General features: G+C 69.9%; 47 protein-coding genes, 1 tRNA gene and 1 pseudogene (1 of these 49 running past the window's edge). 22 read left to right on the plus strand and 27 right to left on the minus strand.

Translation table 11 applies throughout. From position 1 onward, the window contains the following. From EV671_RS17255 to EV671_RS17265, 3 genes are all read right to left on the minus strand, one after another. On the minus strand, nucleotides 1-344 hold a 344-nt coding region (locus tag EV671_RS17255; RefSeq protein WP_207911188.1), incomplete at its 3' end, for an ECF-type sigma factor. Between the two features lie 165 nt (nucleotides 345-509). Then, nucleotides 510-1433, minus strand: a complete 924-nt coding sequence (locus tag EV671_RS17260) for a metallophosphoesterase family protein (RefSeq protein WP_132573989.1) — start codon at nucleotides 1431-1433, stop codon at nucleotides 510-512. Nucleotides 1434-1472: 39 nt separating this feature from the next. After that, complete coding sequence (locus EV671_RS17265; protein ID WP_132573991.1) at nucleotides 1473-1889, minus strand: hypothetical protein; 417 nt, start codon at nucleotides 1887-1889, stop codon at nucleotides 1473-1475. Between the two features lie 253 nt (nucleotides 1890-2142). On the opposite strand from EV671_RS17265, the gene EV671_RS17270 reads away from it, so the two are divergent. The 3 genes from EV671_RS17270 to EV671_RS17280 all read left to right on the plus strand — a co-directional run bounded on the left by EV671_RS17270 (nucleotide 2143) and on the right by EV671_RS17280 (nucleotide 5303). Next, complete coding sequence (locus EV671_RS17270; RefSeq protein ID WP_165917624.1) at nucleotides 2143-2673, plus strand: lipocalin-like domain-containing protein; 531 nt, start codon at nucleotides 2143-2145, stop codon at nucleotides 2671-2673. 208 nt (nucleotides 2674-2881) lie between these two features. Continuing rightward, nucleotides 2882-3529 carry a response regulator transcription factor gene (locus tag EV671_RS17275; protein WP_243655783.1) on the plus strand — a complete coding sequence of 216 codons (648 nt, stop codon included), beginning with the start codon at nucleotides 2882-2884 and terminating at the stop codon, nucleotides 3527-3529. 1 nt (nucleotide 3530) lies between these two features. Then, nucleotides 3531-5303, plus strand: a complete 1773-nt coding sequence (locus EV671_RS17280; RefSeq protein WP_132573995.1) for a sensor histidine kinase — start codon at nucleotides 3531-3533, stop codon at nucleotides 5301-5303. 27 nt (nucleotides 5304-5330) lie between these two features. On the opposite strand, the gene EV671_RS17285 is transcribed toward EV671_RS17280, so the two are convergent. Beyond that, on the minus strand, nucleotides 5331-5675 hold the full coding sequence (locus EV671_RS17285; protein ID WP_132573997.1) for an ECF-type sigma factor: 345 nt from the start codon (nucleotides 5673-5675) through the stop codon (nucleotides 5331-5333). 316 nt (nucleotides 5676-5991) lie between these two features. Here EV671_RS17285 and EV671_RS17290 point away from each other — a divergent pair, with 316 nt between their 5' ends. The 3 genes from EV671_RS17290 (at nucleotide 5992) to EV671_RS17300 (ending at nucleotide 14944) form a co-directional block, all read left to right on the plus strand. Continuing rightward, entirely contained in the window at nucleotides 5992-10518 is a 4527-nt protein-coding gene (locus EV671_RS17290) for a hypothetical protein (protein WP_132573998.1), read from the plus strand. 10 nt (nucleotides 10519-10528) lie between these two features. Next, nucleotides 10529-14428 (plus strand): hypothetical protein, encoded by a 3900-nt coding sequence (locus EV671_RS17295; RefSeq protein WP_132573999.1) that lies wholly within the window; start codon nucleotides 10529-10531, stop codon nucleotides 14426-14428. Nucleotides 14429-14746: 318 nt separating this feature from the next. Then, nucleotides 14747-14944: a hypothetical protein gene (locus tag EV671_RS17300; RefSeq protein WP_132574001.1), complete on the plus strand. Its 198-nt coding sequence runs from the start codon at nucleotides 14747-14749 to the stop codon at nucleotides 14942-14944. A 139-nt stretch (nucleotides 14945-15083) separates the two neighbouring features. Here EV671_RS17300 and EV671_RS17305 read toward each other — a convergent pair. From EV671_RS17305 to EV671_RS17315, 3 genes are all read right to left on the minus strand, one after another. Further along, nucleotides 15084-15160: transfer RNA gene (locus EV671_RS17305), tRNA-Val, on the minus strand. 45 nt (nucleotides 15161-15205) lie between these two features. Continuing rightward, nucleotides 15206-17467, minus strand: a complete 2262-nt coding sequence (locus EV671_RS17310) for a RelA/SpoT family protein (protein ID WP_132574003.1) — start codon at nucleotides 17465-17467, stop codon at nucleotides 15206-15208. Then, nucleotides 17464-18345 carry an alpha/beta fold hydrolase gene (locus tag EV671_RS17315; protein WP_207911189.1) on the minus strand — a complete coding sequence of 294 codons (882 nt, stop codon included), beginning with the start codon at nucleotides 18343-18345 and terminating at the stop codon, nucleotides 17464-17466. The genes EV671_RS17310 and EV671_RS17315 overlap by 4 nt, the downstream gene beginning before the upstream one ends. 46 nt (nucleotides 18346-18391) lie before the next feature. On the opposite strand from EV671_RS17315, the gene EV671_RS17320 reads away from it, so the two are divergent. Continuing rightward, the gene (locus EV671_RS17320; RefSeq protein ID WP_132574005.1) at nucleotides 18392-19162 is read left to right on the plus strand and encodes a 3-hydroxybutyrate dehydrogenase; all 771 of its coding nucleotides are present in this window, start codon (nucleotides 18392-18394) and stop codon (nucleotides 19160-19162) included. A 16-nt stretch (nucleotides 19163-19178) separates the two neighbouring features. On the opposite strand, the gene EV671_RS17325 is transcribed toward EV671_RS17320, so the two are convergent. Further along, on the minus strand, nucleotides 19179-19886 hold the full coding sequence (locus EV671_RS17325; RefSeq protein ID WP_132574007.1) for an SIMPL domain-containing protein: 708 nt from the start codon (nucleotides 19884-19886) through the stop codon (nucleotides 19179-19181). Between the two features lie 134 nt (nucleotides 19887-20020). Between EV671_RS17325 and ompR the strand changes: the two genes are divergently transcribed. Next, a complete protein-coding gene (gene ompR / locus EV671_RS17330) occupies nucleotides 20021-20755 on the plus strand; it encodes an osmolarity response regulator transcription factor OmpR (RefSeq protein ID WP_132574009.1) in 735 nt (244 codons plus the stop codon). Nucleotides 20756-20758: 3 nt separating this feature from the next. Beyond that, nucleotides 20759-22078, plus strand: coding sequence for an ATP-binding protein (locus EV671_RS17335; protein WP_132574011.1), 1320 nt, complete (start codon nucleotides 20759-20761; stop codon nucleotides 22076-22078). 2 nt (nucleotides 22079-22080) lie between these two features. Here EV671_RS17335 and EV671_RS17340 read toward each other — a convergent pair whose 3' ends face one another. From EV671_RS17340 to ispF, 3 genes are all read right to left on the minus strand, one after another. After that, entirely contained in the window at nucleotides 22081-22767 is a 687-nt protein-coding gene (locus EV671_RS17340; RefSeq protein WP_132574013.1) for a hypothetical protein, read from the minus strand. Between the two features lie 106 nt (nucleotides 22768-22873). Then, a complete protein-coding gene (locus EV671_RS17345) occupies nucleotides 22874-23290 on the minus strand; it encodes a cupin domain-containing protein (RefSeq protein ID WP_132574015.1) in 417 nt (138 codons plus the stop codon). A gap of 108 nt (nucleotides 23291-23398) precedes the next feature. Beyond that, nucleotides 23399-23887, minus strand: coding sequence for a 2-C-methyl-D-erythritol 2,4-cyclodiphosphate synthase (ispF, locus tag EV671_RS17350; protein ID WP_132574017.1), 489 nt, complete (start codon nucleotides 23885-23887; stop codon nucleotides 23399-23401). Nucleotides 23888-24131: 244 nt separating this feature from the next. Between ispF and EV671_RS17355 the strand changes: the two genes are divergently transcribed. Beyond that, complete coding sequence (locus tag EV671_RS17355) at nucleotides 24132-26333, plus strand: patatin-like phospholipase family protein (protein WP_132574019.1); 2202 nt, start codon at nucleotides 24132-24134, stop codon at nucleotides 26331-26333. A 9-nt stretch (nucleotides 26334-26342) separates the two neighbouring features. On the opposite strand, the gene ispD is transcribed toward EV671_RS17355, so the two are convergent. From ispD to EV671_RS17370, 3 genes are read right to left on the minus strand one after another with little or no spacing between them, the layout of a single operon-like run. Then, a complete protein-coding gene (gene ispD / locus EV671_RS17360) occupies nucleotides 26343-27029 on the minus strand; it encodes a 2-C-methyl-D-erythritol 4-phosphate cytidylyltransferase (RefSeq protein ID WP_132574021.1) in 687 nt (228 codons plus the stop codon). Nucleotides 27030-27032: 3 nt separating this feature from the next. Then, nucleotides 27033-27980, minus strand: a complete 948-nt coding sequence (locus EV671_RS17365; RefSeq protein WP_132574023.1) for a bestrophin family protein — start codon at nucleotides 27978-27980, stop codon at nucleotides 27033-27035. Between the two features lie 22 nt (nucleotides 27981-28002). Then, nucleotides 28003-28752: a class II aldolase/adducin family protein gene (locus EV671_RS17370; RefSeq protein ID WP_132574025.1), complete on the minus strand. Its 750-nt coding sequence runs from the start codon at nucleotides 28750-28752 to the stop codon at nucleotides 28003-28005. Nucleotides 28753-28835: 83 nt separating this feature from the next. Between EV671_RS17370 and EV671_RS17375 the strand changes: the two genes are divergently transcribed. Then, a complete protein-coding gene (locus EV671_RS17375; protein ID WP_132574027.1) occupies nucleotides 28836-29873 on the plus strand; it encodes an RNA methyltransferase in 1038 nt (345 codons plus the stop codon). Between the two features lie 92 nt (nucleotides 29874-29965). Beyond that, nucleotides 29966-30571 carry a chalcone isomerase family protein gene (locus tag EV671_RS17380; RefSeq protein WP_132574029.1) on the plus strand — a complete coding sequence of 202 codons (606 nt, stop codon included), beginning with the start codon at nucleotides 29966-29968 and terminating at the stop codon, nucleotides 30569-30571. Between the two features lie 4 nt (nucleotides 30572-30575). On the opposite strand, the gene EV671_RS17385 is transcribed toward EV671_RS17380, so the two are convergent. The 5 genes from EV671_RS17385 to EV671_RS17405 all read right to left on the minus strand — a co-directional run bounded on the left by EV671_RS17385 (nucleotide 30576) and on the right by EV671_RS17405 (nucleotide 37657). Further along, nucleotides 30576-31937 carry a sigma-54-dependent transcriptional regulator gene (locus EV671_RS17385; protein WP_132574031.1) on the minus strand — a complete coding sequence of 454 codons (1362 nt, stop codon included), beginning with the start codon at nucleotides 31935-31937 and terminating at the stop codon, nucleotides 30576-30578. 10 nt (nucleotides 31938-31947) lie between these two features. Further along, a complete protein-coding gene (locus tag EV671_RS17390) occupies nucleotides 31948-33771 on the minus strand; it encodes an ATP-binding protein (protein ID WP_132574033.1) in 1824 nt (607 codons plus the stop codon). Continuing rightward, complete coding sequence (locus tag EV671_RS17395; protein WP_132574035.1) at nucleotides 33749-35089, minus strand: MFS transporter; 1341 nt, start codon at nucleotides 35087-35089, stop codon at nucleotides 33749-33751. Before EV671_RS17395 ends, EV671_RS17390 begins: the two co-directional genes overlap by 23 nt. A gap of 160 nt (nucleotides 35090-35249) precedes the next feature. Beyond that, nucleotides 35250-35756, minus strand: a complete 507-nt coding sequence (locus EV671_RS17400; protein ID WP_132574037.1) for a hypothetical protein — start codon at nucleotides 35754-35756, stop codon at nucleotides 35250-35252. Nucleotides 35757-35878: 122 nt separating this feature from the next. Continuing rightward, entirely contained in the window at nucleotides 35879-37657 is a 1779-nt protein-coding gene (locus EV671_RS17405; RefSeq protein ID WP_165917626.1) for a DUF885 domain-containing protein, read from the minus strand. Nucleotides 37658-37778: 121 nt separating this feature from the next. On the opposite strand from EV671_RS17405, the gene mfd reads away from it, so the two are divergent. Further along, nucleotides 37779-41249, plus strand: a complete 3471-nt coding sequence (gene mfd / locus EV671_RS17410) for a transcription-repair coupling factor (protein WP_132574041.1) — start codon at nucleotides 37779-37781, stop codon at nucleotides 41247-41249. A gap of 17 nt (nucleotides 41250-41266) precedes the next feature. Continuing rightward, nucleotides 41267-41986 (plus strand): phosphoserine phosphatase SerB, encoded by a 720-nt coding sequence (gene serB, locus EV671_RS17415; protein ID WP_132574043.1) that lies wholly within the window; start codon nucleotides 41267-41269, stop codon nucleotides 41984-41986. A 118-nt stretch (nucleotides 41987-42104) separates the two neighbouring features. On the opposite strand, the gene EV671_RS17420 is transcribed toward serB, so the two are convergent. After that, entirely contained in the window at nucleotides 42105-42860 is a 756-nt protein-coding gene (locus EV671_RS17420; RefSeq protein WP_132574045.1) for a substrate-binding periplasmic protein, read from the minus strand. 94 nt (nucleotides 42861-42954) lie between these two features. Here EV671_RS17420 and EV671_RS17425 point away from each other — a divergent pair. Continuing rightward, nucleotides 42955-43182, plus strand: a pseudogene (locus EV671_RS17425) (phosphoserine phosphatase SerB); the annotation flags it as partial. On the opposite strand, the gene rraA reads toward EV671_RS17425, so the two are convergent. The 5 genes from rraA to EV671_RS17450 are packed head-to-tail and all read right to left on the minus strand — an operon-like array spanning nucleotide 43139 to nucleotide 47640. Further along, complete coding sequence (rraA, locus tag EV671_RS17430) at nucleotides 43139-43654, minus strand: ribonuclease E activity regulator RraA (protein WP_132574047.1); 516 nt, start codon at nucleotides 43652-43654, stop codon at nucleotides 43139-43141. The pseudogene EV671_RS17425 and the gene rraA overlap by 44 nt on opposite strands. 13 nt (nucleotides 43655-43667) lie before the next feature. After that, nucleotides 43668-43889, minus strand: a complete 222-nt coding sequence (locus tag EV671_RS17435; protein WP_132574049.1) for an RNA-binding S4 domain-containing protein — start codon at nucleotides 43887-43889, stop codon at nucleotides 43668-43670. After that, entirely contained in the window at nucleotides 43876-45591 is a 1716-nt protein-coding gene (locus EV671_RS17440; protein WP_132574051.1) for a thiamine pyrophosphate-binding protein, read from the minus strand. The genes EV671_RS17435 and EV671_RS17440 overlap by 14 nt, the downstream gene beginning before the upstream one ends. 44 nt (nucleotides 45592-45635) lie before the next feature. Beyond that, complete coding sequence (aqpZ, locus tag EV671_RS17445) at nucleotides 45636-46325, minus strand: aquaporin Z (protein ID WP_132574053.1); 690 nt, start codon at nucleotides 46323-46325, stop codon at nucleotides 45636-45638. 58 nt (nucleotides 46326-46383) lie between these two features. Continuing rightward, nucleotides 46384-47640, minus strand: coding sequence for an MFS transporter (locus EV671_RS17450; RefSeq protein ID WP_132574055.1), 1257 nt, complete (start codon nucleotides 47638-47640; stop codon nucleotides 46384-46386). Nucleotides 47641-47710: 70 nt separating this feature from the next. Between EV671_RS17450 and EV671_RS17455 the strand changes: the two genes are divergently transcribed. From EV671_RS17455 to EV671_RS17475, 5 genes are all read left to right on the plus strand, one after another. Next, nucleotides 47711-48520 carry an AraC family transcriptional regulator gene (locus EV671_RS17455; RefSeq protein WP_132574057.1) on the plus strand — a complete coding sequence of 270 codons (810 nt, stop codon included), beginning with the start codon at nucleotides 47711-47713 and terminating at the stop codon, nucleotides 48518-48520. A 62-nt stretch (nucleotides 48521-48582) separates the two neighbouring features. Then, a complete protein-coding gene (locus tag EV671_RS17460; protein ID WP_132574059.1) occupies nucleotides 48583-49521 on the plus strand; it encodes an LIM domain-containing protein in 939 nt (312 codons plus the stop codon). 95 nt (nucleotides 49522-49616) lie between these two features. Beyond that, nucleotides 49617-50717: a quinolinate synthase NadA gene (nadA, locus tag EV671_RS17465; protein WP_132574061.1), complete on the plus strand. Its 1101-nt coding sequence runs from the start codon at nucleotides 49617-49619 to the stop codon at nucleotides 50715-50717. A 57-nt stretch (nucleotides 50718-50774) separates the two neighbouring features. Further along, on the plus strand, nucleotides 50775-51065 hold the full coding sequence (locus tag EV671_RS17470; RefSeq protein ID WP_132574063.1) for a late competence development ComFB family protein: 291 nt from the start codon (nucleotides 50775-50777) through the stop codon (nucleotides 51063-51065). Nucleotides 51066-51068: 3 nt separating this feature from the next. Further along, a complete protein-coding gene (locus EV671_RS17475) occupies nucleotides 51069-51548 on the plus strand; it encodes a hypothetical protein (RefSeq protein ID WP_132574065.1) in 480 nt (159 codons plus the stop codon). Here EV671_RS17475 and nadB read toward each other — a convergent pair. Then, a complete protein-coding gene (nadB, locus tag EV671_RS17480) occupies nucleotides 51526-53130 on the minus strand; it encodes an L-aspartate oxidase (RefSeq protein ID WP_132574067.1) in 1605 nt (534 codons plus the stop codon). The two genes, EV671_RS17475 and nadB, sit on opposite strands and share 23 nt — an antisense overlap. A 126-nt stretch (nucleotides 53131-53256) precedes the next feature. Here nadB and EV671_RS17485 point away from each other — a divergent pair, with 126 nt between their 5' ends. Then, nucleotides 53257-55266 (plus strand): S9 family peptidase, encoded by a 2010-nt coding sequence (locus EV671_RS17485; RefSeq protein WP_132574069.1) that lies wholly within the window; start codon nucleotides 53257-53259, stop codon nucleotides 55264-55266. Here the strand turns inward: EV671_RS17485 and EV671_RS17490 are convergent. Next, nucleotides 55257-56132 carry a sterol desaturase family protein gene (locus EV671_RS17490; protein ID WP_132574071.1) on the minus strand — a complete coding sequence of 292 codons (876 nt, stop codon included), beginning with the start codon at nucleotides 56130-56132 and terminating at the stop codon, nucleotides 55257-55259. The genes EV671_RS17485 and EV671_RS17490 overlap by 10 nt on opposite strands. A 127-nt stretch (nucleotides 56133-56259) precedes the next feature. On the opposite strand from EV671_RS17490, the gene EV671_RS27810 reads away from it, so the two are divergent. Beyond that, a protein-coding gene (locus EV671_RS27810) for an AraC family transcriptional regulator (RefSeq protein ID WP_165917627.1) crosses the window boundary here: on the plus strand, nucleotides 56260-56675 show its start. The gene runs 580 nt beyond the window's last position; only the first 416 of its 996 coding nucleotides appear in the window; its start codon is at nucleotides 56260-56262; its stop codon lies beyond the right edge, outside the window.

The raw sequence follows: 56675 nt of genomic DNA on the forward strand, positions 1-56675 counted from the left end.
ACTCGATCGCGCGAACCGACCACGGCGCGCCAATACCGAGCGCCGCTTCGAAGACTCTGGCTGTCATGGCACCACTCCTCGGAGTGATCAACCGGCCCCGATCCTACCCACTCGATTTTCAAGAGAGGCAAAAAGCTCTCGTGCACCAGTGCGGTCGTGTCCAGGCCGTCGATTCGGCCGTCGTGTCGCAGCCGGCTGTGCGCCAGCCGCTTCAACTCTGCGTAGACGGTCTCGAACAGGCGGGCCGACGCAGCGGGTTCACCCGCCGTCGCCGCAACCAGAAGCTCGTGGACCGACTCCATCCGTTCACCACCGTTCGTCTCGACAGCTGTCCGGCGATCCATCGGATGCCCATTGCAGCGCGTCGTGGATGCGGATTGTGCGGCCCCGACATGCCCGGTGACCGCAAGGACGCCGATTCGAGAAGGTCAACTCCGGGCCGCGCGGCCGAACAAGCCGCCTGTTCGAGGAAGCGCTGGTCGTTTGCGGATCTGTCTTGCATGGATCGGTCAACCAAGCCCTATGGGGAACTCGATCAGCTTGTACGAGGTGCCGGCGTCATCGGCCTCGATCTCCCGAAAGCCCAGACCCTTGTATGGCGCGCTCGGGTCCCACCGCAGCTGCGTGCGGTCCGGTTGCGAGCCGGGCACCGGAAACGGGGAGATCAGCGACTTCGCCGCGTGGTGGGCGATGTGCCCGGTCATGTGGTGATGCTCCTGGTGGATGTGGCCGTAGAGCACGGTCACATTCCTGTAGGGCATCAGCAGTTCGATCGCCTGCGCGCCATCGCGCGTGGCCCAGCCCCACTGGGGTGCCAAGTCGAACAACGGATAGTGCGTCAGCACGACGATCGGCGTATCCACGCTGCGGCGGGCCAGGTCGTCCTTCAGCCAGTTGAGCTGTGGGGCGCCCAACTGCGGGGCACCGAAGAATCCTTTGGCGCCGCCGATGCGCGCGCCGGGATTGGATCCGCTGTCGAGCGCGACGAAGTGCACGCCCTTGTGGTCGAAGCTGTAGAAGGTGTTGCCGAAGAATTCCTCGAACATCGCACCGCCGTCACGCCCGGCATCGGTCTCACCGGGCAGGAAGCGCACTGTCTTCACCTCAAAGTCGGCGACGATGCTCTTGAACTCCGCCAGGCGACGGCGGCGCTCGGCCGGAGCATCGGCGGGATCGATCAGGTCGCCGGTGAAGACAATGAAGTCAGGCGGAGTCGGCAGCGCGTTGACGGCGGCCATTGCCTTGCGCAGCGTGAGAGCGACGTCCGGGTTGTCCGGCCCCTGGTAGCCCACGTGCGTATCGGACAACTGCACAAAATAGAAGTCCTCACGCGCTTTACCGGCAATGGACAGGTTCGCGCAGCCGGCCAGGCCGGATGCAAACACAGCGCTTCCACCCGCCGCAGTCAGTGCTAGAAATTCACGACGGTCCATCAGTTGCCTCCTGTCATCGAAATGGGAGAAATACGGGCTTCACTTCCCAAAGCTGCGGCTGGCCATGGACCCGTTGTCCATTCGAGTCATTTCGCCTCGGCGGCCGTCACGGGTCACGTACAGATCCCAGTGGGTCCATGTGCCAGGAGTGAGGATCGAGCTTTGAGTCAGGCTGCCGGAGCAATCCGGGGCTATCTGATAGCTCCCCTCGAGCGTCTCGCGGGCCGCCTTCCCGCCCCGGCTGGAAGACTGCTTGCCTGAAAACTTGCCCGTTCCGTCGAACGTCAATATCCCGACATGCACGCGCCGCACGCCCGGCTGGACGGGATCGACGATGCCGTCGGTGCTGTAGACGTAGGAGCCCTTCAGCGTTGCGTCGGAGCATGTCTCCTGGGCATGCGTGGCGCCCGGTAGCAAGCCCATGAATCCGAGGCCTAAGGCAACGCTGATCCTCATGATGTTCTCCAGAGCAAGCAGACCGTTTGAACAATCCCAACCAGGCTCCGCAGAAGCGATGGCTGTCGTGGACTCACGCCGTGGTGAGATATGACGAGCCACCGTTCCCGCAATGCCTGGCTGCAAGCCTGGACGCGTCGCTCCGATGCGCATATCGCGCGAAAGCGCCACGGCATCGCGCGAACATGGGATGCGCTGCGAGAGGCATTGCAGTGCAATGACACGACTCGCAGCCTTTGCAAGGAGAGTTCGCATGACCAAGCTATCGCGTCAGGTGCCCGGCCTCACTGCCTTGTCGATCTTCGTGGCCATCGGCATGCAGCCGCTCGCGTCCTGTGCGGCCAGCCTGAGAGATCAGATCGTCGGGAGGTGGGAGCCCGTGTCGCAATACGTCGACCAGAACGGAAAGAGGCTCGAGCCGTTCGGGGCTCAGCCCAAAGGGTCGGTGGTCTACGACGCCAGCGGGCACTTCGTCAGCGTGCTTCAACGCGGGACCCTACCGCGGTTCGCATCGAACAATCGGGCGACGGGTTCAGCGGAGGAGAACAAGGCCATCGTGCAGGGAAGCATCGCGTACTTCGGTACCTACACCATCGACGAACACCAGCGGAAGCTTTCCATGCACTTCGACGGCAGCACCTACCCCAACTGGGATGGAACGGATCAGGTACGCCCCATCGAACTCTCGGGCGACGAACTGCACATCGTCGTTCCGGCAGCCAGTATCGGAGGCGGGGTGGGCCATCTATTCCTTCGCAGAGCGAAGGACGGCTTCGGGAAATAGCTTCGGGCCTTGAAGCACACAGCCGGGCTCTGCACCAGGGCGTCACGTGGATACGGGATGTGCGGAGAGTGATTGCCGCCGTTCTTTGGACAAGACACGAACACGCGATACGGCGCAAGCCGCGCGCACTTGGACGTTGCGAGCGGCCGCTGGTTGCGCGACCATCCGGTACAGGCTGGCGCTGGCGCTGGCCGGGGAGGGCCGCGCCATGCCGACGGTGATGGTGGTCGAGGACGACGCCAAGCTCCTCAGCCGCTTCTGCCGCATCATCGCTGCCGACCCGGAATTGGAGCTGTTCGCCGCGGTGGGCAGTCTGGCCGCCGCACTGCAGGTTGTGCGGGAGCGCGCCCCCGACATCCTCGTCACCGACCTGGGCTTGCCCGACGGCAGCGGCATCGAGCTGATCCGCGAGACTGCGCGCCTACACCCGGCTACCGACGTCATGGTCATCACCGTGTTCGGCGACGAGCAGCATGTCCTGCAGAGCATCGAGGCCGGAGCCACCGGCTACATCATCAAGGACAGCCTGCCCGACGAATTCCGCGGGTTGATCAAGCAACTGGTCGACGGAGGCTCGCCGATCAGTCCGGTGATCGCCCGGCAATTGCTCAAGCGCTTCAGGGGCGCGCCGGCGGAGGCCGCCGCGCCCACGACGGCCGAAGACGCGGGATTGTCGCCGCGCGAATCCGAAGTGCTGTCGCTGATCGCCAAGGGGTTCAGCTTCGGCGAGATCGCCAAGCTGCTGGGGGTGTCGCAGCACACCATCACCACGCATGTGAAAAAGATCTACCAGAAGCTCGCGGTGCACTCGCGAGGAGAGGCGGTATATGAGGCCGGCAAGATGGGCTTGCTTTAGGGTGTTGCTGTGGCTCGCGCTGCTGGCGCTGGCGACGCCGGTCGTGGCGAGCCAGCCTGTCGTCCAGTTCGAAACCGCCGAATTCGTGTTGAGCGAAAGTGCCCGCCCCCCGCCCGACTCGGCACCCTGGCGGGCCGTCGAGCTGCCCGACCTCTGGTGGCAATCGAGACCGGGCGTCCACGGCGTGGGCTGGTACCGCATGCGCTGGCGGCTCGACGCGCTTCCGGCCCAGGCGCAGGCCTTGTACCTGCCGCGCCTCCGCGCCACCGATGAGGTGTTCGTCAACGGCCAGCAAGTCGGCGATCCGCCATCGCCGCTGGATACGAACGGGCACGCCCGGCCGCGGTTTCATGAATTGCTGGCCTCGCAATTGCGTCAAGGCGAAAACACCCTGCATCTTCGTGTGCACATCGCCCGACGGGCGGGCTTGGTCGCACCGCAGGTCGGCGACGCCGCGACGCTGCACACCGCTCATGAGCGCAAGCTTTTCATCGCCTCCACCGGGCCCCGCGTGCTGTTCGGAGCGACCCTGACGCTCGGCCTGTTCATGCTGGTGCTATGGCAGCGGCGTCCGGCCGAGGCCAGCTTCGGCTACTTCGGCCTGGCGGCGACCTCGTTCGCCCTGATGCTGTTCGACCTGCTGCTAGACGCAACGCCCCTGGAGCCCGCCAGTTGGGACTGCGTGCGCAATCTGGCGGCACAGCTGGTCAATGTGTCGACCTTCGTCTTCGCGCTGCGCTACGGCGGCTGGCGCCTGCCGCGCCTGGAGGCCGCGCTGTGGTCATTGCCGCCGATACAGCTCGTGTTGAATTTGCTGAGTGTGGCCGGCATCGCGCTGCCCATGAGCGTCAAATGGCTGGCGGCCCCCATCTTCATCGGCTATGTCGCAGTGTTCGCCTGGGTCGCTTGGCGCAGGCGCACGCCTGAAAGCATCGCCCTGTTGCTGGCCTCGCCAGGCCGCACCATCTGGTTCCTGCTGCACTACGGCGGGCTCGGACCCTACGATCTTTCCGAGTTGCTGCTGCCTTACTCCTTCGTCCCGCTGTTCGTGGTGATCGGCTGGATGCTCGTCAGCCGCTTCGCGAGATCGCTGAACGAATCCGAGGAGCTCAATGCGCAGCTCGAGCAGCGTGTCGAGCAGAAGCGGCTCGAAATGCAGCAGAACTTCCAGCGGCTGCAACGCCTCGAGCGGGAACAGGCGATCGCCGAGGAACGCAGCCGCATCATGAGCGACATGCACGACGGCATCGGCGCGCACCTCATCTCCATGCTGGATCTGGCCGAGCGCAGCGCTCTCTCGAGTGACGAGATGAGAACCGCGCTGCGTGATTGCCTGGACGATCTTCGCTTGACTATCGATTCGCTCGAACCCAGCGACAACGACCTGCTGCCCGTGCTCGGCAACTTCCGCTACCGTGTGGACCCGCGGCTACGCAAGCAAGGCATCGAACTCGACTGGCAGGTGAGCGAGGTGCCGCGGCTGGCGTGTCTCACCCCACGCAACCTGCTGCACCTGCTGCGCATCCTCCAGGAGGCCTTCACCAACGTCCTCAAGCATGCGCACGCCAGCGTGATCAGCGTGCAGACCGGACTCGACGCCAGCGGTCGCTCGGTGTTCATCCGTGTGAGGGACAACGGCGGAGGGTTCAAGGGTGAGCACCGCGGGCACGGATTGAACAACATGCGCCAGCGCGCACAGAGCATCGGCGCAGTGCTCGCCATCGATGGCTCGGCAGGCGGGACGACGCTGGAACTGTTGCTGCCGGTCGGCTGAGGGCGCGTGCCCAGGCGTCACCGGCTGCTACCCGCCGCCTCGCTTCAGTGTCTGCTGATCGCGCACATGGTCGATCACGACGCTGTGCATGACGCGCCCGACATAGCCAAAAGGCCGGGCGATCGGTCGGGCGTGCTTGGCGACTGCTGTCCAGGCCCAAAAACTCTCGTGCATCAGCGCGGTCGTGTCCGGGCCGTCGATCCGGCCGTCATGTCGCAGCAGGCTGTGTGCCAGCCGCTTGAGCTCGGCGTAGACGGCCTCGAACAGGCGGGCCGACGCAGCGGGTTCAGCCGCCGCCGCCGCAACCAGAAGCTCGTGGACCGACTCCATCCGTTCCCCACCGTTCGTCTCGACAGCTGTCCGGCGATCCATCGGATGCCCGTTTCAGCACATCGTGGACGCGGATTCTGCGGCCCCGACATGCCCGGTGTCTTGCCTTGCCACCGATCACTTCGGCGGTGTTGTGGCCGCATGCGGGGACTTGATCAGCGAATCCTGAGGCGGCGACGCGCCGTCGCCGATGAAGCCTCCCTTGGCAATACCTCCCCAATCTTGTGGAGGGCAGCAGCGCCGCGAGCGGCAGCCCCCCTAGGAGCCCACATTGCCTGCAGGTTAGCGCCGACGTAGCCTGTCGCCGTTAGGCTTGCGGGTGCCCGCTTCTCGGGCTGCCCCAGGAAAGGGGCAGCAAATGAACCGATCCCAGCGCGGCGCGCAGGCACGCGAGCATCGACCGGACGAAGGCGCCGTCGCGGCTGCAGACCTGCAGGCGGTTTTGGGCGGGCTGCTCCGCGCCTCGGCGGCTACGCCGCAGGAACAGGTGCTGGCCCTGCGAAGACTGCGTAGCGGCACCAAAACCCTCGACCTGGCCCAGGCCATCGCAGCGTCGGCATCGGCGCCTGAGCCGCCGCACGCCGATGCCCTCCTCGCCTCCTCGGCCGGCCTCATCGTGCAGGCCGAGGCGCTATGGGGCGGAGTTCCGCGCATCCTCGCGCGCCTGCCGCTGTCGAACCGGCCCTCGCCAAATCCGCGGCGCCGACTGGGCCCGGGAACGGTGTGGATCGCCGCCGGCGTGCTGGTGCCGGGGCGGCCGGCAGACGAATTCGTCGGCCTGCACATCAGCGGGGGCACCGCGCAGTTTGCCGGCTTGCAGGGCGCCAGCGGCGACACGCTGACGCTGTCCGGCGCCTGGAAGATCGCATTGCATCTGCGCCCCCGCGGTCCCGCCAACCCGCCCCCGGGTGCGTCGCCGGGCGCAGACGCCAGCGACGCTGCGGTCACATTGCCGCCCAGCTTCGACCTCACGCTCGATTCGCAGGGCAATCTTGCGCTCGGCGCCGGGGACGCGCGGGCCAGCGCCTACGGGCGTGACCTGCAGTTCAGCATGCTGCAGGGCCCCGCCTTCCTCGACGAGCTGACCGCCTCGGTCGTGCTACCGGGCCGCCTCGACGCGGCCGCTTTCTCGATGGAGCTGGCCCAGTCGCAGCTTTTCAGAGCCGCAGGCAGCGCTCCCGTGACGAGGTCCGGCTGGGCGCTGAAGACGACGCGCGGGAACGCCGCATCGCTGGGCGAGCTGTCGTCCGCGGGCGCGCTGTGGATCGAGTGGGGGCCGCTGCGCGGGCTGGCCTGGCCGACCCTCGCGCAGGGCACCGCCCTGCCGCGAGCGGTGCTGCAGCTCGCGCCCGGCGCGATCGAGTTCGCGGCCCGGGCGCCCACCGGCCTGTTGCGCCAGTCGGCCCTGCTGTGGGAAGAGACCGCGGCGCCGACGCCGCGCGCGTCGAGCGTGGACCTGACGAGCGACAGCGCCTCCGTGCTCGCCTACGGTGCCGTGCCCGGCTCCGAGCTCGTGACGCTCAGCGGCACTGCGCATGGCCATCTCGACCGGCCGCTGCAATCCGACGGCGGTCGGCTGCGGCTGGACCTGCCGCAATCGACTGCCTTCGTCTTCCAGGACACGGCCGGCATCGATTTCCTGCTGCTGGCGTCGGACCCGGACGCCGCCTCGGCGCCGCACCTCAGCCTGGTGCTGCACAACGCCCTGCTGAAGGTTCGTCCGGCCCGGTTCATGGTCGCACTGGGTCCCCTGGTCGACGGCCGCATCGAGGCGGGGGCTCTGGCGCTGGCTTTCGCGAACCGCGCGATCCTGCCGACGCTGCCTGACCCCTATGCGGCCAGCTTCGATTTCGATCGCACGCAGGACCGCGACCAGGGCCTCGTGCTGGCGCTGGTGCAATGGACCGCGCCGGCCGCGGCGACGCTTGGCTTCAGCAGCTTCGGCGTCCCCGGCGCGGGTGCCGCGGTACCCGGCACCATCAGCGAGCAGAGCGCCGCAAGTTTCCAGCCCCCGCGCGTGCTGCTGGACGTGTCGAGCGCCGTCGACCAGTTCGGAGTCGCGCTGCCGTTCAATGGCGGCAACGCGGATCTGAAGGGGCTGAACCTGGTCGCCCCAGCCGACCAGGTCGCCGTCGTCACGCTGCCCCCGATCAGCTGGGAGCCCATGCTGACCAAGACGCCGACGCCGGGCGGCGGCGACGTGGTCCTGCCCCCGCCGCCCAACGATGGCGGCATCGCCGGGCTGCAGGCCGAGGACCCAAGCCTCAGCTCGATCGAGCCGGTTGCCTTGCTGGCGCTTTACAACGATGCGATCGATGCGAGGCGCCATTTCCTGGCCACGTTGCCGCTGCCGTTCGGGCTGGTGGCTCAGTTGAACAGCCGCTTGTACCGCGAAGGCGACCGGTCCGACTTCATCGACCTGGGAGGCTCGGTCTACCTGCACCAGCCGCAGTTCGCGCCGGACTACAGTGGCGGGCTGCAATGGGGCATCGCCGGGCCGCCATCGTCCGACGTGCCCGTGGTCACCGACCCGACACTGCCGGGCTACCTCGAGTTCTCCAGCAAGGACCAGTACGCGCAGGCGGTGCTGAGCACCAATGTCTACACCCGGCTGTCGGGCGACTTCGGCCGCCGCAGCACGCGTGGGATTCCGCTGCGCCGCTACGAGCTCTCCGGCTACGGCGCCAGCCTGTTCAGCGATTGGCGCGACACGGCATCGGTCGGGCCGGCAATCATCGAGGCCCGCTTCGACGTGTTGGTGGGGCGCACGGCGCACGAAGTCGTGCAGATGCAGAGCGTGCTCTACCCCTGGTTCGTGCGCGTGGTCCGCACGATCACGATGGACCGCCGCACCGGGGGCTGGGTACTGCGCGAGGACAGTGGCTGGGTCGCAGCCACGCCCGGGTTCTTCGACTATCCGCCCGGCGTCGCCGAGGCCTTCCCTCCCGAGCGGCGCCACCCCGGAGCGGTGCAGGGTGTCGAGGCGGTGCGCAACATCTCGCTGGCCGGCGCGCAGTTCCCGGAGCCGGCTTCGGCCTCCCAGCTCATCTGGCAGCCGGTGCGGTTCGACGCCGATGTCGTGTTCGCGGACTGGCCGGCGCCGCGGCTGGGCGTCGCCGGCGGCTCGATGCAGCGCCGGGTGGCCAGCGGCGGCATCACGGGCTGGATCCAGATTGGCGGGCCGACCTACACCGATACCCTGCCCGATGGCACGCCGATCGAGCGCGTGAGGCCGGCCTCGGCCCAGGACCTGCGCGATCTGCACTATCTTGTCGGCGCGGCATCCGCGCCGCTGGACTGCGTGCTCGAGTTCGGCGGTACGCCAGCGCAGCCCGGCCTGGTCTTGCGCGCCAGCCGGGCCGACGTCGACGTGGCCGGCGAGGCCGGCAGCCTGCAACTTGTCGGCGCGGTCAGGGGCTCGCCGCGTCTGCCGCGCGATGGCACCTGGACCCTGGCACGGCTGGGCGGCGGTGATGCGGCCCCGAAGGCCCTCGACGCCGGATTCCCGGTGCCGGTGCTGCGGCCGAACCCCGGCAGCGCGCTTGCCGGCTCGGACCGCTGGCACCTGGCCGAACCGTCCGACATCGCGCAGCTGGCCGACAACGCGCTGCCGTCCATGCGCTATAGCTTCGTGCAGGCGCTGGGGGCGCAGAAGGTCAACTTCGACCGCCCACGTGTGAGCCAGGACGTGGCGCCGATCAGCCTGCCGCAGCCACCCAAGCTGGCTGACATGGGCGCCATCCTGCATGCCGTGGGCGTATTCCCCGGCCTCGCCGACGCCTTCGATTTCCAGAGCCTCAAGGCTCTCCACGTCGACGGCGACGCGCTGAAATTCCAGGAAAGCTTCGCCATCGGCGACGGCAGCAAAACGGCCGTGCTGCTGGACCTCGGCGGCAGCGACGCGCTGCAGCTTCGCATCGAATACCACGATGAAGGCGTCGGTGGCGACTCGCCCTCGGCCCCCAAGGCCACGGTAGCCACCGTCACAGTCGACCCGGCGGCGAGCCCGCGCTGGGCGATCACGCTGCAGCGCGTGTGCTTCGCCGTGCAATTCCGCGGCCAGGCCTTGATCAGCATCTTCGCCACGCTCACGGCCGACGAGCTGCATGCCCCCACCGTCCGCGACCTGCGCGTGCGCTACGAAGGCCTGCTCAACTCACTGCAGGCGATCTTCTCCAACATCGAGCAGGTGGCGCGCTTCCTGCCGGGCGGCTCGGCGGCGGGTCTGAAGGTGGGCTTCTCGCAGGGGCACTTGACGGTACGCAACCAGTTCGCGCTGCCCAGCCTGCCGCTTGGGGCGGGGCAGATCACCGACATCGCCTGCGACATGGGCTTCGACGTCTCGGTGACACCGCTTGGACTGTCGTTCAGCGCCGGGCTGGGCAGCGAGCAGAACCCCTTTCACTGGATCGTCTCGCCGCTGTCGGGCACCGGCGTCGTGCGCGTCGGCGTCGGCAGTGGCGGGCTTGACGTGCTGGTGCAGGCCGGACTCGGGGTGGGCCTGGCGATCGACCTCGGCATCGCCTCGGGTTCGGCCAGCGTGGCGTTGGCGATCGAGCTCGTCACCGCGCCGACGCCCTTCGAGATCAAGATCATCCTGTCCGGGCGCGCCAGCGTCGACGTGCTGCAGGGGTTGGCGAGCGCGACCATCACGCTCGCCGCCGGCGTGGGCGTGATACCGCCCGACGAACTGCTCCACCCGCCCTTCCTGCCGCCGCAGCTGCTGCCGCCGCCCAACCCGGTGCCGCCGATCACCGTCGGGCTGGTGGCATCGGTGTCCGCCGGCATCCACCTTTCGGTGTGCTGGGTCGTCGATGTCGACTGGGACGGTTACTGGCAATTCCGCCAGGACATCAAGACGCCGGCGATCCCGCTGCCGATCTGAGGAGCACGCGATGGCCCTTTCGGACGTTCGACTTTCGCTGCTGGCGTTTCCGCAGCAATGGGACGGCGCGCGGCTGCACGCGCGGCTGCTGTTGCTGCCCACCGGCAACCCCACGCTGCCACCGATGCCTTCAGTGGGCCTGCCCGCCTTCGCAGGCACATCCTGGGCCTTGCGTGCGCGCGTGCTGCCCGGCTGGGATTCGCTGCTGGGCCCCGATCCCGGCGGCACGCCGGGCATCGTCGATCATGGCTTCGCCGCCGATGCGCCGGCTGGCGCGTCGGAGCTCTTCCAGGCCCTGGGCGTGAATTTCCCGATCGTCGACGCAGCGCCCACCTCCGTGCGCCGTTCGCGCCTGGGCGCCTCATCGGTGCGCAAGCATCTCCCGCCCAGCTACACCAGTGCCTTCGCGTTCGAGCGCCCCGGTCCCGGTACCAGCACGGGCAATGAATTCGGCTGCGCGCTGCGTGAAGTGGTCGGCGCACAGCCTGGGGACGCACCGCCGCCGCCCAGCGTGACCTGGGGCGCGGTGCTGAGCTTCGCGCTGCGCCAGCCGCTGCTGGCGCGTGCACTGGGGCTAATCCACGACTTCTCGGTGGCCCTGGAGGCTTCCCCGACGCTTGACGGCGGAGGCTGGCTCTACGTCGAGCTCGACCCGGCCGGCGCCGTGCATCCCGTGGGAGCAGACACGCTGCGGCGCTACGCGGCGCGCCTGCCGGTGCTGGAGCCGGGCAAGCCGCGCACGCTGTTTGGCGCCGTGCTGTTTCCGGTCGGTCTGGCCGGCGCCACCTCGTACGACCAGCCGTTGGCAGAGGCGGCGCTCTATGACGACGGCTTCGCGAAGATCGTGCACGCGGCGCAGGCCACCACTTCGGATGCAGCGTCCTCGGGCCACAACGAGCTTCGTCCTTCGACCGACGTCGGCCTGGACCTGGGCTGGGACGACGAGCAGGTCACGCTGTGGCTGAACCGCCAGCTCGCGGCGCTGCGGGTCAGGCTCGAGCCGGGCACTTCCGGTCCCGCCGAGGCACCCTTGGGCGTCGGCGGCTACCGGATCGACGTGCGCGAGGCGGCGGGCGAAGGCGACTGGACGTCGCTGTGCGAGGCCTTCTCGGTTGACAGCACCGGCGAGCGCGCACCGCTGCGCTTCCCGCCCGCGCCCGCCGCAGCCGTCTTCGAGGCGGATTTCACCGGCGAGCTGACCGTCGAGCCGACCCCCGTGCGTTCGCTGCACGCCACCGACAGCGGCGCCTGGCTGCCGCAGCATTTCGCGCGCTGGCAGGACCGCTCGCTGGTGGTTGGCGACACCACGCTCTACGAACTGGCGCTGGCCGCCTCGGCGCCGCCGGCCAAGGCGGCTGGCGCGCCGACCTATGGCGCCGCGCTGCCGCGCGTGCGCCTGCGCTATGGCCGGCAGTACGACTTCCGCTGCCGCCTCGCCGACCTCTGCGGCGGCGGGCCGCGCGTGAGCGACCAGGCGACCAACCCGGCCCCTCATGCGGTGGCCACGACGCGCTTTCTGCGCCATCTGGCCCCGAAGTCGCTGCGGGTGGACACCGATGTGCCGCGGCCGCTGCCCGGCCAGGGCAACCCGCCGCCTTCCACCGTGCAGCGGGTCGACCTTCGCCGACCGCTCATCGGCTATCCCGAGATGGTCTTCGCCGGCATCGACGACCCCGCGGCCGTGGCACAACTGCTCGCCGATGCGGCCGGCGCGCGCGCGGCGCTCGCCGCCGTCGGTGCCGGCGATCCCGACGTCACCGCCGTCCATGTGTCGGTGCAGGTTCGCGCCCCCGCCCACGACCCCGGTCCGGCGCTGCCGCCGCGTGACGGCGACTTCCGCGTGCTGTACGAGGTCGAGCTGCCGCTGCCGCCGTTCGACCCGCTGCAGCCCTTTGACCCCGGCGCCCCGCTGAGCCTGAGCCTGGACTACCGCGACGTGCATGACGTCGCCACGATGGCGCCCGCGGCACCCGGTGCCACGACCCTGCCGCTGCCGCGCGCGCGCGACGTCCGTCTGCGGCTCACGCCCCTGTGTGCCGACAAGCCCGGCTACTTCGCCACTGCTGCGGCGCGGCGCGGCCTGACCGTAGACCTGCAGACCCGCGCGGACGCGGTGGACGAGTCGCCGCTCTTCGTTCCCAACGCACCGCAGGTCGAGCTCAATGCGCTGCTCCTGCAACCCGGGCCCGACCTGCTGCGGCGCGTGGCGGACCACCTGGACCTGGCCAGCTCCGGACTCGAACTGGCAGCCCGCCCCGGGCAGCGCGTCGCCTTCGGCGCCTCGGCGGCGCTACGGCACAGCCTGGCCGGCGACGGCGGATCGCTGGCACTGGCGTCGGAGGCCGATCTCCTGGGACGCTGGATCGCGGTCATCCAGCTTGAGCTCGACCGCGACTGGACCTGGGACGGGCTGGACGATGTCGGCATCGCTGTGCAACGCCGCGACTCGCCGGGCGGAGCCTTGCAGGAAGTAGGGCGCCTGCAACTGCCGTTCACGGTCGCGCGCGCCGCGCTGGCCGGCCCCGACGTCGCCGGGCAGGACCGGCGCGCTCGAACGCGGCTCGTCTTCTTCGACCTCATCGACCCCCAGCCGCCGGCCGGCGCCTTCCCGGACACACTTTCGCCGCAATGGGTGCTGCAAGCGCGGCTGCGCCACCTGCCTGCAGCGCTGGCGCGTACGTTCGACATCCGGCTGCCGGTGGCCGCCGCACCGCGCCAGGCGCCGCAGTTGGTGGCAGCGGGCATCGCGCTCTCGCCCTACCGGCACAACGCGGCCTATGCGTCGAGCGACGCGCGGCGGCGCGTACTCTGGTTCGAGTTTGCCGAGCCGGTTGCCGACCCCAACGATGCCTTGTTCGCGCGCGTCCTGTCCTACGGCCCAGATCCCCTGCTCTCCGGCGCTCTCACCCATCTGCTGGTGCCGGTGCCCGACGTTCCGATAGGCCCGACGACCTGGTTCGACATCATCGAGTCGCTGCTGCCCAACCCGCCAGAACCCGCGCCGCTGGCAATCGATCCGGAGCCGATGCGCGTCATCGTGCCCGGTCAGGCGGAAGACCGTTCCGGCCTGAACGCCATGCAGCCGATGCAGGCCGAAACGCCGGCACCGGGAGCGAAGGCCAGGCATTTCATCGTGCCGCTGCCACCGGCGGTGGACGAAGACGCCGATGAGTTGTTCGGCTTCTGGACCTACGAGATCCGGATCGGTCACCGCGACGTCTGGTCCACCGCGCAGGCGCGCTTCGGGCGGCCGCTCGTCGTCAAGGGCGTGCAGCACCCAGCGCCGCCCCTTCACTGCACCTCGTTCCGCGCGCCACCCCTGGCGACGATGCCGGCGCGCATCATTGCCAGCGCGCCCTACGCCACTGCGGTGTACCAGGGCGACAGGCTCACGCGTGCCGTCGCCGGCGACCCCCGCACCCGCATCTGGTTCCTGCTCTATGCGCAGGCGATGCAGGCCGACGGATCGGAGCGGCGCAACATCCTGCTCGCCCGCACGCCGGGCGTGCCCCGGCTACCAGAACAAGCTGTCGGAGCCCAGGTGGCCGGTGCGCGCGAGGTGCAAGGTGTCGGCGTCTTCTGGCTGCCGAGGGTCGAGCAGGCCTTGCAGGACCTGGCCCTGGCGCCCGATACGCCGCTGTCCGTGATTGCCGTCGAACTGCTTCCAGGCGATCACCTGGTCCAGTACAGCCGGCCGCTGCCCAGCACCGACGGGCAGTCCGCGGGGCAGTCGCTGTACTTCACCGTCGACGTCCCGATGGGCAGCACCGCACCGGCGCAAGACGCCGTCTCGCGCCTGGGCGTGGCGGCCGACCCCACGGACGACCCGCTGGGCGGCGACCTGGGCACCGCGGCCAGCCGCCGCATCCTGCGCTGTTCACCGCTGACGGCCGTGGCCCCCTCGTGCTGACCACTCCCCTCCAGGCAGTCAAGAAATCGTCTGCATCCCCGTGGCTCACTTTTCGGTCGACGCAAACAGCCCCGAGGGTCCTTTGCGCGAACCAGCTCGCCGGCTTGGCGGCAATCCTGAACCTGGCGCATCAGAACGGTTGGCTGGCCAGGAAGATCAAGCTCAGCAGCGCAGGCTGCGGGTGGCCAAGAAGCGCGACTGGCTCACGCCGGAGCAGTGGGGCGAGCTCGACCTGGCGCTTCCTGAGCCCCAGCGCGCTGGGGCGTTTGGGATGGCCTTGAGTACCGGCTGCAGAAGGTCGACGACCCGGAGCCGGGCATGGCCGAGTTGCCATCCGACTCGCACGCCTGGGACCATGTCCTCGCCAATGCCCGCACCGATGCGACGTGTCGCGCCGCGCTGGAATTTCTGGCGCACCACAGCCCGCGTGAGCTGATCCAGTGGACGAAGTACCGGCCGCTGCCTGATGGAGACTGGTTGCGGGTGCTGCTGGTCACAGCGGCGCTGCAAATCTAAGTGGGGACAAACGTCCCGCTCTTAGGCTCTTCTACGCTGTTCTCACGTAGATCGGCACAAAGAAAAAGCACCTGGCGTTTCCGCCAAGTGCTTGTTCTACCTACCGACAAGGCCGCCCCGTTGGAGCGGCCTTCAAATCTGGTAGGCGCGATTGGATTCGAACCAACGACCCCCACCATGTCAAGGTGGTGCTCTAACCAACTGAGCTACGCGCCTGAAGAGCTGCGCACTATAGCATGGATTTTGAAGGGCTGTCCAGATTCACTTGCGGCGCGCGGAACGAACGCCAGAAATCGCGCAGAGCTCGCGCAGCACCTTGGCCAGCTTGGACGCATCCGACAGCTCCAGCGTGAAGCTCATCCAGGCCGTGTCGCCGCCACCGGCGCGAGGCTTGGCGGCACCGGGCTTGAGGGACTGGGTGTTCACGGCCACGACGTTCATCTTCTCCTTCGCGAACACCTCGAGCACGTCGCGCAGCAGACCCTGGCGGTCGCCGGCCTCGACGAGCACGTCGACCGGATAGACCGGCGCGCCCTTGCCCGCCACCTCGCCGCCGCCCCAGGCCACGGCGATGACGCGCTCCGGCGAGCGGCGCCGCATCTCGGCGAGGTTGCTGCAGTCGCTGCGGTGGATGGCCACGCCCTTGCCGCGCGTGACGAAGCCCTCGATGGCATCGGGCGGCGCGGGCCGGCAGCAGCGCGACAGCGTCGTCAGCAGCGAGTCGATGCCCACCACCAGCACGCCGCCCTTGCCCGCCGTGCTGGGCCCGCGCGTGTGCCTCTGCGCAAGCAGCTCGTCCTCGTCCGCCACGGGCTCGGGCGGGCGCAGCAGCAGCTCGATGTTGCGCAGCGAGTACTCGTCCTTGCCGACCACCTCGAACAGCGCGTCGGCGCCCTTGAAGCCCAGGCGCGCGGCCAGCTCGTCGAGCTTGAGCGCCGTGCGGCCCTCGCGCTGCAGCAGCTTCTCGACGAGGTCGCGGCCCTTGGCCACCGTCTGCGCGAGCTGCAGCGCGTTGAACCAGGCCCTCACCTTGGCCCGCGAGCGCTGGCTCTGCAGATAGCCGAGCTCCGGGTTGAGCCAGTCCAGCGACGGGCCGCCCTCCTTGGCCGCGATGATCTCCACCGTCTGGCCGCTATGCAGCGGCGTGTTCAGCGGCAGCATCTGGCCGTCGATGCGCGCGCCGCGGCAGCGATGGCCCAGGTCGGTGTGCACCGCGTAGGCGAAGTCGACCGGCGTCGCACCGGCGGCCAGCTCGACGATGGTGGCCTGCGGCGTGAAGACGTAGATGCGGTCATCGAAGGCCGGGCCACCGTCGCCCTGCACGGTGTCGCGCTCCCAGGCCAGCAGTTGGTTCAGCACGGCCCTGCGGGCACGCGCCACCTGCTCCTCGAACTCGCCCGCTGCGCTGACGCCGGCATAGCCGCGCGCGCCGGCCTCCTTGTAGGCCCAGTGCGCGGCCACGCCATGCTCGGCGTGGTCGTGCATCTCGCGGGTACGGATCTGCACCTCCATCGCCTGCCCGTCCGCGCCGATGACGACGGTGTGCAGCGACTGGTAGCCATTGGGCTTGGGCTTGGCGATGTAGTCGTCGAACTCGCCCGGCACCGGCCTGTAGACCTCGTGCAGCCGCGCCAGCGCCGCATAGCAGTCGGCCACGCTGGCGACGATGACGCGCAGCGCGCGCAGGTCGAAGACGCGCTCCAGCGGCAGGCTCTTGCCCTGCATCTTCTTGTGGATGCTGTAGAGATGCTTGGGCCGGCCCTGCACCTCGGCAGCGATGCCTTGGCCATAAAGGTCAGCCTGCAGCGCCGCACGCGCGGCCTCCACGCGCTGCTCGCGCTCGACGCGGGTCTCCTGCAAGCCCTTGGCCAGGGCCTTGTAGGTGTCGGGTTCGCGGAAGCGGAAGGCCAGGTCCTCCAGCTCCCACTTGATCTGCCAGATGCCCAGCCGGTTGGCCAGCGGCGCGAACACCGCCTGCGACTCCGCTGCCAGTTCCGGCGGGCAGGGCCGCTTGGCCGCCGCATACCAGCGCAGTGTCTGCAGCCGCGAGGCCAGGCGCAGCAGCACGACGCGCAGGTCGCGCGAGAAGGCCAGCAGCATCTTGCGCACGCGTTCGGTCTGCTCGGCGCGCTGGTCCGCCTTCTTGTCGGCCTGGGCCCGGTTGGCATCGCGCGCCGCGCGCTGCAACTGCACCAGCCGGCGCGTATGCGTGACGAGGCTGGCATAGCTGTCGCCGAAGGCCTTGGCGACGACCTCCTCGGGCTTGTTCAGGAAATCACCGGCATAGACGAGATAGGCCGCCGCCTGCAGTTCCGGCGCCGCGCCGATGGCGTTCAGGATGGCCGCCACGCCGTCGGCGTGGGTCAGCGCGTTCTCGCCTGTGTCGAGCGCCTCGCCGGCCAGCAAGGGCTCGGCGAACGCGCGGGCGCGGCCGACCTCGGCGTTGGACTGTTCTGCGCCCGCATCGAGCAGCGCGACGATGGGTGCGGTGGCCGCCCCCTCCTGCATCAGGCCCGTCTTCATGAACTGAGGAAATCCCTCACGATGGCGATCTGGTCGGCGTGGATCAGGGTTGGGGCATGGCCGATGCCCGGCAGCTCGACGAGACGGGCCATGGGACCGCGCTCGGTCATCTGGCGGGCCGTCTCGGCGCCCAGCAGGTCGGACTCGGCACCACGGATCAGCAGCGTCGGGCAGCGCAAGGCGTCGTAGGCGGCCCAGAGCGCGGCCTCGCCGGCCGCGGCGAGCTCGGGCGTTACCGCCGCGAATGGCAGGGCAATGGCCGGGTCATAGTGCAGCTTCCACCGCTCGCCGTCCTCACGGAACAGCGGCTCCGACAGCGCCAGCCATTCGGCGTCGCTGTGCGGGCCGAAGCCCTCCGAGATGCTGCGCAGATAGGCCGCCCCCTCGGCCACCGACGCGAAGCGCGCCGGCTTGCCGAGATAGGTGCCGATGCGCTGCAAGGCCTCGAAGCGGATGGCCGGGCCGACGTCGTTCAGCACCAGCTTGCGGATCGGGCTGGGCACGCCCTCGGGCCGCGGCAGCGAGGCCAGGCCCAGGCCGATCAGCCCGCCCATCGAGGTGCCGACCCAGTCCACCTGCTCCACGTCCAGCCGCGCCAGCAGCGCGACCATGTCGGACACATAGGCCGGGATCTGGTAGCCGGCGGGCTGGCGCAGCCAGTCGGAACGGCCGCGGCCGACGACGTCGGGGCAGACGACGCGGTAGCGGTCGCTCATCAAGCGGGCCAGCGCGTCGAAGTCCCGCCCCTGGCGCGACAGCCCGTGGGCACAGACGAGCACGGGCGCGTCGGCGCCGGGGCCGGCCCACTCCCAGTAAGCCATGCGATGCAGGCCGGTGCTGTCCAGGCAATTGACGAAGCGCAGTCGGGGCTGGGTCATGATGCAATCCTTTTGATCGATCGTAGCAACCCGAAAGGACCCCTCCATGTTGAAAGGCAAGACCGCCCTCGTCACGGGCTCCACCAGCGGCATCGGCCTCGGCGTCGCGCTGGCCCTGGCGCGCGAAGGCGCCAACCTGATCCTGAACGGCTTCGGCGACGTTGAAGGCCCCAAGGCCGAGGTCGCGGCGCTGGGCGTCAAGGTGGGCTACCACGGCGCCGACATGAGCAAGCCGGCCGACATCGCCGCGATGCAGGCCTATGCCGACGCCGAGTTCGGCGGCATCGACATCCTGGTCAACAACGCCGGCATCCAGTTCGTGGCGCCGGTGCAGGACTTCCCGGTCGAGAAGTGGGACGCCATCATCGCGATCAACCTCAGCTCGGCCTTCCACACGACGCGCCTGGCCCTGCCCGGCATGCTCAGGAAGGGCTGGGGCCGCATCATCAACATCGCCTCCGTGCACGGCCTCGTCGCATCGGCTAGTAAGTCGGCCTATGTCGCGGCCAAGCACGGCCTCGTCGGCTTCACGAAGACGGTTGCGCTGGAGACGGCCACGACGCCCGTCACGGTCAACGCCATCTGCCCGGGCTGGGTGCTGACGCCGCTGGTGCAGAAGCAGGTCGACGCGCTGGCCGCGAAGGACGGCGTCGACAACGACGAGGCCAAGCGCCGCCTGCTGGCCGAGAAGCAGCCCTCGCTGCAGTTCACGACGCCCGAGGAGCTCGGCGCGCTGGCCATCTTCCTGTGCTCGGACGCCGCGATGAATGTGCGCGGCCAGGCCTGGGCGATGGACGGCGGCTGGACCGCCGTCTGAGTCCCGGAACCCGTCCTCAGCGCCCGATGGAGGTCTGCGTCAGCTGCACGCTGCCGCTGACCGTCACGCTGACCGTGGCCTTGCCGGCCTCGGTCGGCAGGGCCTCATCTGCCATCGGTGCCGCCATCGCGCGCGCCACCTTGAACACGGGGCGCGGGCCGGCCTCGTCGGCGCTGATGTTGACCTCGCCGAGGATGAAGCCGCTGTAGCCGAACTGGCGCGAGTAGTCGGCCGCCTTGGCGCGGTAGCGTGCGATGGCCTGCGCCGTCACGTCGCCCTCGACCTTCTCGCGCGCCTCCTTCGACAGGCTGTAGCCCACGCGCTGCACGCTCAGCGTCGTGATGCGGCCCGTCAGCTGCGCGATGGCGGCCGTGTCCTTGCCCTCCACCAGCAGCTCGGCGCTGCCCAGCCAGCCGCTGATCCGGCCGCTCTTGGGTTCGTAGCGCGGCGACAGCGAGAAGCCCCCCGTCTGCACGTCGACCTGGCCGGGCCTGGCGATCTTGCGCGCCTCGGTCAGCGCGGCATCCAGCGCCTGCTTCAGCGCGGTCTGCACGGCGGCCGGGTCGCCGCCCTCCTTCGTCGTCGAGAACGCGATGCCCAGCACGTCGCGCGTGACCTCGGTGCTGGCGCTGGCCTGCAGGCTCAGCCGCTCGCGGGGAGGCTCGGTGCCGGCATGGGCGGAAAAGGTCAGGACGAGGGCGGAACACAGGATCGCTGCGCGCATATGACTTCCTTGCAAGGCGAAAACCCCAGCTTAGCCCGGCGACATCGCAACCAGCTGTAACGCCTGCCTGCTGTCCTACAGGCAGCCTCGTCAAACCTGCTCACAATGCCGCTGTTACAAATTCAGGACCCGCGATGAACAGCAGCGCGAACCCCCGCACCAACCGCATCCTCGTCGTCGACGACGACGCCCGCATCCGCGACCTGCTGAGGCGCTATCTGACGCAGGAAGGCTTCGAGGTACTGCTCGCCGAAGACAGCCGCGCGCTGAACAAGCAGCTGACCCGCGAGACCGTCGACCTCATCGTGCTGGACCTGATGCTGCCCGGCGAGGACGGCCTGACGATCTGCCGCCGCCTGCGCGCCGCCAACGACAGCACGCCCATCATCATGCTGACGGCCAAGGTCGAGGACGTGGACCGCATCGTTGGCCTGGAGGTCGGTGCCGACGACTACCTGGCCAAGCCCTTCAACCCGCGCGAGTTGCTGGCCCGCATCAACGCGGTGCTGCGCCGCCGCCCGCCGCCCGAGGCCCCGGGCGCGCCGAGCAAGGAGCCGATGACGGTCAGCTTCGGCCCCTTCGAATTCGACCTCGCGCTGCGCCGGCTGACGAAGAACGGCGAACAGCTGCCGTTGACGACGGGCGAGTTCTCCATGCTCAAGACTCTGGTGCGCCACCCGCGCCAGCCTTTGAGCCGCGACAAGCTGGCCCAGCTGGCCCGCGGCCGCGAGTTCGAGCCCTTCGACCGCAGCCTGGACGTGCAGATCTCGCGCCTGCGCAAGATGCTGGAAGCCGACCCGGCCCAGCCACGCTACATCCAGACCGTCTGGGGCGTGGGCTACGTCTTTGTGCCCGATGAAAACAGCTAGGGCATGGCCCGCCCTCACCTCGCGCTGAACCTCTTCTGGCGCACCTTCGCCTGGCTGGCCCTGCTGCTGGCCGGCGCGGTACTGGCCTGGCAGTACACCTTCAAGCTGCTGGAGGCCCAGCCCCGCGCGCTGGAGGCCGCCGAGCAGCTGGCCGGCCTGGTCAAGCTCAGCCGCATCGCGCTGGAGCACACCGACCCCATCAACCGCGTGGCCGTCATCACCTCGATGGCGCGCGGCGACACGGTGCAGGTGCGCGTGGCCGAGGCCAGCGACCGCTGGCTGCCCTATGACACCAGCCCCTTCGCCAAGGAGCTGGCCACCGAGCTGCGCCGCACGCTCGGGCCCGACACCGTCATTGCCCGCAGCGTCAACGACGCCTCCGGCCTGTGGGTGCGCTATGTCGTCGGCGAGGATGCCTTCTGGCTGAAGACCAGCGCGGCGCCGCTGTCCGTCGCGCTGTCCAGCAACTGGTGGTGGGTGGCGATCGCGCTGCTGGCCACCGTCGTCGGCTCGGCGCTGATCGCCCGTCTCATCAACCAGCCGCTGCGCGAGCTGGCCGAGGCCGCCGGCCGCATCCGCGACGGCGAATACGACTCGCGGCTGGACGAGACGACGATGACCAGCGAGATCCGCGAGGTCAACATGGGCTTCAACCGCATGGCCCGCGAGCTGGCCAAGCTGGAGGAGGACCGCGCCGTCATGCTGGCCGGCATCTCGCACGACCTGCGCACGCCGCTGGCACGGCTGCGGCTGGAAACCGAGATGAGCGTCAGCGACGAGCAGGCCCGCCACTTCATGGCCCAGGACATCGACCAGCTCGACGCCATCATCAGCAAGTTCATGGACTATGCGCGGCCCAACGAGACCCAGCTGCGCGAGGCCCGGCTGGCCGACATCGTTGAGCGCGAGGTGCAGGGCTTCCGCGACCCCGACCAGATCCGCTTCCGCGTGCAGGTCGGCTCCTCGCTGAAGGTGCTGGTCGACGACACCGAGCTCGGCCGGGTGCTGCTCAACCTGTTCGAGAACGCGCGCCGCTACGGCCACGAGCCGGGCGAGCCGGCGCGCGTCGAGGTCAGCGCGGCCCGCCAGGGCTCCTGGATCGAGCTGCGCGTGCGCGACCACGGCCCCGGCGTGCCGCCCGACCGCCTGACCCGGCTGACGACGCCCTTCTACCGCGGCGATGCCGCGCGCACAGCGGCCAGCGGCGCCGGCCTGGGCCTGGCGATCGTCGAGAAATCGGTGCAGCGCCTGGGCGGCGAGCTGTCCATCGCCAACGCCCCGGGCGGCGGCCTCGTCACGCTGCTGAAGCTGCAGGCCGCCTGACGTCAGTGCGCGGGCGCCGACGTCACCGGTGCGGCCTCGCCGAGCGACTCGCCGAGCTGGCCGGCCAGCTCCGTCTCGGTCGACAACACCGACTGCAACGTCAGCCGATAGCCGTACAGCGCCTTCAGCACCTCGACCGCATCGGCGCGGCCGAACTCGGCATCCACCGCCACGTCGGTCAGGCGCGAGATCGAGCCGACGGCGTTGAAGCTGGCCTGCACGGCCATCTGCGATTCGCGCTGCGCGGTGTAGGCCTCGGAGAAGCGCCGCAGCGACTCGCGCGGCATGTGGATCAGCGCCTGGTCGGCCACGGCGGCATCCCAGGCATCGCGGCGCAGCGCCGGCGTCATGACGCTGATCTTCAGCCGCTGGCGCAGCAGGCCGTAGAGCGTCTCGGACTTGACCTTGCCCTGCTGTGCCAGGGCCTGGGCCTTGATGTCGTCGTAGAGCGCCTTCAACTCGTCGGCGTGGGCCTGGTTCTTCTGCAGGGCCGAGCGCACCTCGGCCAGGTTGGCGCGCAGCTCCGTCTCGAGCTGCTCCACCGTGTGCTGCGCCAGCCGGCGGTGGTGCAGGGTCTCGAAACCTGCCTCCAGGCCGAGCGCCGTCAGGATGCCCAGCACGATCATCAGGTAGTGGATGCCCAGCTCCTTCAGGCTGGAAGGAGCATGGGAAGGCGGTTCAACGTGCATGGTGGCGAGGCTCGGTGGTCGGCGGCGCGCGATGTTAGCGGCCGCAAGGGCGGGCAGGGCCCTGCCCCGTCGTCGCCCACCGCCATGCAATGGCTTGGCTATCGAACTACTTGACCGGTGTCGTGAGCGGCCGGCCCTTCTCCGTCACAAAGACCACCGCCAGCTTGGCCGGCACGCTGCCGCTGTTGGTGGCCTGATGCACCTTGCCGGGGAAGATATGGAACACGTCGCCGGCTTTGAACGTGGTGGTTGGCGCGCCCTCGTTCTCCAGCGAGATGGCGCCGTCGAGGACGAATATGAACGCGTCGGCCGGGTGGGTGTGGGGGCCCTCGGCTGCACCGGGAGGCAATTCGACCAGGGCCATGACCCCTTCGCGATCGGGAACGCTCAGGTCCTGCCTCAGCAGGATGTTGCGTTTGATGGCGACGGGGGCAGTCTGGGCGCTGGCGATCCATGTGCCGGCAATGCCCAAAGCGGCGGTGAGGGTCGCAGCGGCGACGAAACGCAGGCGTGTGGGTGCCATGGTGTCTCCCCTTCTGCTCCGCGAGATGTGGAGCACGCCAATGCTGGCCGGGGGTATCGGCCTCGCCAAGGACGTGTTTACCCTAGCGTGCGACCCGAGGCCCGCCTCCTACGAGGCGCACAGCAGGCACACCGCCCGCGCCTCGATGGCGCGCCCCTCGCCCACCGGCCCCATCTTCTCGGCCGTCTTGGCCTTCACGTTCACCTGGCCCGGGTCCACGCCCAGCACCTCGGCCAGCCGCGCGCGCATGGCCGGGATATGGGGCGCCATCTTGGGCGCCTGGGCGACGATGGTGGTGTCCAGGTTCACGAGCTGCCAGCCCGCCTCGCGCACCCGACGGTAGGACTCGGCCAGCAGCAGCATGGAGTCGGCGCCCTTGAACTCGGCGGCCGTGTCGGGGAAGAGCTTGCCGATGTCGCCCAGGGCGGCGGCGCCCAGCAGGGCATCCGTGATGGCGTGGGCCAGCGCATCGGCATCGGAATGTCCCAGCAGGCCATGCGTGTGCGGGATGGTGACGCCGCCGAGGATGAGCGGCCGGCCGGTGACGAGCTGATGGGTGTCCCAGCCCTCGCCGATTCGAAGTGGTGGCAGATTCATGCCCGCAATTCTCGCGGACGCGAACGTGGAGCCCCTCGTCCAAGGGGTACCTTGGCCGGCCCCCCGTGGGGACGGCGATGCTTGGCGGCTCGACCGCCAAGCACATCGCCCAAGCGGGCCGGCTTGGGAACTGGAGTCGGACACAAGTAGTCCCTGCGGACTGCTTGTGCCTACGGAAGGACATGGGCCTCTGGCCTATGGCAGGCCCGGCGCTCGGCCCGTAGCTGCTAAGGTGCGCCCCGCCATGAAACGCCTCGCCCTCACCGCCTTGCTGGTGTTCTGCCAGCTCCTCCACGCCCAGCCCGCCGAACCGGGGCCGCCGCGCCCGCGGATCGGCCTGGTGCTTTCCGGCGGCGGTGCCCGCGGCCTGGCCCATATCGGCGTGCTGCGCGTGCTGGAGGAGCTCAAGGTGCCGGTGGACCTCATCGTCGGCACCAGCATGGGCGCCGTCGTCGGCGGGGCCTACGCGTCCGGGCGCAGCGTCGACGAGCTGGAGGCGCTGGTGAAGCGCGCCAACTGGAATGCCATCCTGGCCGACCGGCCGGCGCGCGACCGCCTGTCCATCCGCCGCCGCGAGGACGACGAGCGACTGCCCTCGCGCATCGAGTTCGGCTTCAACCTGGAGCGCGGCGCCATGCTGCCCAGCGGGGCCGCGGCCAACGGCCAGCTGGAGGCGACGCTGGCCTCCCTGCTGCCCGCGCTGCGCGCCGAGGAGCCGCTGCGCAAGCTGCCCATCCCCTTCCGCGCCGTCGCCACCGACCTGCTCTCCGGCGCGATGCTGGACCAGGCCGACACGCCCCTGTTCCAGGCCCTGCGCGCGTCGATGGCCGTGCCCGGCGTGTTCGCGCCGCTGCGCGTGAACGGCCGGCCGCTGGTGGACGGCGGCCTGGTGCGCAACCTGCCCATCGATCTGGCGCGCGCGCTGGGCGCCGACGTCATCATCGCCGTCAACGTCGGCACGCCGCTGCTGGAAGACCGCGAGATCACCAGCGCCGTCACGGTGGCCAACCAGATGCTGCAGATCCTGACCGAGCAGAACGTGCAGCGCTCGCTGCGCGAGCTGCGCCCGCAGGACATCGTCATCGACCCCGACTTGCCCGGCATGGGCTTCATGGACTTCTCCCGCGCCGACGAGGCCATCGCCACCGGCCGGCGCGCGGCCCTGGCCGCCGTGGCCCGGCTGCAACCCCTGGCCGCCCCCGCGGCGCAGGCCGCGCTGCAGGCCCGGCGCCTCGCGCCGCCCGAATCCGCGCTGCAGGCCCTGCCGCTGGCCGAACTGAAGATCGAGGGCACGCGCCGCCTCAACCCCGAGGCGCTGAAGGCCGAGCTGGGCCTGCGGCCGGGCGACCCGGTCGGTCGCGCCGAGCTGAACCGCGCCGTCGAGCAGCTGGACGGCACCGGCGACCTCGACCGCATCGAGCTGTCCATCGACGACCGCGACGGCCGCCGCGACGTGCAGTTCAAGCTCACCGAGGCCGACTGGGCCGCCAGCAAGCTGCGCTTCGGCCTGGAGTTCTACAGCAACTTCGCCGACGCCAACCGCTACTCCCTGGTCGGCATGCATGTCGCCGACTGGCTCAACAGCTGGGGCGCCGAGCTGCGCTCCATCGCCCGCATCGGCTCCACGCGCGGCCTCAGCACCGAGTTCTACCAGCCGCTGGGCCCAGGCTCACGCTGGTTCGCCGCCGCCCGGCTCGGCTACGAGGCCGGCAGCAACGATGTCTTCAACCAGGGCCAGCGCGCGCTGCGCCTGTCCAGCAGCCTGACCGACGCCCAGCTCGAACTCGGCCGCCGCATCGCCGGCCTGGGCGACCTGCGCCTGGGTGTGGGCAAGCTGCGCGCGGCCGACGAAGTCATCCTGCCCGCGCCACCCACGGGCGGCCGGGAGTCGCGCATCTACAGCCAGCAATACCTGGAGCTGCACACCGACACGCTGGACTCGCTGGCCTTCCCCAGCCGCGGCCAGTGGATGACGGCACGCATCGAATGGCTGAAGCCGCGCGGCGAGGCACGCGTCGTCAACGCCTCGCTGCTCGGCCTGGGCGCCTTCCGCCTCGGCGAATGGGCCGGCCAGCTCTATGGCGAGGCCGCCCATGCCGGCAACGGCCAGGCGCGCTCGCTGGGCGGCTATCTGCGCCTGTCGGGCACACCGGACGCGTCCCTCGTCGGCGAGAACATGGTGCTGCTGCGCGTGGTGATGGCCCGGCGCATCGGCGAGATGCCGGTGGGCCTGGGCGGCGCGGTGCGCGTCGGCTTCTCGCTGGAGAGCGGCGCCATCGGCGCGGGCTCGGGCCTGAAGCTGTCCAACCTGCCCAGCAGCGGCTGGAAGCAGGCCGCCAGCGGCTTCCTCAGCGTGGACACGCGCTTCGGGCCGTTCTTCCTGGCGCTGGGCTCGACGCGTGGCGGCGACACGGCGGCGTATCTGCTGCTGGGGCCGACGTGGTGAGGCGGCCCTTCAGCCCGCCAGCAGCCGCTCCGCCAACGCGAAGTCTTCCGGCCACGTCACCTTGAAGTTGGCCATCGACGCACGCACGAGCTGAGGCGCCAGGCCCAGGGCCTCGACGGCGCTGGCCTCGTCGGTGGCCGCGGCGCCCATGGCCTGCAGCGCGCGCTCGACGAGGCCGAGGCGGAACATCTGCGGCGTCTGCGCGGCCCATTTGTCGCGGCGGTCGATGGTGGCGCTCACGCGGCCGTCAGCGTCGCCGGCCTTCAGCGTGTCGGCGATAGGCTGGGCCAGCAGGCCGCCGACGGCGTCGGGCAGGCAGGCGGCGATCAGCGCATCCACCCACTCGGGCCGCAGCAGGCAGCGCGCGGCGTCGTGCACCAGCACCCAGTCCTCATCGAGCGCACCGCGGCGGCGCAGCTCGGCCAGGCCGCCGAGCACGCTTTCCGCGCGGCTGGCGCCGCCGACGCGGGCGACCCAGCCGGCATGACCGGGCAAGGCCTGCTCGAAGCGGTCGTCGGCCGGCGACAGCACGACCAGCACCTGCTCGATGCGCGGCACGGCCGTCAGCGCAGCCAGCGTGTGGGCCAGCATCGGCCGGCCGGCGATCTCGACGTATTGCTTGGGGATGCCAGCACCCGAGCGCTCGCCGATGCCGGCGGCGGGGACGAGGGCGAAGCAGCGCGGATCGGTCTTCATCGGTCAGAGCAGCAGAAAGTCCACCGGTTCCAGCGCGGGCGGCGGGTTGGCGTCGCCCAGCGCCTGGCGCAGGTCGATCTCGATGCCGCGGCAGATGGCGTCCAGCGCCAGGTCGTTGGCCTGGATGCCGAAGGGCTCCTCGATCTCGTCGCCTAAAGCATCCAGGCCGAAGAAGGTGTAGGCCACGATGGCGACGACGAACGGCGTCACCAGGCCCAGCGTGTCCACCAGGCCGAAGGGCAGCAGGAAGCAGTAGAGATAGGCCGTGCGGTGCAGCAGCAGCGTGTAGGAGAAGGGCAGCGGCGTGTTCTTGATGCGCTCGCAACTCGCGGCGGCGGCGGTCAGCGCGGACAGCGTGGTGTCGATCTGCACGGCGCGCTGGCTGTCGAGCTGGCCGTCGCGGCGGCAGCGGGCCAGGTCGGCGCCCATGGCCATCATCAGCGCCGCGGGGCGGTTGCGCACAGCGGCCAGGCCGGCACGCTCGGCCGGCTGCAGCAGGCCGTCCAGGCCGGCTTCGTCGCCGGGCCGGTCGCGCAGCAGCGCCTTCAGCGTGACGCAGAAGGCCACGGCCCGCAGCACGACGCGCACGCGCAGGTCGCCGAGGTCACGCGGGTCTGCCGGCGGCGCGGGCGCGTCGACGAGGTACAGCATCTGCCGCGCGAGGTTGCGGGCGCGCAGCAGCAGCTCGCCCCAGAGCTTGCGCGCCTCCCAGAAGCGGTCGTAGCAGGCGCTGTTGCGAAAGCCCAGGAAGATGGCCAGCGGCAGGCCCATCAGCGTGAACGGGATGGTGGAGACGAGGACGGCGCGGTGGTCATCCAGCGCGCGGTGCGCCACCGTCACCACCACGGCCAGCAGCACATTGGCCAGCAACGCGCCGCGGATGCGCGCCAGGATGGAGCCGCGCAGCACGAAGAAAAGCTTCAGGCCCGACGGCCTCTCTCGAAGGATCATCCCGGCATTGTCGCAAGCGATTTCAGCCGTCGTGCCCGGGGTTCTGGCGCGCGAGGCGCCGCAGCAGGCCCGGCCAGGCCAGTTCGGCGCCCGAGCCGCGCATGACCTTCTCGCTCTGCGCGCGGATGCCGGCGAGGATGGGCGCCGGGATGCGGATTAGCTCGCCGCCGCCGGCCTGGGCGCCGATCTGGATCTCGCAGGCGCGCTGCAGCATGAACATCTTCAGGAAGGTGTCGGCCGCGCTGTAGCCCAGCGTCAGCAGGCCGTGGTTGCGCAGGATCATCAGCGCCGTGTGGCCCAGATCGCGCACGAGGCGCGACTTCTCCTCGGGGTTGAGCGCGACGCCCTCGTAGTCGTGATAGCTGAGCGAGGCCAGCGGGAACAGGCTGTGCTGGGACAGCGGCAGCAGCCCCTGCTGCTGGGCGCTGACCGCGACGCCGGCCACCGTGTGCAGATGCATCACGAAGCGTGCGTCCTCCCGCGCCTCGTGCACGGCGCTGTGGATGATGAAGCCGGCAGGGTTGACGCTGTAGTCACTGGGCCCGACCTTCTCGCCCGCGCGGTCCACCTTCACGAGGCTGCTGGCCGTGATCTCCTCGAACATCATCCCGTAGGGGTTGATCAGGAAGTGGTGCTCGGGCCCGGGCACGCGCGCCGAGATGTGGGTGAAGATCAGGTCGTCCCAGCCGTGCAGCGCGGCCAGGCGGTAGAGGGCGGCGAGGTCGCAGCGGGCCTGCCATTCTTCGGCACCGATATGGGCGGGCTTGGCCATGATGTCTCCTGCTGGAAGTTGTCGGACCAGCATAGTCCGCGCGCCGCTGCGGCGGCATCGCGTCGGGGACAATCCTCGCCTCCATGCTGATCCCCGACCTCCGCCAGCGCCTGCGCGCGCTCGGCGCCAACCCCGCCCACGAAAGCCGCGTGCTGCGCCACTGGCTGCAATGCCTGCCGCTGGACGCCGGCCGGCAACCGCTGCAGGGCTGGCTGCCCAGGGCGGTCATGGACGCCCTGCCCGGCCTGCTGGCCGAGCTGGACGGGCTGCTGGCGCTCAGGAGCGAGCACGCCGGCAGCGACGGCCTGTCGGCCCGGCTGCTGCTGGGCCTTGGCGACGGCCAGACCGTGGAGACCGTGCTGCTGCCGCGCGACGGCGTCTGCGTGTCCAGCCAGGTGGGTTGCGCGGTCGGCTGCCGCTTCTGCATGACGGGCGTGGACGGCCTGATCCGCCAGGTCGGCAGCGCCGAGATCGCGGCCCAGGTGGTGCTTGCGCGGCGCAAGAACGCGAAGCTGAAGAAGGTCGTCTTCATGGGCATGGGCGAGCCCTCGCACAACCTCGCCAATGTGCTGGACGCGATCACGCTGCTGGGCCGCGAAGGCGGCTTCGCGCACAAGCAGCTGGTGTTCTCCACCGTCGGCGACGAGCGCGCCTTCGCCGCGCTGCACGCGGCCGAGGTGAAGCCGGCGCTGGCGCTGTCGCTGCACACGACCGACGCCGCCAAGCGCGCGGACCTGCTGCCGCGCGCGCCGCGGCTCGCGCCCGAGGACCTCGTCGAGGCCGCCGACGCCTATGCCCGAGCCAGCGGCTACCCCGTGCAATACCAGTGGACGCTGCTGGACGGCGTCAACGACGGCCCCGAGGAGCTGGACGGCATTGTTCGTCTGCTCAAGGGCCGCTACGGCCTGCTGAACATGATCCCCTTCAACGCGGCCGAAGGCCTGCCCTTCCGGCGCCCTAGCTGGGAGCGTGCCCGCGCCATCGCGGCCGAACTGAGCGCCCGCGGCGTGCTGACCAAACTGCGCGACTCGGCGGGCCAGGACGTGGACGGCGGCTGCGGCCAGCTGCGCGCCCGCGAGGCCGTGGGCCGGCCGACGCGGGTCGTGAGGATTCACGCCTGATCCAGAGACGGGTACGCGCGGTTCCGCCGGCAGAATCCGCTCGCCGCACCGGCCACCCGGGCCGAGCGAGAAGAGATTCCATCGGAGGAGACATGACTCAGCTTCAGACGCTGGCCGCGCGCGCCCGCCTGGCCGCCCTGATCACCGGCACCCTGCTGTGCCTGCAAGCCGGCGCTGCCACCACGGTCAGCAGGTTCGAGCCCACCGTCCAGCTCGGCGGCAGCACGCTGCAGCTCAACGGCAAGGGCACGCGCATCCGCCTCGTGTTCAAGGCCTATGACATGGGGCTCTACACGGCCCGGCACGTTGGCAGCGCAGCCGAGCTGCTGGCCCTGCCCGGCCCCAAGCGCCTGCAGTTCACGGCCCTGCGCGAGCTGCAGGGCACCGAGCTGGGCCGGCTCTTCCTGCGCGGCATCAGCGACAACACGCCCAGCCAGCAGCTGACCCGCCACACGCTGGCCACCACCCGCCTCATCGAGATCTTCTCCGGCAAGCCCAAGCTGATGGCCGGCGACAGCTTCGCGATGGACTTCGTGCCCGGCAAGGGCACGCAGTTCTACATCCAGGGCCAGCCCCAGGGCGAGCCCGTGGGCGACGACGAGTTCTTCTCGCTGGTGCTGCGCATCTGGTTCGGCGACGCGCCGGCCGACGCGCATCTGCGCGACGCGCTGCTGGACGGCGGCAAGGACGCCGGCTGAGCCTTCAGCCCGCGCGGTAGGCGTCGGCATCCAGCCCCAGGCGGCGGATGCGGTCGTGCAGGGTCTTGCGCGCCAGGCCCAGGCGCTCGCCGGCGCGAGCGATGTTGCCGCCGCTCTCCAGCAGGGCCTGCACGATCCACTGGCGTTCGACGGCCGCGAGTGCTTCGTCCAGCGGCGCCTGCGGCAGGGCCGCGGGTCCGGCGGGCGTGGGCAGCCCGGGCGCCGGCGCCTCGGACACGAGGCCCAGCACCCAGCGCTCGGCGAAATTGCGCAGCTCGCGCACATTGCCCGGCCAGTCGCGCGCCTGCCAGGCGGCGAGCTGGGCGGCGGTCCAGGCCGGCACCGGGCGCTGCAGGCGCTCGGCGGCCTGGGCGCAGAAATGGCTCAGCAGCAGCGGGATGTCCTCGCGGCGCTGGCGCAGCGGCGGCAGCGCGATGCTGGCCACGTCCAGGCGGTAGAACAGGTCCTCGCGGAAGCGCCCTTCGCGGGCCAGTTCGAGCAGGTCGACCTTGGTCGCCGCGACGATGCGGCAGGCCAGCGGCACGGCCGTGTTGGAGCCCAGGCGCTCGACGCTGCGCTCCTGCAGCACACGCAGCATCTTGACCTGCAGGGCCAGCGGCATGGACTCGATCTCGTCGAGGAAGACCGTGCCGTCGCCCGCGAACTCCAGCTTGCCGATGCGGCGCCTGCTGGCGCCCGTATAGGCGCCGGCCTCGGCGCCGAAGATCTCCGACTCGAACACGCTCTCGGGCAGCGCGCCGCAGTTGATGGCGACGAAGGCGCCGCGCGCGCCGCTGGCCGCATGCAGGGCCCGCGCGACGACCTCCTTGCCGGCGCCGGTCTCGCCGTGGATGAGCACGTCCACGCGCGCCGGGCCCAGCGTGTGGATCAGCGTGCGCAGTTGCTCCATCGCGACGCTAGCGCCGAGCAGGCCGTCGGCCGGCCCGCCACCCAACTGCGCCTTCAGGCGGCGGTTCTCCAGCACTAGGCGACGCTGCGCCAGCGCGCGGCGCACGACCTCGACGAGGTGCTCGGCCGAGAAGGGTTTCTCGATGAAGTCCCAGGCGCCGTCGCGCATGGCCTCCACGGCCATGCCGATGTCGCCGTGGCCGGTGACGAGGATGACGGGCAGCTCGGGGTCCTGCTCGCGCAGCGCGTGCAGCAGCTGCAGGCCGCTGTCGCCGGGCAGCTGCACGTCGCAGACGACGACGCCGGCAAAGCCGGGCTGCAGCCAGGCGCGCGCCGCCTCGGCCGAGTCGACGCCCTCGGTGTTCAGGCCGGCGAGCCGCAGGCTCTGCGTCGTGGCCAGGCGCACATGCCCGTCGTCCTCGACGAGCAGCACATCGGTGGGTTCGTTCCAGGCCATGAAGGAATTGTCAGGCGAGCGGCAGGCGCAGCGTGAACCAGGCGCCGCCCTGCTCGCGGTTGCCGCCCTGCAGCGAGCCGCCCAGCGCATTGGCGATGGAGGCCGAGATGGACAGGCCCAGACCCAGGCCATCGCCGCGGCGCTTGGTCGTGAAGAAGGGCTCGAACAGGCGCGCCAGCACCTCGTCGCCGAGGCCGGGGCCATCGTCGGTGACGCGCAGCAGGGCCTGGCCGCCATCGACCTCGGCCTGCAGCGTGACCGTGCCGCTGCCCTTCTCGGCACTCGCATCGATGCCGTTGCGCAGCAGGTTCACGAGCACCTGCTCGACGCGAACCTGCTGGCCCAGCACGGCCAGGCCTTCGGGCACGGCCGGGCAGTCCAGCCGCACGCGCTGCCGGCGCGCCTCGGCGCTGACGAGGGCCACGGCCGACTGGAAGGCCGCCGCCACCGGCACCGGCTGCACACGCAGCTCGTCGCGGCGCGCAAAGCCCTTGAGCTGGGCCACGATGGCGGCGATGCGCTGCGTGAGGCCGTCGATGGCTTCGAGATTGCCCTCGGCATCGGCCTGCATGCCGCGCTCCAGGAAGACGCGGGCGTTGTCGTTCAGCGCGCGCAAGGCCGCCAGCGGCTGGTTGATCTCGTGCGTGATGCTGGCGGCCATCTGCCCGAGCACGGCCAGCTTGCCGGCCTGCACGAGCTCGTCCTGCGTCGCGCGCAGCGTGCGCTCGGTGCGGTGCAGCTCGTCCACGCGGGCCTGCAGCTCCTGCGTGCGCGCGGCGATGCGCTCCTCCAGGCTGTCGTAGGCGGCGCGCAGTTCGCCCTGAGCGGCCGCCCGCTCGCTGGCGCGGCGGCGGCGCAGCTGCAGATAGGCCAGCAGCAGCAGCAGCGACACCCAGCCCAGCGCCGCCGCCCAGGCGCGGCCGGCGGCGATCTGCTCGGCGCCGCGGATCTCGGTGAAGGACAGCAGCGTCCAGCCGCGCCCCTCGACGGCCTGCTCGGTGACGAGGGCGCGCAGCCGCGCCGACGCGGTGGCGATGCGCTCGACGCGCAGCTCGCCCATGGCCCCGGAGGATTCGCGCTGCAGGGGCTGCAGCGGCAGGTCGCCGTATTGCTGGGTGTCGTGCAGCTCGGTGCGCACGGCCGTGATCAGCGGCTGAAGCGTGCGGTACTTCCACTCCGGCCGGCTGGCCAGGAAGACCACGCCGCGCGCATCGGCCAGCATCAGTTCGGCCGCGCTGCGCGCCCAGTTGGCCTCCATCTCGTCCAGCGAGACCTTCAGCACGACGACGCCCGCGTCCGGGCCGGCGAGGCGGTGGGCAATGAAATAGCCCGGCGTGCCGGTGGTGGAGCCGCGGGCGTAGAAATGACCGCCGCCGCTGGCCATCGCGTCGCGGAAATAGGGCCGGTAGGCGTAGTTCTGGCCGACGAAGGTCTGCGGCTCGCGCCAGTTGCTGGAGGCCAGCGTCAGGCCGCGCGCATCGATCAGGAAGATGGCCGCCGCGGCGGCGTCGCGGGCCACGCCCTCGAGCAGCGCATCGACCTCGGCGGCGCGGGCCCTGGAGGCCGGCTCGGCCAGCAGGCCGGCCAGCGCCGGGTGGCGGGCCAGCACCTGGGGCAGGGCCTCGTACTTGTCCAGCGTGCCGGTCAGCTCGTGGGCGACGAAGCGCAGATGTCGCTGGGCGTCGCCCTGGGTCTGGGCCAGCGCCAGGTCCAGCGACAGCCGCCAGGCGGCGTAAGCGACGGCCGTGCCGCCCAGCAGCGCCAGCAGCAGCAGCGTCAGGCTGCGTTGCCAGCGGCTGGGCCTGAGGCGATCAGTGCGCAGAAGTTTCCGCATCGATCCTGGAATGCCGGCGCGTGTCGCGCATCAGCAGGTAGACGAGCATCGAGCAGGCGATCACCGCGCTAGCGTACCAATAGAAGCCGCTCTCCATGCCCCGCTGCTTGAACCACAGCGCGATGTACTCGGCGCTGCCGCCGAACACCGACACGGCGATCGCATAGGGCACGCCGACGCCGGTGGCGCGGATGGAGGCCGGGAAGAGCTCGGCCTTCACGACGGCGTTGATGGAGGTGTAGCCGCTGACGATGAGCCAGGCGCAGGCGATCAGGCCGAAGGCCTCCCAGGGCCCTTGCGCATGGCGGATGGCCGTCAGCAGCGGCACCGTGAACAGCGTGCCCAGGATGGCGAAGCCCAGCAGCAGCGGCTTGCGGCCGATGCGGTCCGACAGCGCGCCGTAGAGGGGCTGCAGCAGCGCGGCGAACACGAGGCTGGCGGCGGCCACGGCGGTGGTCTGCGCGTCCGTCAGGCCCACCGACAGCTTCAGGAACTTCTGCATATACGTCGTATAGACGTAGAAGGCCAGCGTGCCGCCCATCGTCAGGCCGATGACGATGAGGCATTCGCGCGGATGCTGCAGCAGCAGCTTGAAGCCGCCCATGCGGTCCTGGTTGCGCTGCTTCTCGGCCTTGAAGGCCTGGGTCTCGGGCAAGTCGGACCGCATGATGAGCGCCACGATGGCCAGCAGCGCGCCGATGAAGAAGGGGATGCGCCAGCCCCAGGCCTTGAGCTCGGCCGTGTCGAGCACGAAGTTCTGCAGCACCAGCAGCACGACGAGGGCCGTCAGCTGGCCGCCGATCAGCGTCACGTACTGGAAGCTGGAATAGAAGCCGCGATGCCGGGACGTGGCCATCTCGGACAGATAGGTCGCGCTGGAGCCGTACTCGCCGCCCAGGCTCAGGCCCTGCAGCAGCCGCGCGACGAGCAGGATGGCCGGCGACCAGACACCCACCGTCGCATAGGTGGGCGAGCAGGCGATCAGCAGCGAGCCGCCGCACATCAGCAGCACCGAGGCCATCAGCGCGAGGCGCCGGCCGTGGCGGTCGCCGATATAGCCGAACAGCAGGCCACCGATGGGCCGCACGAAGAAGCCCAGCGCGAAGATGGCTGCGGTGGACATGGACTGGGCCACCGGATCGCTGGACGGGAAGAAGGCCGACGAGAAGTACAGCGAGAAGGCCGCGTAGCAGTAGAAGTCGTACCACTCGACGAGGTTGCCGATGGAGCCGACGAAGATGGCCTTGACGCGCTTGAACTCGATGGGGTCGGCGCCGGTCGATGGGCGGGTCGAGGCCGGGGGGTAGATCGCGGACATGTCTGCTGTCTCCTGGAGTGGTGTGCCCCAGCATGAGCAGCTTGCGTGCCAAGTCTGTGCGCGGCCGCACCCAAGGAAGGCGCGACACACAGGCCGATCGGATCGGCGAATTTCCGCCGCAGCAGGTGGCAATCCGGCCGCCACCGGCGGCATTCCGCCGTCAGAAACGCAGGTCGATGCGCGCCATGTCGAAGCGGGTGAGCTCGCCTTCGCGCTTCACGCTGACGACGCGGAAGTTCCTGGCCGTGCCGACGCGGTATTCGAACTCGCCGGGCCGGGGCGCGCTGGACTCGCAGCTCAGCTTGTCGGAATCCTTGGGCGGCTTGACGCGCGCGGCCGGCTCGCGGCAATCCAGCACCTCGCCATAGCGGCCCAGCGCCTTGGCGTAGAAGGCGGCCACCTCCCCGGTCGGCGCCGCCGTGCTGAACTTCATCGCATTCACGCGCAGGCCGAACCTGCCGGCCCAGGCGCCCAGCGTGACCGCGGCCTTGTCGCCGTCGTTCTCCTGGAAGGGCGTGGCGCCCGCGTACACGGGCAGGCCGACGTCGGCGGCCTCGGTGCGACCGTGGCTCTCGATGCCGATGCTGAAGTCCTTGTCGCCGCCGGCCTGGGCGGCCGACAGGGCCAGCACCAGGGCCAGGCCCAAGAGGCTGTTGCGTTTGCTCATCGCGATCTCCTGAAGCTTGAGTCGATGCTCAGCTTAGGAGCCGCCCTGCCCCGCCGCGAGGCCGCCGTGACGGCCTGCACGACGGCGCTGACAGGCTGCAGCGCCGGCCGACGGCCGTTGGCTCAACCGGCCTTGCGCTGTGCCACCCAGGCCATCACCAGCTCGCGCAGCACCGGCAGCGGCACCTGGCCGGCCGTCAGCACGACGCGGTGGAAGCCCTTCACGTCGAAGCTGTCGCCCAGCGCCGCCTCGGCCTCGCGGCGCAGCCGGGTGATTTCCAGCTGGCCGATCTTGTAGCCCAGGGCCTGGCCGGGCCAGACGATGTAGCGCTCGACCTCGGAGACGACGTCGCTCTCCACCATGGACGAGTTGTCCAGCATGTATTTGATGGCCTGCTCGCGCGTCCAGCCCTTGGCGTGCAGGCCGGTGTCCACCACCAGGCGCATCGCGCGCAGCTGCTCGTCCGAGAGGCGCCCGTACCACTGGTAGGGGTCGGTGAACATGCCGAGCTCCTTGCCGATGCTCTCCGAGTACAGCGCCCAGCCTTCGACATAGGCCGTGTAGTGGCTGCCGAAGCGGCGGAACTTGGGCAGGCTCTGGTCTTCCTGCGCGATGGAGATCTGGAAGTGGTGGCCGGGCGAGGCCTCGTGCAGCGACAGCGTCTCCATGCCGTAGATGGGCTGGGCCTTCAGGTTGAAGGTGTTGACGTAGAACACGCCGGGCCGCGAGCCGTCGGCCGCCGCCTCCTCGTAGGACGCGCCCGCCGCGCTCTCGGCGCGGAAAGCCTCGACCTCCTTGACCTGGTAATCCGCCTTGGGCTGGATGTCGAAGAGCTTGGGAGTCAGGCCGTTGATCTTCTTCTGCAGCTCGCGGTAGCCGGCCAGCAGGTCTTCCGGCTTCGTGAAATAGAACTTGGGGTCGTCCTGCAGGTATTTGAAGAAGGCGTGCAGGTCGCCCTGGAAGCCGACCTGCTTGCGCACGCCCTCCATCTCGCCCAGGATGCGCGCGACCTCCTTCAGGCCGATCTCGTGGATCCGGTCGGGCGTCAGGTCCAAGGTGGTGGACTGCTGCACACGGTAGGCGTACCAGGCCTTGCCGTCGGGCAGGTCAGACCAGGCCGTGCTCGCGCGCGCCTTGGGCGTGTACTCGTCGCGCACGAAGGCCAGCAGGCGGGCGTAGGCGGGCAGCACCTTCGTCGACAGCAGCTTGCGCATCGCGGCCGTGACGCGCTCGCGGTCCGCGGCCGGCACGGCGTCGGGGAAGCTCTTGATCGGGCCCCAGAACAGGCTCTTCTCGGGATCGGTCACGGCCAGGGCCTGCAGCTGGGGCAGCACCTTCTCCATGACGGCCCGGGGCTGGGTCACGCCGGCCTTGAGGCCGTCGCGCATGTTGGCGATGGTGCCGTCGAAGGTGGGCACGGCCAGGGCCAGGCGCTTCAGCCAGTCGTCGTAGTCTTTGGTGGTGCGGAAGGGCTGGATGGATTCGCCCGTGCCCATCTGCGCGAGAAAGCTCGGCAGGCCGCCGATCTGGCTGATGGGCTGCATCCAGTCCGGGAAGCGCTCGCCGGCCAGGTCCTGCTCGAGGTCGAGCTTCAGGATGCTGTAGGAGACCCGGTCCTTGGGAGCTAGCCTGTCCTTGTGGAAGCCTGCCAGACCCTTGAGCTGCTGCCGGGTCTCGCGCCTGGCCTGGGCACGGTAGGCGGCCGTGGTCGTGTCGACGAGGCGGTCGTTGTAGCGCGGATCGCCCAGCGAAGTGGCCAGGATGGGCTGGCGCTTCAGCGTCAGCTCCCACTGGGCGTCCAGCCACTGGTGGAAGCGCTGGCTTTCAGTGGGAGCGGCCCAGGCGGGCAGGCTCAGTGAGATCGAGGTCGCGAGCAGGCTGAGGGCGTGACGACGGCGCATGGGGTCTCCGGTTTGGAAGACGCGCATGCTAGCCATCGCCCCACTGACAGCCAAAGGACATGCCCTCCCTAAAATCCCGGCCAAGCCCCGCTCCGGGGCTGTCGTCGTTTGTAGGTCCCCGATGTCGCTGCTGCCGCTCATTCAACCGGGCAAGAAGTTCACCCACCCCCGCCCCCTCGGCTCGGCCGACGCCCTGCTGCTCGCGCGCTTCGTGCAGCAGCAGCGCGACGCCGGCCGCCTGGCGGCCATCTTCACCGCCGAGCCGGGCGACACGCAGCGGCTCGAGGACGAGCTGAAGTTCTTCGCGCCGGAGCTGAAGATCGCCGTCTTCCCCGACTGGGAGACCCTGCCCTACGACAGCTTCAGCCCGCACCAGGACCTGATCTCGGAACGGCTGGCAACGCTGTGGGAGCTGCTGCAGGCGAAGAAGAGCCGCAGCATCGACGTCGTGTTGATGCCGGCCTCCACGGCGCTGGTGCGGCTGGCGCCGCCGAGCTTCCTGGCCGCCACGACCTTCAGTTTCAAGCAGAAGCAACGGCTGGACGAGGCCTCGCTGCGCGCGCAATTGACTCTGGCCGGCTACACCCACGTCAGCCAGGTCGTGCAGCCCGGCGAGTACGCGGTGCGCGGCGGCCTGATCGACCTCTTCCCGATGGGCTCCAACGTGCCCTACCGCGTGGACCTGTTCGGCGACGAGGTGGACTCCATCCGCGTCTTCGACCCCGACAGCCAGCGCAGCCTCTACCCCGTGCCCGACGTGCGCCTGCTGCCGGGCCGCGAGTTCCCGATGGACGAGGCGGCGCGCAAGGCCTTCCGCAACCGCTGGCGCGAGAAGATGGACGGCGACCCGACCAAGTCGCGCCTGTACCGCGACATCGGCGAAGGCATCGCGTCGGGCGGCATCGAGTACTACCTGCCGATCTTCTTCGAGCAGACGGCGAGCGTGTTCGACTATCTCGGCGCCGAGGCGGGGCTGGCCCTGCACGGCGAGGTCGACGAGGCCATCCAGCGCTTCTGGACCGACACCAAGGAACGCCACCGCTTCCTGCAGCACGACCCCGAGCGGCCCATCCTGCCGCCGGCCGAGATCTTCCTGACCACCGAGGACTTCTTCGGCCTGACCAAGCCGCACGCGGTGCTGTCCGTGCGCGGCGCCGAGCCTGTGGACTTCGCCCGGCCGCTGCCCGACGTCAGCGTCGAGCGCGGCGCGCAGGAGCCGCTGGCGCGCCTGGAGGCCCACCTCGACACCACACCCCACCGCGTGCTGCTGCTGGCCGAGAGCGAAGGCCGGCGCGAGAGCCTGCTGGAGCAGTTGCGCGATCACAAGATCGACCCGCCTTCGGTTGCGAGCCTGGCCGAGTTCTGGGCGAGTGACGAAAAGTACGCCATCACCGCCGCACCGCTGGCCGAGGGCTTCTTCTGGAACGACGCCGAAAGGCCGCTTCAGCTCATCACCGAGACCGAGCTGTTCGCGACGACGCCCACCACGCGCCGGCGCCGCAAGCAGGAGCAGGTCAGCGACGTCAATGCGCTGATCAAGGACCTGTCCGAGCTGAAGGTGGGCGATCCCGTAGTGCACATCAACCACGGCATCGGGCGCTACCAGGGCCTGGTCAACATCGACCTCGCTGTATCTGGGGAAGAGGGCCAGAAGAGCGAGTTCCTGCACCTGGAATACGCCGACAAGGCCACGCTCTATGTGCCGGTCGCGCAGCTGCACCTGATCGGCCGCTACACCGGCGTGAGCCCCGAGGAAGCCCCGCTGCACAAGCTCGGCTCCGGCCAGTGGGAGAAGGCCAAGCGCAAGGCCGCCGAGCAGGTGCGCGACACCGCGGCCGAGCTGCTCAACCTCTATGCCCGCCGCGCCGCCCGCGAGGGCCATGCCTTCCGCTACTCCGGCCACGACTACGAGGCCTTTGCCGCGAGCTTCGGCTTCGAGGAGACGCCGGACCAGCGTGCCGCCATCCACGCGGTCATCCAGGACATGATTTCTCCCAAGCCCATGGACCGCCTGGTCTGCGGCGACGTGGGTTTCGGCAAGACCGAGGTGGCACTGCGCGCGGCCTTCGTCGCGGTGATGGGCGGCAAGCAGGTCGCCATCCTCGCGCCCACCACGCTGCTGGCCGAGCAGCACTACCAGAACATCGCCGACCGCTTCGGCGCCTGGCCGGTCAAGGTCGCGGAGATGAGCCGCTTCCGCTCGGCCAAGGAGATCAAGGCCGCGATGGAGGGCATCGCCGACGGGTCCATCGACATCGTCGTCGGCACGCACAAGCTGCTGTCTGCCGAGGTCAAGTTCAACCGCCTGGGCCTGCTCGTCATCGACGAGGAACACCGCTTCGGCGTGCGCCACAAGGAGGCGATGAAGGCCATGCGCGCCGAGGTGGACGTGCTGACGCTGACGGCTACGCCCATCCCGCGCACGCTGGGCATGGCACTCGAAGGCCTGCGCGACCTGTCCGTCATCGCCACCGCACCGCAGCGCCGCCTGGCCATCAAGACCTTCGTGCGCGCCGAGAGCAGCGGCACCATCCGCGAGGCCGTGCTGCGCGAGCTCAAGCGCGGCGGCCAGGTCTACTTCCTGCACAACGAGGTCGAGACCATCGAGAACCGGCGCCAGAAGCTGGAGGAGCTGCTGCCCGAGGCGCGCATCGTCGTCGCCCACGGCCAGATGCCCGAGCGCGAGCTGGAGCGCGTGATGCGCGAGTTCGTCGCCGGCAAGCACAACCTGCTGCTGTGCTCCACCATCATCGAGACCGGCATCGACGTGCCGAGCGCCAACACCATCGTCATCAGCCGCGCCGACAAGTTCGGCCTGGCGCAGCTGCACCAGCTCCGCGGCCGCGTCGGCCGCAGCCACCACCAGGCCTATGCCTATCTGATGGTGCCGGACCTGCAGGGCCTGACCAAGCAGGCCACGCAGCGCCTGGACGCGATCCAGGCGATGGAGGAACTGGGCTCGGGCTTCTACCTGGCCATGCACGACCTGGAGATCCGCGGCGCCGGCGAGGTGCTGGGCGACAACCAGAGCGGCAACATGATGGAGGTGGGCTTCCAGCTCTACAACGACATGCTGGCCGAGGCCGTGCGCGCGCTGAAGAGCGGCCGCGAGCCCGACCTGCTGTCACCCACCGGTGCCTTCTCGACCAATACCGAGATCAATCTGCACGCCCCCGCCCTGCTGCCCGACGCCTACTGCGGCGACGTGCAGGTGCGGCTCTCGCTCTACAAGCGCCTGGCCACGGCCGAGAAGCCCGAGCAGATCGACACCATGCTGGAAGAGATCACCGACCGCTTCGGCAAGCTGCCTTCCCAGGGCCAGAACCTCTTCGACCTGCACCGCCTGCGCGTGCTGGCCCGGCCCTTCGGCGTCATCAAGGTGGACGCGGCGCCCAGCATCATCAACATCAACTTCCGCCCCAACCCGCCCATCGACCCGATGCGCGTCATCGAGCTGGTGCAGAAGAACCGCAACATCAAGCTGGTGGGCAACGAGAAGCTGCGCGTGGAGAAGGCGCTCTCCAGCCCGCAGGACCGCGCCCAGGCCGTGCGCGAGGTGCTGAGGCTGCTGGGGCAGCCCGTGAAGAGCTGATCGGGATAATCCAGCCCATGTCCACGCCCCCCTCTCCCCAGGCCGCCGGCCTCGTGCTGCGCGACGGCCCCGCACTGCCGCCGCTGTCCCATTTCAAGCTCGCCGCCTTCGACATGGACTCGACGCTGATCGGCATCGAGTGCATCGACGAGATCGCGGCACTGGCCGGCAAAGGCCAGGAGGTCGCCGCCATCACCGAGGCCGCGATGCGCGGCGAGATCACCGACTTCAAGGACAGCCTGCGCCGGCGCCTCGCCATCCTGGCCGGCGTGCCCGCCACCGTGCTGGACCGCGTGCTGGCCGAGCGGCTGACGTTCAACCCCGGCGCGCGCGAACTCTGCGCGGCGTTGAAGACCGCGGGCCTGAAGCTGGTGCTCGTCTCCGGCGGCTTCACCTTCTTCACGCGCTTCGTCGCCGCCGAGCTCGGCATGGACTTCGTGCGCAGCAACGAACTGGAGATCGCGGACGGCGCCCTCACCGGCCGCGTCGCGATGCAGGACTGGGGCGACATCTGCGACGGCGCCGAGAAGCGCCGCATGCTGCTGGAATGCTGCGCGGCCATCGGCTGCGCGCCCGACCAGGCCATCGCAGTGGGCGACGGCGCCAACGACCTGCCGATGATGAGTGCGGCCGGCCTGAGCGTGGCCTATCACGCCAAGCCCAAGGTGCGCGAGCAGGCGCGCGTCGCGATCAACGAGGGCGGCCTGGACCGTCTGCTGGAAGTGTTCACGGCTTGAGCCTGTCGCTCTCACCGAGCCGGACCCGCATCCCGCGTTTGAGCCGGATAGCGTGCCGGGGCAAATGGTTCACGCACTGCCGGCAGGAGCCGCTGATCAGGCCCTTGGCGACGCGAGGCTAGGGCTGGCGCCCGCGCTGATACCGAGCCAGGATGGTCTGCAGACTGCCGTCGGCTTCGATCCGGCGATAGCCGTCCTGATAACGCGCCAGGAATGCTGCGACCTCTGGCGCGCCCAGGTGATAGACCGGCCCCGCATGACCCGAATGGAAGGGGCCGAAGGCCGCGATGCGCTCATGCCAGCGCGGATCCAGCCGGGTCAGCTCCCAGTCTGCGGTCAGGTCGTCCGACACCATCACGTCGATGCGCCCCTTCAGCAGCATCGGGAAGAGCCGGGACTGCGGGTCCAGCGACACCATGGATGCGCCCAATTCCTCGAAGTACCTGAGCGTGGCCTGGTCGCCCCGGTAGTAGCCCATCTGCTTGCCGGCCACATCCTTGACGCCGACGATGCCGCCGGGCGCAAAACTCGCCTTCAGGTAGTACAGCGAAACCTGGTAGGGCCATTGCTTCAGCATGGCGTAATGCACCCGCCCGGCCATGGTGTTCATGCTGGTGTCGCTGTCGATCAGGATGACGCCGGGGTCGGCCTCGAATGTCCGGCGGGCACGCTCCGACGGCATCATCTCGATCCTCGGGGCCTCCAGCCCTGCGGCCCGGCAGGCGGCCAGAAAGGCCTCGACGACCAAGCCGCTCTCGGGTCCGATGCGGTAGGGTTCGTAGACCGAGGTGACAACGCGCACATCGGCCCTGGCGCCGAGAAGGAGACCACCCAGCAACCAGGCCAGCAAGCGGGCGCGCAGAACGGCGTTCATCGGTCGATTCTGCGTCGGCTGCCGCGCCGAAGCGAGGGGCTCGGGCCAGCTTCCGCACCCTCACCTTGGTATCCGCTGCCGCTGAGGCAAGGCGATCGTCTCCTGCGGCTTCACCTTCTTCACGCGCCTCGCCGCCGCCGAGCTGGGCATGGACTTCGTACGCAGCAATGAGCTGGAAATCGCCGGCGGCGCCAACGACCTGCCGATGATGGGCGCGGCCGGCCTGAGCGTGGCCCATCACGCCAAGCCCAAGGTGCGCGAGCAGGCGCGCGTCGCGATCAACGCGGGCGGGCTGGATCGTCTGCCGGAGCCGCTGCGCTGATGACGACGCCGTCGGCATCGGCATAGAGCCAGTCGCCCGGCCGCACATCCACACCGCGGACGCGCACCGCGACGTCCGCGAGGCCCTGGCCCTTGCGGTCGGTCGGCAGCGGCATGGCCGCCAGCGCCAGGATGCCGACCTGGGCCGCCGCGAGTTCGGCCACATCGCGCACGCAGCCGTCGATGACGATGCCGGCCCAGCCGTTCCTCGCCGCCGCCGCGGCCAGGTTGCCGCCCAGCAGCGCGCGCCGGCGCGAGCCGCCGCCATCGACAACCAGCACGCGGCCCTGGCCTGGGCTCTCGACGGCCTCCTTCACGCGACTGTTGTCGTCCAGGCAGAGCACCGTGGCCACCGGCCCGGCAAAGCGGGCCAGGCCGCCGAAGCTGGCCAGCGCGCCGCCGGGCAACACGCGCAAGGCGCCGCTGTCGTCGGCCTTGTGGGCGTCGCAGAGATCGCAGGTGGAGAACGTCATCACGGCAACTCCTTCAGGCTGCGGCCACCACGCGCACGCGCTGGCCGCCGAATTCAACGACCTGGCCGGCCCGCATCTTGGCCGTCTTGCGCAACTCGACCTGGCCGTCCACCCTGACCTCGCCGGCCGCGATGAGGGCCCGCGCCTGGCCGCCGCTGTCGGCGAGGCCCGTGGCCTTGAGGAGTTTGTCGAGTTCGATGAACTCGCCGCGCAGCTGGAGTTCAAGCATGGCCAGCCCTCTTCTGAGCGGCCTCGCGGATGGCCGTCAAGGTCGAGCGCGAGGTGCTCACGTCGCTGGACAGGCGCAGATGCAGCAGGGCCGGCCGGCCCGCCGCGATCGCCGCGTCCAGCGCCGGGCCGACCTGGCTCGTGCTCTCGGCCTTGAACGCCGCGAACCCATAAGCCTCGGCCAGTTGGGCGAAGTCGGGGTTGAACAGATCGCTGCCCGAAACGCGGCCCGGGTACTCGCGCTCCTGGTGCATGCGGATTGTGCCGTAGGTGCCGTTGTCGACGACGACGACGAGCAGCTTCTTCGCGCCATAGCCGGTGGCCGTGGCCAGCTCCTGGCCGTTCATCAGGAAGTCGCCGTCGCCGGCGATGTTGACGACCCAGCGGTCCTGCTGCAGCAGCGCCGCCGCGACCGCGGCCGGCAGGCCATAGCCCATCGCACCCGAGGTCGGCGCGAGCTGGGTCTTGCCGAAGCGCTGCAGGCCCGTGTAGCGGTGGAAGCGGTGCAGCCAGCCGCTGTAGTTGCCGGCGCCGTTCGTGAAGATCGTGCCCTCGGGCAGCTTGGCGTCGAGCAGGCGGATGACCTCGGCCATGTCCAGCGGGCTCACCGGCGTGGGCACGAGGTTGGCGCGGTAGTCGGCGTTGGCGGCGGCCGTCCAGTCGCGCCAGGCGATGTCGGCCGGCGGCACGAGCCGGGCCAGGGCCGGCGCGGCCTGGCTCATGCTCGCGTTGACCAGCAGCTCGGCCGTGTAGACGCGGCCCAGCTCCTCGGCACCGGCATGGATGTGGACGAGCTGCTGCGCGGGCCGCGGCGCCTGCAACAGCGTGTAGCCGCCCGTCGTCATCTCGCCCAGTCGCGGGCCGATGGCGAGGATGAGGTCGGCCTCCTTCACGCGCGCGGCCAGCTTCGGATTGATGCCGATGCCCACGTCGCCGGCATAGTTCGGATGCGCGTTGTCGAACAGATCCTGGAAGCGGAAGGCGCAGCCGACGGGCAGTTGCCAGGCCTCGGCAAAGCGCTGCAGCGCGGTCGTGGCTTCGGGCGTCCAGCCGCCGCCACCGGCGATGACGAGGGGCTTCTTCGCCGCGGCCAGGCGCTCGGCGACCTCGGCCAGCGCCGCCGGCGTCGGCGCGGCCTCGGCCACGCGCGCGGGTGCGACGAGGGGCGCCGTGATCGGCTTCGTCAGCATGTCCTCGGGCAGCACCAGCACGACCGGACCGGGGCGGCCCTGCATGGCGGTGTGGAAGGCGCGTGCCACGTACTCGGGCAGACGCTCGGCGTCGTGCACCTCGCCGACCCACTTGGCCATGCCCAGCGTGCCGGGGCCGAACATCTGGCGGTAGTCGACCTCCTGAAAGGCCTCGCGGTCGCGCTGGTCGCTGGCGACCTGGCCGATGAAGAGGATCATCGGCGTGCTGTCCTGGAAGGCCGTGTGCAGGCCGATGCTCGCGTTCGTCGCACCCGGCCCGCGGGTCACGAAGCAGATGCCGGGCCGGCCGATCAGCTTGCCCTGGGCCTCGGCCATGAAGGCCGCACCGCCCTCCTGGCGGCAGGCGACGAAGCGGATCTTGTCCGCATATGCATGGAAGCCGTCGAGGACGGCCAGGTAGCTTTCACCGGGAACGCCGAACGCGGTGTCGACGCCCTGGGCAATCAGCGCCTCGACCAGCTTGTGGCCGGCGAGCTGCGGGGTGGAGGGTGTGTTCATGCCGGCACTTTAGCCGGCGGACGGTGCGCCCCCCGCAGGGGGTTTCAGCGCTCTTCGCCGGCAATGGCCCGGTAGGCGGCGGCGCCCAGCAGCGCGCCGACGATGGGCGCGAGCCAGAACAGCCACAGCTGGCTCACCGCCCAGTCGCCCACGAACAGGGCCACGCCGGTGCTGCGCGCCGGATTGACCGAGGTGTTGGTGACCGGGATGCTGATCAGGTGGATCAGGGTCAGGCAAAGGCCGATGGCGATGGGCGCGAAGCCCGCCGGCGCACGCTTGTCCGTCGCGCCCAGGATGACCAGCAGGAAGAACATGGTCATGACCACCTCGGTGACCAGGGCGGCCAGCATCGAGTAGCCGCCGGGCGAGTGCGCGCCATAGCCGTTGGAGGCAAAGCCCTTGGACACGTCGAAGCCCGGCGCGCCGCTGGCGATGACGTAGAGCACGCCGGCCGCCGCGATGGCGCCGAGCACCTGCGCGACGATATAGGGCAGGAGCTTGGACGCCGGGAAGCGCCCGCCGGCCCACAGGCCGACGGAGACGGCCGGGTTGAGATGGCAGCCTGAGATGTGACCGATGGCGAAGGCCATCGTCAGCACCGTCAGGCCGAAGGCCAGCGCGACGCCATGCAGGCCGATGCCCACGTTCGGAAACGCGGCCGCCAGCACCGCACTGCCACAACCGCCCAGCACGAGCCAGAACGTACCCAGGAACTCTGCACCGTATTGCTTCATAGGCCACCTCGATGTTTAGGTGGCCGGATTCTGGGCCAAGACGAGCCCGTTTGGCGCCTCAGGCCGCGGCCGCCACGGCGGGCTTGCGCGTGAGCCCCAGCCCCACCAAGCCGGCCGATGCGATGCCCATCACCAGTGCCGCCGCCGAGCCGGCGAAGACGCCGCGCGGCATGCCGTGGTCGAGGATGGCGCCGAACACCGGCGCGGCCAGCGCGAAGCCGATGTCCAGGCCCGAGTACACGGTGCCGTAGACGCGGCCCGTCGCTCCGGGCGGCGCGGCGCGCTTGATCAGCATGTCGCGCGAGGGGCCGGCCAGACCGGTGCCGAAGCCGGCCAGTGCCGCGACCACCGCGGCTAGGCCACCCGGCAGCCAGCCGGTGGCCGTCAGCAGCAGCAGGGCCGCGGCAAAGGCCATCGCGAAGGCGATGGTGCGCTCCAGCCTCTCGGCCCGCGCGACCAGGAAGCCGCCGCAGACCATGCCGGCCGCCCCCGCCAGCATGTAGCCGGTCACGACATAGGCCGTCAGCGCCAGCGGCAGGCCGTAGATCTGGTGCAGGGCTGGGCTGGCGAAGCTCTGGATGGCCGACAGCGCCGCCGTGGTCCAGAAGAAGAAGGAGAAGCACAGCCACACCGAGGGCAGCTTCAGGAAGGCCATCGGGTGCTCCTCCTTGGCCCCGGCGGCGGGCTTGGCATGGCCCCAGGAGCCCTGGCGGTCGTCGATGGCCGAGCGCTGCCAGAACAGCAGAGCCATCACCGCCAGCGCCACCGCGGCCGTGCCGACGTAAGCGAAGCGCCAGTTGCCCGTGGCCTCGGCGATGCCGATGGAGAACACCGGCGCGACCGCCCAGCCGAGGTTGCCGCTGATGCCATGCACCGAGAAGGCATGGCCCAGGCGCGGCTGCGACACGCGCTTGTTCAGGATGGTGAAGTCGGCCGGGTGGAAGGGCGCGTTGCCGACGCCGGCCAGCGCCGCCGCCAGCATCAGCCCGCCGAAGCCCTGGGCCAGGCCGGCGGCGACGGAGGCGAGGAAGAAGCTCGCCATCGCCGCGAACAGCACCGGCCGCGCGCCGATGCGGTCGACGATGAAGCCCGACAGCGCCTGGCCCGCGCCCGAGATGACGAAGAAGGTCGTCACCAGCAGGCCCAGTTCCGAATAACTCAGGCCGAAGGCCTGGATGAAGGCCGGGAACAGCGGCGGCAGCAGCATGTGGAAGAAGTGCGATGTGCCATGCGCGACGCCGATGGTCGAGATCGTCGTGACGTCGCGCCGGCGCTGCTGGCCGGCATCGAAGGGGGTAGCGAGGGCGGTGTCCATTCGAGTCACTTTAGGCAGGGCGGCGTCGGCTCAGTTACGATGGTTCGTCAAGTTCTGTCGAAATCCAGCCATGTCCGGCCGCAAGAGCTTTCCGTCCTTCTCGCCCGAGCGCTTCGCGCCCACGCCGGAGCGCCCGCTGCGCGCCAAGTCGCGCGTGCTCGAACACCAGACCGACATCCAGCCCCACCGCCATGACTGGGGCCAGCTCGTGTTCTCGATGACGGGGGCGGTGCGCGTGAACACCGAGGCCTCCACCTACAGCGTGCCGCCGTCGCGGGCGGTATGGATCCCGCCCGGCCTCGTCCACGCGGTGACGGCCATCGAGCGGTGCGACCTGCGCACCCTCTACGTCGGCCCCGGCCTGCTGGCCGGCGAGGCCTGGCAGGCGGGCCGTGTGCTGGAGGTGTCGCCGCTGCTGCGCGAACTGGTGCTGGCCCTGCCGGCCGTGCCCGACCCGCCGCCGCCCGAGGACGGCGAGGACCGCGCGCGCCGCCACGGCATCGAGCAGCTCGTCCTCATCGAGCTCAGGCGCGCCCGGCCGCTGGCCCTGGGCGTCGCCCTGCCCCAGGACGCCCGCCTGCGCCGGCTCTGCGAGGCCATGCTGCGCGAACCCGGCCGCCACGCCGGTCTGGACGAATGGGCCGCGGAGGCCGGCGCCAGCCCGCGCACGCTCTCCCGGCTGTTCCGCGAGCAGCTGGGCACCAGCTTCGCGCAGTGGCGCTCGCAGCTGCTGCTGGCCCATGCGCTGACGCTGGCCGCGCGCGGCCGGCCAATGAGCCATATCGCCACCGAGCTGGGCTATGCCAGCGCCAGCGCCTTCACGGCCATGGTCACGCGGACGGTGGGCATGCCGCCGAGCCGGTTCTTCGCGGAGGCCTGAGCCGGCCCGGCCTGCCGCAGCCTGCATGCGACGATCTGCCCGATCAGACCCGGAGACCCCGAATGAACAGACGTGACCTGACCCTGGGCACCGGCAGCGCCCTGCTCGCCGGCCTGCTGGCCGGCCTGGCCTTGCCCGCCCGCGCCGATGACGATGGCGAGTTCGTCATCCTGCACGCGCGCTACGGCACCGAGCGTGGCCATGTCGATGTGACCGACCGCCTGCGCGACCTGGCCCGCCAGGACCGGCGCTTCAAGCTGACCAACGAACTCTTCGGCGTGGACCCCGACCCGGGCCGCACCAAGACGCTGCGCATCTTCGCCCGCGACCGCCAGGGCCAGGAGCGCACCTTCGAGTACCGGGAATACGACTGGATCGACGGCGCCCAGTTCATCGGCTGGGGCGGCGGCGACTGGGGCCGCGGCGACGGCGACAGGCGCGGCTGGCATGGCGGCGAGCGGCGCGGGGAGCGCCGCGACGAAGGCGAGTTCAGCATCCTGTACGCCACCTATGGCACCCGCCGCCGCGAGGTGGACGTGACCGAGCGCCTGCGCGAGCTGGCGCGGCGCGACCAGCGCTTTCGCATGGGCAACGACAGCTTCGGCATCGACCCCGACCCGGGCCAGACCAAGCGCCTGCGCATCGTCGCGCTCGACCGCAGCGGCCACGAGCGCAGCTTCGAATACCCCGAGAACGCCTGGGTGGACGGCGCGCAGTTCGTCGGCTGGGACGGCGGCGACTGGGGGCCGGCGCGCCCGCCCGCGGGCCGCCTCGTCATCGAGAGCGCCAGCTACGGCATCGAAGGCCGCTGGGCCGACGTGACCCAGGCCCTGCGCGCCCAGCTGCGCAGCGAGCGCTTCGAGGCCGAGGTGCGCAACGAGCTGTTCGGCGTCGACCCCGCGCCGGGCCGCCGCAAGCTGCTGAGCGTGACCTACCGCTGGGGCAACGACCCGAGCAACACCGTGCGGGTCAACGAGGGTGACCGGCTGCGCCTGCCCTGAAGCTGGGGGCTTGGACCGGAGCCAGCGCCAGGCGCCCGGCTCTGCGCGACACTTGAGGCAGGAACCGCGCCCATCTCGCCGCGGCCGAAGCCAAGATGTCCCAGACCCTTTTCGACTACACCCGGCAGGACGCTGCCGGCAGCTGCTCCACCGCGCACGCCTGGGCCAAGATCCCGCCGGCGCTCACGCCCTCGGAGCGCAATGCGCTGGCCGAACGCGCCGCGGCGCTGCTTCAAAAACACAACGCCGTCCTCGTCGCCCATTACTACGTGGACGGCGCGCTGCAGGACCTGGCCCTGGCCACTGGCGGCTGCGTGGCCGACTCGCTGGAGATGGCCCGCTTCGGCCGCGACCACGCGGCGCAGACCCTGGTGGTCGCCGGCGTGCGCTTCATGGGCGAGACGGCCAAGATCCTCAGCCCCGAGAAGCGGGTGCTGATGCCCGACCTGGACGCCACCTGCTCGCTGGACCTGGGCTGCCCCGAGGACGATTTCGCCGCCTTCTGCGACGCCCACCCCGACCGCCAGGTCGTCGTCTATGCCAACACCAGCGCCGCCGTGAAGGCCCGCGCCGACTGGATGGTGACCAGTTCCTGCGCGCTGGAGATCGTGGCCGACCTGCATGCCAGGGGCCAGAAGATCCTCTGGGCGCCCGACCGCCACCTGGGCCGCTATATCCAGGAGCAGACCGGCGCCGACATGCTGATGTGGAACGGCGCCTGCATCGTGCACGACGAGTTCAAGGGCCTGGAACTTCAGCTGCTGCGCGAGCAGCACCCGGGCGCGCTGATCCTGGTGCACCCGGAGTCGCCCAAGAGCGTCGTCGAGCAGGCCGACGTCGTCGGCTCCACGTCGGCACTGATCAAGGCCGTCGTCGAAGGCAAGGCGCAGGAGTACATCGTCGCCACCGACAACGGCATCCTGCACCGCATGCGCCAGCTCGCGCCGCACAAGACGCTGATCGAGGCGCCCACGGCCGGCAACGCCGCGACGTGCAAGAGCTGCGCCCACTGCCCCTGGATGGCGATGAACGGCCTGGCCAACCTGGTCGACTGCCTGGAAAGCGGCAGCCCCGAGATCCATGTCGACGAATCCATCCGCGTGAAGGCCCAGGGTTGCATCAAGCGCATGCTGGATTTCGTCGCCGCGAGAAATTCACAGGCCGCGGGCATGACGCCGGGAATCGGGGCGGCTTGATCCCGCGTTTGGGCGCTATAAATCCGTCAGAGCAACCGCCACCCACGAGGCCCCGCCATGAATGCCGACTTCAGCTCCCTCTACAACCACCACGAGCGCGAAGTCTTCGCGGCGGTGCTGGACGCATCCAAGGACTACCCCGAGATCGCGACCAGCAACGACCTGCTCTGCGACGTCGCCTGCGTGGCCCTGAACCGCCTGCCTCCGCGCTACATCCGCCACGAGGTGGACTTCAGCTTCTACCTGACCGAGCACGAGCGCCTGGAGATCGACACCGCCATCAGCGAGGCCGTCGGCTACGCCTTCAACTTCGTGCAGGCACGCACGGCGCTGAGGGCGAGGAAATGACGCTTGGCGCCTAACGCCGCCGGCGCCATGTCAGCCCGGTGGCTGCACTACGCGGCCGTCGGGCTGGTGCTGGTGCTGGTGCTGGTCGATGCTGCCAAGGCTGAATGCCGTCTGTTGCGAGACGTCAGCCCAACGCTACCCGCGCTGGAGCGCAAGCTGGATGAATTGCAGCTTTATCGCACCCGGACACGCCCAGAATGCCTCTCGTATATCCAGTGGTCCTGCGAGCCTGGATGGACCGATATCGCTGTTCACGAAAACCACCGACCTTCATGTGGTGGTGACCCAAAGACCTTCCCCGCCATTGACCACTTTCGCGTCAGCCAGGACTTGAAGGTCGTGCAATGGTTTGACATGCCCAACGCAGAGTACCTGCCGCTGGAGAAGGTCTGCGAGCACGAGAAGTGCTCGGCGCAGAAGGCACCGGACAAGAAGACTGCTCGCACCGCTGCGCCCGCGCTCAGCGCCTCCGCCGCTCGCTGATCAGCACCGTCGGGAAGCTCACCGGCAGCGTCTGCGGGTAGTCGCGGCTGTAGTGCAGGCCGCGGCTTTCGTGGCGCATCAGGGCCGAGCGCACGATCAGCTCGGCGCAGTCCACCAGGTTGCGCAGCTCCAGCAGGTCGCGTGTGACGCGGAAGTTGGCGTAGTAGTCGTCGATCTCGCTGCGCAGCAGCGCGATGCGGTGCAGGGCCCGCTCCAGGCGCTTCGTGGTGCGCACGATGCCGACATAGTTCCACATCAGCAGGCGCAGCTCGTCCCAGTTGTGGGCAATGACGACCTGCTCGTCGGCGTTCTCGACCTGGCTTTCGTCCCAGGCGGGTAGCGGCGCCGGTTCCTGCGGCGCCTGGCCGAGGATGTCGGCCGCGCAGGTCTGGCCGAGCACGACGCATTCCAGCAGCGAGTTGCTGGCCAGCCGGTTGGCGCCGTGAAGGCCGGTGTAGCCGGTTTCGCCCACCGCATAGAGGCCCGGCAGATCGCAGCGGCCGGCCAGGTCGGTCACGGCGCCACCGCAGGTGAAGTGCACGGCCGGCACGACGGGAATCGGCTGGCGCGCGATGTCGATGCCCAGCTTCAGGCAGCGCGCGTGGATGGTCGGGAAATGCTCGATGAGGAAGGCCTCGCCCAGGTGCGTGGCGTCCAGCCATACATGGTCCAGGCCGTGCTTCTTCATCTCGAAGTCGATGGCGCGGGCGACGATGTCGCGCGGCGCCAGCTCCATGCGCTCGTCGTGCGCGGCCATGAAGCGGGTGCCGTCCGGCAACTTCAGATGGCCGCCCTCCCCGCGCAGCGCCTCGGTGATCAGGAAGCTGCGCTCCTGCGGGTGGTAGAGGCAGGTCGGGTGGAACTGGATGAACTCCATGTTCGCGACCCGGCAGCCGGCCCGCCAGGCCATCGCGATGCCGTCGCCGGTGGAGGTGTCGGGGTTGGTCGTGTAGCGGTAGACCTTGCCGGCGCCGCCGGTGGCCAGCACGACGGCGCGCGCAGCCAGGGTCTCGACGCGCTGGGCGTCGATGTCCAGCGCATAGGCGCCGTAGACACGTGGCGGCTCGTCGCGCTGCGCGTGGCGCGAGGTGATCAGGTCCAGCGCCATCCAGCGCTCGCGCAGCGTGATGTTGGGATGGCGGCGGGCCGCGGCCAGCAGCTGGTCGTGGATGGCCTTGCCGGTCGCGTCGGCCGCATGGGCGATGCGGCGCACCGCATGGCCGCCCTCGCGCGTGAGGTGCAGGCCCAGCGGACCGTCGTCATCGGGCGTGAAGGGCACGCCCTGCCCCACCAGCCAGCCCACCGCGGCGGCGCTGCGCTCGGCGACGAAGCGGGCGGTGGCTTCGTCGACGAGGCCGGCGCCGGCGTCCTGGGTGTCGCGCACATGGCTGTCGATGGAGTCGTCGCCACCGAGCACGCCGACGATGCCGCCCTGGGCCCAGGCCGTGGCGGCCTCGGTCAGCTCGCGCTTGGCGAGCACGACGACGGGCACGGTGTCGGCCAGGTGCAAGGCCACGGTGAGTCCGGCAAGGCCGGCGCCGATGATGACGACGGGCGTGTCGTCCTGGGGAGCAGCAGTCATGGCGGGGCATTGTCCCGCAGCGCCGGGCGCCATGCCGCGGGGTGAGGATTGCCGAGACGGCGACCCAGCCTACTCCCGCCGCCTGTCCTATGCTGCGCGCCACCAAAGACGCAACCCGGGAGGATCATGAAGACGTTGAAATGCTGGGCCGGCGCCCTCGCTGGCCTCGTGCTGGGCGTGGGTGCAGCGCAGGCCGCGCCGCCACCGGCCGAGGTGTTCTACAGGGATGCCGACATCGCCGAAGCGGTGCTGTCGCCGTCGGGAAAGCGCCTGGCAATCACGTCGGCCAAGGGCGCCCAGCGCGCCGGCCTCGTCGTCTTCGACCTCAATCCCGGCGGCCAACTCAAGCGCGTCGCCCAGTTCGCCGACGGCGATGTCTGGCGCGTGCAATGGGTCGACGAGGACAGGCTGGTCTTTGGCGTCGTCGATTCGTCGGAAGGCAGCGGGCGGTCCACCGCGCCAGGCCTGTTCGCCGTCAACGCCGACGGCAGCAAGCTCCGCCAGCTCGTGCGCCGCATGTACAAGCCTTTCATCAACAATGGCGACACCGACGATGAGCGCCTGCTGGACTGGAACCACTGGCTGCTGAGCGTGCCAACGCCACGCGCCGCTGCCGCCAACGGCGAGGTGCTGGTGGCCCATGTCGCACTGGACGACGAGCATGTGCAGACGCCGATGTGGCTGAACACGCGCACCGGCCGCAGTCGCGACGCCTATTTCGACCCTCCAGCCCATACCGTGCACTGGCTGGTCGACGCCCACGGCGAGCCGCGCGTCGCGTTCACGCAGTACAAGGGCCGCCAGGCCGCCTACTGGCATGCGCCGGGAGCCACGGGTTGGTCGCAACTCTATGACAGCGACCTGCTCGCCGTGCCCTTCGGCATCGTCGCGACAGACGACGCCGGCGGGCTTTACGTGACGCGCACCGAGGGCCCGCAGCGCTACGCGGTGCTGTCGCGTTACGACTTCGAACACCACGCGCCCGAGACCAAACCACTGGTCACGGCGCCAGGCTTCGACTTCGATGGCCAGCTCATCACCGACGACGCGGGCCGCCTGCTGGGCGTGCGCCTGCGCGTCGATGGCCAGACGACGGTCTGGTTCGACGACGCGATGAAGGCACTGCAGCAGCGCGCCGACCGGCTCTTCCCGGGCCGCATCAACCAGATCGATTGCAGGCGCTGCGCTGCACCGGACATGGTGGCCCTGGTGCGCAGCTACAGCGACCGCGACCCGGGTCGGCTCTACCTCTTCCAGGCCAGCCCGGCCGAGGGCGAGAAGAACTGGCGCGCGATCGGCCCGGTGCGCGAGGGCGTCAAGCCCGAGCAGATGGCCTCGCTGGACCTGCAGCGCATCAAGGCCCGCGACGGCAGCGATCTGCCGGTCTGGGTCACGAAGAGCCCCGCGGCCAAGGGCCCGTTGCCGGCCGTCGTCCTTGTTCACGGCGGCCCCTGGGTGCGTGGCAGCGAATGGAGCTGGCATGCCGACGCCCAGTTCCTGGCCTCGCGGGGCTATGTCGTCATCGAGCCCGAGATGCGCGGCAGCACCGGCTACGGCGACGCGCATTTCCGCGCCGGCTTCAGGCAGTTCGGCCAGGCCATGCAGGACGACGTGGCCGACGCACTGCGCTGGGCCCGGGCACAGGGCATCGCCAGCGACAAGGCCTGCATCGCCGGCGCCAGCTATGGCGGCTACAGCACGCTGATGGGCCTCATCAAGGACCCCGACCTCTATCGCTGCGGCGTGGCCTGGGTGGCGCTGGCCGACCTGGACCTCTACCTCAGTGGCTCCTGGTGGGTCACGGACGACATCAGCAAAACCGGCCGCCAGTACGGCCTGCCCGAGTTGGTGGGCGACCCGGAAAAGGACGCGACCATGATCGCCGCCAACTCACCGGTCAAGCAGGCCGCGCACATCAAGGCACCGCTGCTGCTGGCCTTCGGCGAGGACGACCGCCGCGTGCCGCTGGCCCACGGCGAGCGCCTGCGCAAGGCCCTGCGCGAGGCCGGCAACGAGCCGCTCTGGGTGACCTATCCCGGCGAAGGCCACGGTTTCGCGCTGCTGAAGAACCGGGTGGACTTCGCGCAGCGCATGGAAGCCTTCCTGGCCAAGTACCTGCAGCCCGCTCAGCCCTGAAACCCGTTGCCATGGCGCCGCCACTCCGGCGGTTTCCACAAGTGGGCCAGGCGCATGCCCCAGGTCTTTTCCTGGGCCATGTCGTGGAACATCGCGCGCCATTCGTGGGCATTGAGCCAGAACAGGTTGTGCGTGGGGAAGGGATGCTCCAGGCCATAGTCCACCGGCTCCCGCTCGGGCACGAAGCTGCCGAAGAGGCGGTCGAAGACGATCAGCATGCCGCCGAAGTTCTTGTCGATGTACTGCGCGTTGCGGCCATGGTGGGCGCGATGGTGCGAGGGCGTGTTGAAGATGAACTCGAACCAGGCCGGCATCTTGTTCACCCAGGTCGTGTGCACGAAGAACTGGTAGCCCAGGTTCAGCGATAGCGCGAACAGCACCCAGCGCGGCTCGAAGCCGAGAAACACGGCCGGCAGGTAGAACAGCCAGTTACCGGCGATGGGATAGAACCAGCTCTGGCGCAGCGCGGTACCGAAGTTCATCTTCTCCGAGCCGTGGTGCACGACGTGGGCGCACCAGAACCAGCGGATGCGGTGGCTGCCGCGGTGGAAGCCGTAGTACAGGAACTCGACGAACAGGAACAGGCCGACGAAGCGCAGCGGCGTCACTTCGACCGTGAACAGGCGATGCTCGTAGACCCAGCCCATTGCCGGCAGCACGAGGACGACGAGCAGGATCAGGTCGGCGACGAGATAGCTGCCGCCGCTGTTCATGCTGTCAAAGCTGTCCCGGAGGTCGAAGACGCCGGTCTTGCGCAAGCGCCAGGCCTCCATCGCGATGAAGACGGCGAAGATCGGCGACAGCATGACCAGCGTCAGGTCGCGCCAGTCGAAGTGGTGGTGGTAGAGGTCGAGCAGCCAGTCCATGGACAGCATCTTGATCCCAAATCGCCGCGGCATCTTGACGGCGAAACCCAGGTTTTTGACGGATCGCGCCAGGGCTGGGGTGAACCCCAGCGAGAGGGGCCGGCCGCTGCGGGATGATCGCCCGCCCATGGATGACACCCGCGTCGCCGCCAGCTATGCCCAGCTGCTCTTCGAGCACATGGCGGCGCTCGGGCGCGCCGACGCGCTGGGCGAGCCGCCCGCGGCCAGCGAGACCTTCGTCGCGATGCGGCGCTGGCAGGCGCTGCTGGAGAAGGCGCGCGACCTCGACCCCGGCCCCAAGGCCACCTTCCCACTGCGGCTGGCGCGCGGCATCGCGCCGCGCCACTTCGGCGTCGTCGGCTTCGCGGCCCTGGCCTGCGGCACGCTGGCCGAGGCGCTGCAGCGGCTGGAGCGCTACCACCGCTCGGTCTACGACGCCAACGTCGCCCAGCTGCGCCCCTGTGCCGAGGGCCTGTGCATCGAGTGGGGCGTGGAGCGCGGCCGGCCGGGTGCGCTGGTGGACGAGACCGCCATCGCGGCCCT

It is taken from the genome of Roseateles saccharophilus (assembly GCF_004342485.1).
Lineage (GTDB): Bacteria > Pseudomonadota > Gammaproteobacteria > Burkholderiales > Burkholderiaceae_C > Pelomonas > Pelomonas saccharophila.

Bases quoted from the DNA above. Each gene is read 5' to 3' on its own strand.
- EV671_RS17260 (WP_132573989.1), bottom strand. From the start codon at position 1,433: ATGGACCGTCGTGAATTTCTAGCACTGACTGCGGCGGGTGGAAGCGCT.
- EV671_RS17265 (WP_132573991.1), bottom strand. From the start codon at position 1,889: ATGAGGATCAGCGTTGCCTTAGGCCTCGGATTCATGGGCTTGCTACCG.
- EV671_RS17270 (WP_165917624.1), top strand. From the start codon at position 2,143: ATGACCAAGCTATCGCGTCAGGTGCCCGGCCTCACTGCCTTGTCGATC.
- EV671_RS17275 (WP_243655783.1), top strand. From the start codon at position 2,882: ATGCCGACGGTGATGGTGGTCGAGGACGACGCCAAGCTCCTCAGCCGC.
- EV671_RS17285 (WP_132573997.1), bottom strand. From the start codon at position 5,675: ATGGATCGCCGGACAGCTGTCGAGACGAACGGTGGGGAACGGATGGAG.
- EV671_RS17290 (WP_132573998.1), top strand. From the start codon at position 5,992: ATGAACCGATCCCAGCGCGGCGCGCAGGCACGCGAGCATCGACCGGAC.
- EV671_RS17295 (WP_132573999.1), top strand. From the start codon at position 10,529: ATGGCCCTTTCGGACGTTCGACTTTCGCTGCTGGCGTTTCCGCAGCAA.
- EV671_RS17300 (WP_132574001.1), top strand. From the start codon at position 14,747: ATGGCCGAGTTGCCATCCGACTCGCACGCCTGGGACCATGTCCTCGCC.
- EV671_RS17310 (WP_132574003.1), bottom strand. From the start codon at position 17,467: ATGAAGACGGGCCTGATGCAGGAGGGGGCGGCCACCGCACCCATCGTC.
- EV671_RS17315 (WP_207911189.1), bottom strand. From the start codon at position 18,345: ATGACCCAGCCCCGACTGCGCTTCGTCAATTGCCTGGACAGCACCGGC.
- EV671_RS17320 (WP_132574005.1), top strand. From the start codon at position 18,392: ATGTTGAAAGGCAAGACCGCCCTCGTCACGGGCTCCACCAGCGGCATC.
- EV671_RS17325 (WP_132574007.1), bottom strand. From the start codon at position 19,886: ATGCGCGCAGCGATCCTGTGTTCCGCCCTCGTCCTGACCTTTTCCGCC.
- ompR (WP_132574009.1), top strand. From the start codon at position 20,021: ATGAACAGCAGCGCGAACCCCCGCACCAACCGCATCCTCGTCGTCGAC.
- EV671_RS17335 (WP_132574011.1), top strand. From the start codon at position 20,759: ATGGCCCGCCCTCACCTCGCGCTGAACCTCTTCTGGCGCACCTTCGCC.
- EV671_RS17340 (WP_132574013.1), bottom strand. From the start codon at position 22,767: ATGCACGTTGAACCGCCTTCCCATGCTCCTTCCAGCCTGAAGGAGCTG.
- EV671_RS17345 (WP_132574015.1), bottom strand. From the start codon at position 23,290: ATGGCACCCACACGCCTGCGTTTCGTCGCCGCTGCGACCCTCACCGCC.
- ispF (WP_132574017.1), bottom strand. From the start codon at position 23,887: ATGAATCTGCCACCACTTCGAATCGGCGAGGGCTGGGACACCCATCAG.
- EV671_RS17355 (WP_132574019.1), top strand. From the start codon at position 24,132: ATGAAACGCCTCGCCCTCACCGCCTTGCTGGTGTTCTGCCAGCTCCTC.
- ispD (WP_132574021.1), bottom strand. From the start codon at position 27,029: ATGAAGACCGATCCGCGCTGCTTCGCCCTCGTCCCCGCCGCCGGCATC.
- EV671_RS17365 (WP_132574023.1), bottom strand. From the start codon at position 27,980: ATGATCCTTCGAGAGAGGCCGTCGGGCCTGAAGCTTTTCTTCGTGCTG.
- EV671_RS17370 (WP_132574025.1), bottom strand. From the start codon at position 28,752: ATGGCCAAGCCCGCCCATATCGGTGCCGAAGAATGGCAGGCCCGCTGC.
- EV671_RS17375 (WP_132574027.1), top strand. From the start codon at position 28,836: ATGCTGATCCCCGACCTCCGCCAGCGCCTGCGCGCGCTCGGCGCCAAC.
- EV671_RS17380 (WP_132574029.1), top strand. From the start codon at position 29,966: ATGACTCAGCTTCAGACGCTGGCCGCGCGCGCCCGCCTGGCCGCCCTG.
- EV671_RS17385 (WP_132574031.1), bottom strand. From the start codon at position 31,937: ATGGCCTGGAACGAACCCACCGATGTGCTGCTCGTCGAGGACGACGGG.
- EV671_RS17390 (WP_132574033.1), bottom strand. From the start codon at position 33,771: ATGCGGAAACTTCTGCGCACTGATCGCCTCAGGCCCAGCCGCTGGCAA.
- EV671_RS17395 (WP_132574035.1), bottom strand. From the start codon at position 35,089: ATGTCCGCGATCTACCCCCCGGCCTCGACCCGCCCATCGACCGGCGCC.
- EV671_RS17400 (WP_132574037.1), bottom strand. From the start codon at position 35,756: ATGAGCAAACGCAACAGCCTCTTGGGCCTGGCCCTGGTGCTGGCCCTG.
- EV671_RS17405 (WP_165917626.1), bottom strand. From the start codon at position 37,657: ATGCGCCGTCGTCACGCCCTCAGCCTGCTCGCGACCTCGATCTCACTG.
- mfd (WP_132574041.1), top strand. From the start codon at position 37,779: ATGTCGCTGCTGCCGCTCATTCAACCGGGCAAGAAGTTCACCCACCCC.
- serB (WP_132574043.1), top strand. From the start codon at position 41,267: ATGTCCACGCCCCCCTCTCCCCAGGCCGCCGGCCTCGTGCTGCGCGAC.
- EV671_RS17420 (WP_132574045.1), bottom strand. From the start codon at position 42,860: ATGAACGCCGTTCTGCGCGCCCGCTTGCTGGCCTGGTTGCTGGGTGGT.
- rraA (WP_132574047.1), bottom strand. From the start codon at position 43,654: ATGACGTTCTCCACCTGCGATCTCTGCGACGCCCACAAGGCCGACGAC.
- EV671_RS17440 (WP_132574051.1), bottom strand. From the start codon at position 45,591: ATGAACACACCCTCCACCCCGCAGCTCGCCGGCCACAAGCTGGTCGAG.
- aqpZ (WP_132574053.1), bottom strand. From the start codon at position 46,325: ATGAAGCAATACGGTGCAGAGTTCCTGGGTACGTTCTGGCTCGTGCTG.
- EV671_RS17450 (WP_132574055.1), bottom strand. From the start codon at position 47,640: ATGGACACCGCCCTCGCTACCCCCTTCGATGCCGGCCAGCAGCGCCGG.
- EV671_RS17455 (WP_132574057.1), top strand. From the start codon at position 47,711: ATGTCCGGCCGCAAGAGCTTTCCGTCCTTCTCGCCCGAGCGCTTCGCG.
- EV671_RS17460 (WP_132574059.1), top strand. From the start codon at position 48,583: ATGAACAGACGTGACCTGACCCTGGGCACCGGCAGCGCCCTGCTCGCC.
- nadA (WP_132574061.1), top strand. From the start codon at position 49,617: ATGTCCCAGACCCTTTTCGACTACACCCGGCAGGACGCTGCCGGCAGC.
- EV671_RS17470 (WP_132574063.1), top strand. From the start codon at position 50,775: ATGAATGCCGACTTCAGCTCCCTCTACAACCACCACGAGCGCGAAGTC.
- nadB (WP_132574067.1), bottom strand. From the start codon at position 53,130: ATGACTGCTGCTCCCCAGGACGACACGCCCGTCGTCATCATCGGCGCC.
- EV671_RS17485 (WP_132574069.1), top strand. From the start codon at position 53,257: ATGAAGACGTTGAAATGCTGGGCCGGCGCCCTCGCTGGCCTCGTGCTG.
- EV671_RS17490 (WP_132574071.1), bottom strand. From the start codon at position 56,132: ATGGACTGGCTGCTCGACCTCTACCACCACCACTTCGACTGGCGCGAC.